The 57,671-nt window shown below is 38.2% G+C and carries 55 protein-coding genes, 1 riboswitch and 1 other annotated feature (1 of these 57 running past the window's edge); of the genes, 31 read left to right on the forward strand and 24 right to left on the reverse strand.

Features of this window, described 5'->3' with window-relative positions:
- Positions 1-155 precede the first annotated feature (155 nt).
- From VK91_RS04060 to VK91_RS04070, 3 genes are read right to left on the reverse strand one after another with little or no spacing between them, the layout of a single operon-like run.
- Positions 156-950: an ABC transporter ATP-binding protein gene (locus VK91_RS04060; RefSeq protein ID WP_048391029.1), complete on the reverse strand. Its 795-nt coding sequence runs from the start codon at positions 948-950 to the stop codon at positions 156-158.
- A 15-nt stretch (positions 951-965) separates the two neighbouring features.
- Positions 966-2,021, reverse strand: a complete 1,056-nt coding sequence (locus VK91_RS04065; protein ID WP_048391031.1) for an iron ABC transporter permease — start codon at positions 2,019-2,021, stop codon at positions 966-968.
- On the reverse strand, positions 2,021-3,022 hold the full coding sequence (locus VK91_RS04070; protein ID WP_048391034.1) for an iron ABC transporter permease: 1,002 nt from the start codon (positions 3,020-3,022) through the stop codon (positions 2,021-2,023). Before VK91_RS04070 ends, VK91_RS04065 begins: the two co-directional genes overlap by 1 nt.
- Before the next feature lie 144 nt (positions 3,023-3,166).
- On the opposite strand from VK91_RS04070, the gene VK91_RS04075 reads away from it, so the two are divergent.
- From VK91_RS04075 to VK91_RS04095, 5 genes are all read left to right on the forward strand, one after another.
- On the forward strand, positions 3,167-4,162 hold the full coding sequence (locus tag VK91_RS04075) for an ABC transporter substrate-binding protein (RefSeq protein ID WP_048391036.1): 996 nt from the start codon (positions 3,167-3,169) through the stop codon (positions 4,160-4,162).
- Between the two features lie 135 nt (positions 4,163-4,297).
- Positions 4,298-5,512: a diaminopropionate ammonia-lyase gene (locus tag VK91_RS04080; RefSeq protein ID WP_048391038.1), complete on the forward strand. Its 1,215-nt coding sequence runs from the start codon at positions 4,298-4,300 to the stop codon at positions 5,510-5,512.
- 142 nt (positions 5,513-5,654) lie between these two features.
- Positions 5,655-6,416: a MerR family transcriptional regulator gene (locus VK91_RS04085; protein ID WP_048391040.1), complete on the forward strand. Its 762-nt coding sequence runs from the start codon at positions 5,655-5,657 to the stop codon at positions 6,414-6,416.
- A 75-nt stretch (positions 6,417-6,491) separates the two neighbouring features.
- Positions 6,492-6,941, forward strand: coding sequence for a TraR/DksA C4-type zinc finger protein (locus VK91_RS04090; RefSeq protein WP_048391043.1), 450 nt, complete (start codon positions 6,492-6,494; stop codon positions 6,939-6,941).
- 47 nt (positions 6,942-6,988) lie between these two features.
- Positions 6,989-7,915: a dipeptidase gene (locus tag VK91_RS04095; RefSeq protein ID WP_048391045.1), complete on the forward strand. Its 927-nt coding sequence runs from the start codon at positions 6,989-6,991 to the stop codon at positions 7,913-7,915.
- A gap of 12 nt (positions 7,916-7,927) precedes the next feature.
- Here VK91_RS04095 and VK91_RS04100 read toward each other — a convergent pair whose 3' ends face one another.
- Positions 7,928-8,848 carry a 1,4-dihydroxy-2-naphthoate polyprenyltransferase gene (locus VK91_RS04100; protein WP_016992515.1) on the reverse strand — a complete coding sequence of 307 codons (921 nt, stop codon included), beginning with the start codon at positions 8,846-8,848 and terminating at the stop codon, positions 7,928-7,930.
- Positions 8,849-9,095: 247 nt separating this feature from the next.
- On the opposite strand from VK91_RS04100, the gene VK91_RS04105 reads away from it, so the two are divergent.
- From VK91_RS04105 to VK91_RS04130, 6 genes are all read left to right on the forward strand, one after another.
- A complete protein-coding gene (locus VK91_RS04105) occupies positions 9,096-10,481 on the forward strand; it encodes an isochorismate synthase MenF (RefSeq protein WP_048391047.1) in 1,386 nt (461 codons plus the stop codon).
- Positions 10,474-12,189 (forward strand): 2-succinyl-5-enolpyruvyl-6-hydroxy-3-cyclohexene-1-carboxylic-acid synthase, encoded by a 1,716-nt coding sequence (gene menD / locus VK91_RS04110; RefSeq protein WP_048391049.1) that lies wholly within the window; start codon positions 10,474-10,476, stop codon positions 12,187-12,189. The genes VK91_RS04105 and menD overlap by 8 nt, the downstream gene beginning before the upstream one ends.
- Positions 12,186-12,995 carry a 2-succinyl-6-hydroxy-2,4-cyclohexadiene-1-carboxylate synthase gene (gene menH / locus VK91_RS04115; protein ID WP_048391051.1) on the forward strand — a complete coding sequence of 270 codons (810 nt, stop codon included), beginning with the start codon at positions 12,186-12,188 and terminating at the stop codon, positions 12,993-12,995. The genes menD and menH overlap by 4 nt, the downstream gene beginning before the upstream one ends.
- 63 nt (positions 12,996-13,058) lie before the next feature.
- A complete protein-coding gene (gene menB / locus VK91_RS04120) occupies positions 13,059-13,877 on the forward strand; it encodes a 1,4-dihydroxy-2-naphthoyl-CoA synthase (protein ID WP_004225917.1) in 819 nt (272 codons plus the stop codon).
- A 238-nt stretch (positions 13,878-14,115) separates the two neighbouring features.
- Positions 14,116-15,540 (forward strand): o-succinylbenzoate--CoA ligase, encoded by a 1,425-nt coding sequence (locus VK91_RS04125; RefSeq protein WP_048391054.1) that lies wholly within the window; start codon positions 14,116-14,118, stop codon positions 15,538-15,540.
- Between the two features lie 131 nt (positions 15,541-15,671).
- Positions 15,672-16,823: a transglutaminase domain-containing protein gene (locus tag VK91_RS04130; RefSeq protein WP_048391056.1), complete on the forward strand. Its 1,152-nt coding sequence runs from the start codon at positions 15,672-15,674 to the stop codon at positions 16,821-16,823.
- A gap of 21 nt (positions 16,824-16,844) precedes the next feature.
- Here VK91_RS04130 and VK91_RS04135 read toward each other — a convergent pair whose 3' ends face one another.
- From VK91_RS04135 to ytzI, 4 genes are all read right to left on the reverse strand, one after another.
- Positions 16,845-17,885, reverse strand: coding sequence for a metal ABC transporter solute-binding protein, Zn/Mn family (locus VK91_RS04135; RefSeq protein WP_048391058.1), 1,041 nt, complete (start codon positions 17,883-17,885; stop codon positions 16,845-16,847).
- Between the two features lie 109 nt (positions 17,886-17,994).
- Complete coding sequence (gene yidD / locus VK91_RS04140) at positions 17,995-18,228, reverse strand: membrane protein insertion efficiency factor YidD (RefSeq protein WP_016992521.1); 234 nt, start codon at positions 18,226-18,228, stop codon at positions 17,995-17,997.
- Positions 18,225-18,386: a hypothetical protein gene (locus VK91_RS22820; protein WP_004225927.1), complete on the reverse strand. Its 162-nt coding sequence runs from the start codon at positions 18,384-18,386 to the stop codon at positions 18,225-18,227. Before VK91_RS22820 ends, yidD begins: the two co-directional genes overlap by 4 nt.
- A gap of 29 nt (positions 18,387-18,415) precedes the next feature.
- Positions 18,416-18,562 carry a YtzI protein gene (gene ytzI / locus VK91_RS22655; protein WP_004225932.1) on the reverse strand — a complete coding sequence of 49 codons (147 nt, stop codon included), beginning with the start codon at positions 18,560-18,562 and terminating at the stop codon, positions 18,416-18,418.
- A 137-nt stretch (positions 18,563-18,699) separates the two neighbouring features.
- On the opposite strand from ytzI, the gene VK91_RS04145 reads away from it, so the two are divergent.
- Entirely contained in the window at positions 18,700-19,017 is a 318-nt protein-coding gene (locus tag VK91_RS04145) for a hypothetical protein (protein ID WP_009371464.1), read from the forward strand.
- A 46-nt stretch (positions 19,018-19,063) separates the two neighbouring features.
- Here VK91_RS04145 and VK91_RS04150 read toward each other — a convergent pair whose 3' ends face one another.
- The 4 genes from VK91_RS04150 to VK91_RS04165 form a co-directional block, all read right to left on the reverse strand.
- Positions 19,064-19,735: an AroM family protein gene (locus VK91_RS04150; RefSeq protein WP_048391062.1), complete on the reverse strand. Its 672-nt coding sequence runs from the start codon at positions 19,733-19,735 to the stop codon at positions 19,064-19,066.
- 5 nt (positions 19,736-19,740) lie between these two features.
- Positions 19,741-20,883, reverse strand: a complete 1,143-nt coding sequence (locus tag VK91_RS04155; RefSeq protein ID WP_048391064.1) for an amidohydrolase — start codon at positions 20,881-20,883, stop codon at positions 19,741-19,743.
- Positions 20,880-21,950, reverse strand: coding sequence for an amidohydrolase family protein (locus VK91_RS04160; protein ID WP_048391066.1), 1,071 nt, complete (start codon positions 21,948-21,950; stop codon positions 20,880-20,882). The genes VK91_RS04155 and VK91_RS04160 overlap by 4 nt, the downstream gene beginning before the upstream one ends.
- Positions 21,951-22,013: 63 nt before the next feature.
- Positions 22,014-23,615 carry an ABC transporter substrate-binding protein gene (locus tag VK91_RS04165; protein WP_048391069.1) on the reverse strand — a complete coding sequence of 534 codons (1,602 nt, stop codon included), beginning with the start codon at positions 23,613-23,615 and terminating at the stop codon, positions 22,014-22,016.
- 219 nt (positions 23,616-23,834) lie between these two features.
- Here VK91_RS04165 and VK91_RS04170 point away from each other — a divergent pair, with 219 nt between their 5' ends.
- From VK91_RS04170 to VK91_RS04215, 10 genes are all read left to right on the forward strand, one after another.
- Positions 23,835-24,797 (forward strand): ABC transporter permease, encoded by a 963-nt coding sequence (locus VK91_RS04170; protein WP_004225947.1) that lies wholly within the window; start codon positions 23,835-23,837, stop codon positions 24,795-24,797.
- Positions 24,798-24,799: 2 nt separating this feature from the next.
- A complete protein-coding gene (locus VK91_RS04175; RefSeq protein WP_004225950.1) occupies positions 24,800-25,666 on the forward strand; it encodes an ABC transporter permease in 867 nt (288 codons plus the stop codon).
- Positions 25,667-25,683: 17 nt separating this feature from the next.
- Entirely contained in the window at positions 25,684-26,706 is a 1,023-nt protein-coding gene (locus VK91_RS04180; RefSeq protein WP_016995144.1) for an ABC transporter ATP-binding protein, read from the forward strand.
- On the forward strand, positions 26,690-27,697 hold the full coding sequence (locus VK91_RS04185; RefSeq protein ID WP_048391072.1) for an ABC transporter ATP-binding protein: 1,008 nt from the start codon (positions 26,690-26,692) through the stop codon (positions 27,695-27,697). The genes VK91_RS04180 and VK91_RS04185 overlap by 17 nt, the downstream gene beginning before the upstream one ends.
- Before the next feature lie 44 nt (positions 27,698-27,741).
- Positions 27,742-28,695, forward strand: a complete 954-nt coding sequence (locus VK91_RS04190) for a DUF1177 domain-containing protein (protein ID WP_048391073.1) — start codon at positions 27,742-27,744, stop codon at positions 28,693-28,695.
- A complete protein-coding gene (locus VK91_RS04195; RefSeq protein ID WP_048391075.1) occupies positions 28,688-29,956 on the forward strand; it encodes a M20 family metallopeptidase in 1,269 nt (422 codons plus the stop codon). Before VK91_RS04190 ends, VK91_RS04195 begins: the two co-directional genes overlap by 8 nt.
- A 134-nt stretch (positions 29,957-30,090) precedes the next feature.
- Positions 30,091-30,852: an IclR family transcriptional regulator gene (locus VK91_RS04200; protein ID WP_004225962.1), complete on the forward strand. Its 762-nt coding sequence runs from the start codon at positions 30,091-30,093 to the stop codon at positions 30,850-30,852.
- 11 nt (positions 30,853-30,863) lie between these two features.
- The gene (locus VK91_RS04205) at positions 30,864-31,787 is read left to right on the forward strand and encodes an aminopeptidase (RefSeq protein ID WP_048391078.1); all 924 of its coding nucleotides are present in this window, start codon (positions 30,864-30,866) and stop codon (positions 31,785-31,787) included.
- A 202-nt stretch (positions 31,788-31,989) separates the two neighbouring features.
- Positions 31,990-32,457, forward strand: coding sequence for an NUDIX domain-containing protein (locus VK91_RS04210; protein WP_048391080.1), 468 nt, complete (start codon positions 31,990-31,992; stop codon positions 32,455-32,457).
- Positions 32,441-33,217: a S9 family peptidase gene (locus tag VK91_RS04215; protein WP_048391082.1), complete on the forward strand. Its 777-nt coding sequence runs from the start codon at positions 32,441-32,443 to the stop codon at positions 33,215-33,217. The genes VK91_RS04210 and VK91_RS04215 overlap by 17 nt, the downstream gene beginning before the upstream one ends.
- A 65-nt stretch (positions 33,218-33,282) precedes the next feature.
- Here VK91_RS04215 and pckA read toward each other — a convergent pair whose 3' ends face one another.
- Entirely contained in the window at positions 33,283-34,869 is a 1,587-nt protein-coding gene (gene pckA / locus VK91_RS04220; protein ID WP_048391084.1) for a phosphoenolpyruvate carboxykinase (ATP), read from the reverse strand.
- Between the two features lie 389 nt (positions 34,870-35,258).
- A riboswitch (SAM riboswitch) is annotated at positions 35,259-35,377 on the forward strand.
- A gap of 258 nt (positions 35,378-35,635) precedes the next feature.
- Here pckA and metK point away from each other — a divergent pair.
- Complete coding sequence (metK, locus tag VK91_RS04225; RefSeq protein ID WP_048391086.1) at positions 35,636-36,832, forward strand: methionine adenosyltransferase; 1,197 nt, start codon at positions 35,636-35,638, stop codon at positions 36,830-36,832.
- Positions 36,833-37,011: 179 nt separating this feature from the next.
- Here the strand turns inward: metK and VK91_RS04230 are convergent, their stop codons facing one another.
- On the reverse strand, positions 37,012-37,524 hold the full coding sequence (locus tag VK91_RS04230; RefSeq protein WP_016994472.1) for a gamma carbonic anhydrase family protein: 513 nt from the start codon (positions 37,522-37,524) through the stop codon (positions 37,012-37,014).
- A gap of 133 nt (positions 37,525-37,657) precedes the next feature.
- Here VK91_RS04230 and VK91_RS04235 point away from each other — a divergent pair, with 133 nt between their 5' ends.
- Positions 37,658-38,464: an alpha/beta hydrolase gene (locus VK91_RS04235; protein WP_048391088.1), complete on the forward strand. Its 807-nt coding sequence runs from the start codon at positions 37,658-37,660 to the stop codon at positions 38,462-38,464.
- A 126-nt stretch (positions 38,465-38,590) separates the two neighbouring features.
- On the forward strand, positions 38,591-40,099 hold the full coding sequence (locus VK91_RS04240) for a sodium:alanine symporter family protein (RefSeq protein WP_048391090.1): 1,509 nt from the start codon (positions 38,591-38,593) through the stop codon (positions 40,097-40,099).
- A gap of 61 nt (positions 40,100-40,160) precedes the next feature.
- Here the strand turns inward: VK91_RS04240 and VK91_RS04245 are convergent, their stop codons facing one another.
- Together VK91_RS04245 and VK91_RS04250 are read right to left on the reverse strand one after the other, a co-directional pair.
- Positions 40,161-40,739 (reverse strand): class I SAM-dependent methyltransferase, encoded by a 579-nt coding sequence (locus tag VK91_RS04245; RefSeq protein WP_048391092.1) that lies wholly within the window; start codon positions 40,737-40,739, stop codon positions 40,161-40,163.
- Positions 40,736-41,692 (reverse strand): TIGR01212 family radical SAM protein, encoded by a 957-nt coding sequence (locus VK91_RS04250; protein WP_048391094.1) that lies wholly within the window; start codon positions 41,690-41,692, stop codon positions 40,736-40,738. Before VK91_RS04250 ends, VK91_RS04245 begins: the two co-directional genes overlap by 4 nt.
- 225 nt (positions 41,693-41,917) lie before the next feature.
- Here VK91_RS04250 and VK91_RS04255 point away from each other — a divergent pair, with 225 nt between their 5' ends.
- From VK91_RS04255 to leuS, 4 genes are all read left to right on the forward strand, one after another.
- Positions 41,918-43,096: an MFS transporter gene (locus VK91_RS04255; protein ID WP_048391096.1), complete on the forward strand. Its 1,179-nt coding sequence runs from the start codon at positions 41,918-41,920 to the stop codon at positions 43,094-43,096.
- A gap of 147 nt (positions 43,097-43,243) precedes the next feature.
- Entirely contained in the window at positions 43,244-43,591 is a 348-nt protein-coding gene (locus VK91_RS04260) for a helix-turn-helix transcriptional regulator (protein WP_048391099.1), read from the forward strand.
- Positions 43,592-43,647: 56 nt separating this feature from the next.
- Positions 43,648-45,390, forward strand: coding sequence for a SulP family inorganic anion transporter (locus VK91_RS04265; RefSeq protein ID WP_048391100.1), 1,743 nt, complete (start codon positions 43,648-43,650; stop codon positions 45,388-45,390).
- A gap of 65 nt (positions 45,391-45,455) precedes the next feature.
- Positions 45,456-45,666: a binding site (T-box leader), on the forward strand.
- Positions 45,667-45,753: 87 nt separating this feature from the next.
- Entirely contained in the window at positions 45,754-48,171 is a 2,418-nt protein-coding gene (gene leuS, locus VK91_RS04270) for a leucine--tRNA ligase (RefSeq protein ID WP_048391102.1), read from the forward strand.
- Positions 48,172-48,306: 135 nt separating this feature from the next.
- Here leuS and VK91_RS04275 read toward each other — a convergent pair whose 3' ends face one another.
- Positions 48,307-49,488, reverse strand: a complete 1,182-nt coding sequence (locus tag VK91_RS04275; RefSeq protein WP_048391105.1) for a NupC/NupG family nucleoside CNT transporter — start codon at positions 49,486-49,488, stop codon at positions 48,307-48,309.
- 350 nt (positions 49,489-49,838) lie between these two features.
- Here VK91_RS04275 and VK91_RS04280 point away from each other — a divergent pair, with 350 nt between their 5' ends.
- Complete coding sequence (locus tag VK91_RS04280) at positions 49,839-50,360, forward strand: sigma-70 family RNA polymerase sigma factor (RefSeq protein WP_048391107.1); 522 nt, start codon at positions 49,839-49,841, stop codon at positions 50,358-50,360.
- Positions 50,347-51,282, forward strand: a complete 936-nt coding sequence (locus VK91_RS04285) for a DUF4181 domain-containing protein (RefSeq protein ID WP_048391109.1) — start codon at positions 50,347-50,349, stop codon at positions 51,280-51,282. Before VK91_RS04280 ends, VK91_RS04285 begins: the two co-directional genes overlap by 14 nt.
- A 35-nt stretch (positions 51,283-51,317) precedes the next feature.
- On the opposite strand, the gene VK91_RS04290 is transcribed toward VK91_RS04285, so the two are convergent.
- The 7 genes in view from VK91_RS04290 to VK91_RS04320 are tightly spaced (at most 38 nt apart) and all read right to left on the reverse strand, a layout consistent with a single transcriptional unit that may run on beyond the window.
- The gene (locus tag VK91_RS04290) at positions 51,318-52,556 is read right to left on the reverse strand and encodes a permease (protein ID WP_231595578.1); all 1,239 of its coding nucleotides are present in this window, start codon (positions 52,554-52,556) and stop codon (positions 51,318-51,320) included.
- Between the two features lie 22 nt (positions 52,557-52,578).
- Entirely contained in the window at positions 52,579-53,277 is a 699-nt protein-coding gene (locus VK91_RS04295) for a response regulator (RefSeq protein ID WP_004226027.1), read from the reverse strand.
- 38 nt (positions 53,278-53,315) lie between these two features.
- Entirely contained in the window at positions 53,316-54,068 is a 753-nt protein-coding gene (locus VK91_RS04300; RefSeq protein ID WP_048391114.1) for a sensor histidine kinase, read from the reverse strand.
- Between the two features lie 37 nt (positions 54,069-54,105).
- A complete protein-coding gene (locus VK91_RS04305; protein ID WP_048391115.1) occupies positions 54,106-55,098 on the reverse strand; it encodes an ABC transporter ATP-binding protein in 993 nt (330 codons plus the stop codon).
- Positions 55,095-56,108, reverse strand: a complete 1,014-nt coding sequence (locus VK91_RS04310; RefSeq protein ID WP_048391117.1) for an ABC transporter ATP-binding protein — start codon at positions 56,106-56,108, stop codon at positions 55,095-55,097. Before VK91_RS04310 ends, VK91_RS04305 begins: the two co-directional genes overlap by 4 nt.
- A 15-nt stretch (positions 56,109-56,123) precedes the next feature.
- Complete coding sequence (gene nikB, locus VK91_RS04315; RefSeq protein ID WP_048391119.1) at positions 56,124-57,044, reverse strand: nickel ABC transporter permease; 921 nt, start codon at positions 57,042-57,044, stop codon at positions 56,124-56,126.
- Positions 57,045-57,058: 14 nt separating this feature from the next.
- Positions 57,059-57,671, reverse strand: partial view of an ABC transporter permease gene (locus VK91_RS04320; protein ID WP_048391122.1) — the 3' portion only. The gene runs 290 nt beyond the window's last position; only the last 613 of its 903 coding nucleotides appear in the window; the start codon falls outside the window, past its right edge; its stop codon occupies positions 57,059-57,061.

Below are 57,671 nucleotides of genomic sequence, written 5' to 3' on the forward strand. Positions count from 1 at the left end.
AATCCCGTACGGGTCATACTAAGTGCAGTAGATGAATTTACATCTACTGCACTTTTTAATTTACTTGATATTTAGATTTATAACATAGCTATAATAAATGAAAGCCTACACAGAATGATTAAACTGTGTAGGCTTGTTGTTTTTTAAATTAGTGATTAAATTTTTCGTCCTTTTCCATATGGGATGCAAAGAGGTGTACCAAAGATTGGATCTGTCGTCATTTGGCAATCAAGTTCAAACACATGATTAACTAAATCAGTGGTCATAATTTCTTCTGGTTTCCCTTGACGATAGACACCACGGTCACGCACTGTAATAATATGATCGGCATAGCGACAAGCAAGATTAATATCATGTAGTACCATAACAATAGTTCTCTTTTGCTGTTGGTTCAATTCGAATAGTAAATCTAAAACGTCTATTTGATGAGTTAAATCTAAGTATGTCGTAGGCTCGTCTAAAAGAATGATATCTGTATCTTGAGCAAGCGTCATAGCTATCCAAGCACGTTGACGTTGTCCCCCTGATAGCTCATCTACTGGTCTATCTTGTAAATGCTCGGTACCTGTAGCTTTTAAAGCGTTTAAAACGATTTCTTCATCTTTTTCAGTCCACTGTTGTCGCCAACTTTGGTAAGGATAACGACCTTGTTTCACAAGTTGTAGGACAGTTAAGCCTTCTGGTGCAACAGGAGATTGAGGAAGAATAGAGAGGTTTTTAGCCACTTGTTTTGTTGATAATTTAAAAATATCCTCACCGTCTAATAAAACGGAGCCTTTTTTAGGTTTTAATAATCGAGCAATGGAGCGTAAGAGTGTGGATTTACCACAGCCATTCGCTCCGATTAATACAGTAATTTCATTCAAAGGAATAGATAAATTGAGATCTTCGATAATATTGAAATCACCATAACTTAATGTTAGAGATTTGGTTAATAAAGATTCAGTCATGTAGTATAGACTCCTTTATTTTTTAGGGTTTCTAAATAATAAATAAATAAAGTAAGGAGCACCGATAGCAGCAGTAAAGACGCCTGCGGGTACTTCTAATGGGCTAAATGCTGTACGACCTATAATATCTGCAACCATTACAAGCAATGCACCAATTGCAGCGGATGCTGGAATAAGTACACCGAACGATGAACCAACAATGCGTCGTGCAATATGAGGAGCCATTAATCCTACAAACCCAATAGCACCAGCAAATGCTATGGCACTCGCTACTAAACTGGAACATAATAGAATTAAGTAAAGGCGTGTTTTTTGAACAGGTTGCCCTAGGCTTGATGCTGTATCATCACCTAATTCTTGAACATTTAACTGCCGAGTAATAAAAAAGGTGATAAGTAGAAGTACAATAATCAATGGAACAACGATTTGTACTTGATCCCAATCCGAACTTTTGACACTACCCGTAATCCATTTATTCGCTTCACTTGCTTGATAAATTGGGCCGATAATCATTAACATTGTAGTAATTGCTTGCATGAATGCCGACACGCTAATACCGATTAAGACAAGACGATTTGGTGTGACACCATCTTTCCAAGCAAATAGGTAGACTATACATCCGACGATAGTAGCCCCTATGAATCCTGCTAATGGCAACCACTCTATACTAACTGTTAAAGAGTGATTAGAATCACTGAAAATGGCTAAGAAACCAACAACCGCTGCCCCACCACCAGCAGATATGCCGATTATATCAGGTGAGGCAAGTGGATTTTTAATGATTCCTTGTAAAACTGCACCTGCGACGGCTAATGCCATTCCAGCAAACAAGGCCATGAAAATTCGAGGCATTCGAAAATCAATAATAATCAGTTGATCAAAATCTGAGCCGTAACCAAAAAAAGCTTGTAAAACTTTAAATGGATTGATGAATGAATCACCAAATGATGCACTAAGAAAGAAAACGGCAAGAGTTAGTATGCAAATCACTGTTAATTTTTTTATAGCTTGTACATCTATTAAAAATGAAATTTTTTGTTGAAGTAAACGAATTGTTTTTACATGTTTCATTATTTTTTTCCACCTTTTCGCGCAAGGTAAATAAAGAATGGTGTGCCAATCATAGCAGTCATGACGCCTACTGGAACTTCTTGTGGCATGATAATATAACGAGCCGCAACATCAGCCAGCAATAAAAGTATCCCCCCAAGTAAAGCAGCCATAGGAATAAGCCATCGATGATCAGTGCCGACAAACTTGCGCGCAAAATGGGGAACGACAATCCCTATAAAACCAATGGGGCCAGCAATTGCAACTGCTCCCCCTGCTAAAAAAATAACAATAAGACCGACCAATATCTTCATAAGTCCTAAACGTAAACCAAGACCTCTTGCTACATCATCGCCAAGAGCAAGAATATTCATTTTGGGGGAAATGATGAGGGCAGCAATCCACCCAATTACTAGATACGGTAGAACAGATAGTAGAATTTCAAGTTTTCTACCTTGTACAGAACCTGCTAACCAAAACAAAACTTGATCAAGCTCTGCTTCATTTGTAGCGAGTAAACCTTGCGTAAATGATGCAAATAGGGCACTGATGGCAGCACCAGCTAAAGTTATTTTCACTGGAGTAACAGCATCTCTACCTGAGAAACTAATTCCATAAACGGATAAAGCAGCGATTGCTGCACCAAGAAATGCAATCCACGCAAAAGATTGCAAGCTTGAAATGTGGAAAAAAATCATGGCAAAGACAACAGCAAAGCCTGCTCCTGCATTAATGCCCAAAATTCCAGGAGAGGCTAATGGATTTTTCGTTAAGGTCTGCATAAGCACGCCTGTAATAGCTAATGAAGCACCAACGCAACTGGCAATAAGAGCTCTTGGAATTCGAACATTTTGAATAATAAGATGCTCATTTGAATTGTTAAATTGTCTAAAAGATTCATACGTAGTTTGAATAGAAGTATTTGCATAACCATACACAATACTGATCCCCATAGAAAGAAGTAATAGTATGACTCCTACTAGTAAAGCAATCATTTTAGAATAATTATTTTTTAATATCATATTTAACGTGTACTCTTTTCTTGGAAAATTATTAAATTAGTTATTGACATTGATAGTTACATACAATACGATTAATATCGTTCTTAGACAGATGAAAGTGATTTTCATTCTCGTCAAATATGCTTAAATATTTTATCATATACAATGGAGGAAGAAAAGGTGCAAAAAGCTTTTCAAAAACTATTAGTTTTACTAGCTGTGGTTGCTATTTTTGTTCTGGCAGCATGCGGTACTTCTAAAGATAATGCCAAAGAAGAAAGTACAAAAGAAAGCAATGCTTACAGTGTTGACCATGCAATGGGGACAACTGAAGTAAAAGACACACCAAAACGTATCGTTGTTTTAACTAATGAAGGAACAGAAGCATTATTAGCTCTAGGTATTAAACCAGTAGGTGCTGTTCAATCTTGGACAGGCGATCCATGGTATGATCACATCAAGGATCAAATGGAAGGTGTAGAGGTTGTCGGTATTGAACATGAAATAAATATCGAAAAAATTGCTTCTTTAAAGCCAGATTTAATCATTGGCAATAAATTACGACAAGAAAAAGATTATGCTAAACTTAGCAAAATTGCTCCAACTGTGTTTTCTGATACATTACGTGGTGACTGGAAAGAGAATTTTAAATTATACGCTAAAGCAGTAAATCAAGAAACAAAAGGTGAAGAAGTTCTAAAAGCTTACGAAGATAAGTTACAAGCTCTGAAAGAAGAACTTGGAGAACAAACCAACCAAGAAGTTTCGTTTGTACGCTTTATGGCCGATAAATCTCGTATCTATTACACAGATTCATTCTCAGGTGTGATTTTTGATGCTTTAGGATTTAAACGTGTTGCAGCGCAAGCAGATTTATTTAAAGATAATGCTAAACTAGGAAACTTAGCGATTGAAGTAGGGAAAGAAGCGATCCCTCAAATGGATGGGGATGTTATTTTCTACTTCACGTACATGCCAACAGGCGATGATTCAGCACTAGCAACTGAACAAGAGTGGACACAAGACCCGCTTTGGAAAAACTTAACAGCAGTCCAAAAAGGCAATGCACATAAGGTGGATGATGTCATTTGGAATACGGCTGGAGGCATTTTAGCTGCGAATATTATGCTAGATCAAGTGAAAGAAATCTTTGTTAAATAATTTTTTTATAAACTATACATTTATCGATGTTCGATAAATGTATAGTTTTTTTACTTCCTAATATATACTCTCCTGGTACTTGTAAGTTAGATAGACTATGATGTAGATATTGACCGTAAATTGAGGGGGATGGCGATGAAGGAAAAATTAAGGTGGGTTTATAATCAGCATTATTTAGAGCAAGATCATATAAAACAAGCAACAGCAATACTTCCATATTTTTCACTAGATCAAGTGAGGAAAGTTGGTCAATTTCAGCGTACATATGAGCAATTTGAGAAGACACCACTCCATCATCTTGAGGCACTATCTTCATATATAGATGTAGAAAAAATTATGATTAAAGATGAATCTTATCGATTTGGTTTAAATGCCTTTAAAGTTTTAGGAGGTATTTATGCAATTGCGCAATATGTTGCCAATAAGCTTGGAAGGAATATAGAGGAGCTATCGTTTGAACAGTTAAAAACTCCAGAAGTAAGAGCGCAAGTAGGCAATTTAACATTTATTTCAACGACTGATGGAAATCATGGTCGTGGTGTGGCATGGGCTGCAAGAGAACTGGGTTTTCAAGCAAGAATATATATGCCAGCTGGTAGCGCCGCTGAGCGGTTACTGCATATTAAAAGTGAAGGGGCTTTTGCTGAAATTACGACAATGAATTATGACGATACTGTTCGTTATACCTCACAGCTTGCACTAGAAAATGGTTGGGTTTTGATTCAGGATACAATGTGGCAAGGCTATGATGAAATTCCATTATGGATTATGCAGGGGTACACAACCCTTGTACAGGAGATTGTTGAACAGATACGGCAAGCCCCAACACATGTATTTTTGCAAGCTGGTGTGGGGTCCTTTGCCGGAGCGGTAGTAGCATTTTTACAGCAATACTATGAGCAGGATATTACATTTGTCTTGGTTGAGCCACATGTCGCTAATTGCTATTATGAAAGCTTTAAGAAAAATACAGATCAATTTGTCACTGTTGGTGGGGAGATGCAAACTATAATGGCAGGTCTTGCTTGTGGTGAACCGAATCCACAGGCTTGGCAAATCTTAAAAGCCTACACAAAAATAAGTATCTCCTGTGAGGAAGAAATAGCAGCAACAGGTATGCGCGTTCTAGGAAATCCTTTAGCTACAGACACTCGCATTATAGCTGGTGAATCAGGAGCGGCGCCATTTGGTTGCTTTTATGAAATAATGACTAATGAACAATATAAGGAATTAAAACATGCCTTGCACCTAAATGAACAGGCAAGGGTGCTGTTTATTAATACAGAGGGTGATACAGATAAAGAGAGTTATCGAGAAATAGTATGGCATGGGAAATATGCGAATCAATAGCAAACTAGTGATTTACTAGTTTGCTATTTTCCTTTTGTAAAAGGATTTGAAAGTATAATTAAGTTTAATTAAATTTTTTTATTTTAACTCTTGACCTTAACGTTGCGTCAAAGCTTACAGTAGCATTAGTGGAGGTGATGAGATGGAATATACCATTCAGGAGCTTGCTCAACTATCGGGCGTTAGTACAAGAACATTGCGTTATTATGATGAAATTGGATTGCTGAAACCAGCAAGAACCAATGAGGCAGGTTATCGATTTTATGGCCAATGGGAGGTCGATATGTTGCAGCAGATTTTATTTTACCGTGCTTTGGATATGAAATTAGCGACAATTCAGGCTATTATTCAAGCACCAAATTTTCAGCATGCTGAGGCGCTCAAAACACATAGAGCTGCTTTGCTTCAACGCAAAGAGCAGTTGGAAACGATCTTACAGACAGTAGAAAAAACAATACAATCCATTGAGGAGGAACAACCAATGTCTAATGAAGAAAAATTTAAAGGCTTTAAAGAAAAGTTAATTGAGAATAACGAAAAGCAGTACGGCAAAGAAATCCGTGAGAAATATGGGAATGAAACAGTGGATGCATCCAATGCTAAGCTTATGAACATGACGGAGCAACAATATCAAGCGATGCAACAGCTAGAACAGCAAATGTTTGAACGTTTAGCAGAGGCAATGAAACTTGGAGATACTACAAGTGACATTGCGATGGAAGTTGCAGAGTTGCATAAACGCTGGCTCAACTTTACGTGGAAAGAGTATTCCAAAGAGGCACATGCAGGGCTGGCACAAATGTATATTGCTGATGAACGCTTTACAGCTTATTATGATGAACGTGGTGAAACAGGAGCAGCGCAATTTTTGCATGACGCCATTATAGCTTATACAAGTAAGTAAATAGGTCTTCCTTATGCTGACATGTTTTAGAAATCGTAAAATAGGAAAAAATGAAAGCATGAGGAGGAGATTATTGTGGATCAACAAGTAATGCAACAATTAAAAAGACAACTAGAGCAAGAATTACAAGAAATAGAACAACGAATAGAAGAATCAGAGCGACCTCAAGCGACAGAATTATCGAATTATGATAATCATCCAGCTGATAATGCTAGTGATTTAACGGATCAGCTTACAGAAATGGCTATTGATGAGCATCGTGGTGAAAATGCTGAGGAAATAAAAGAAGCTCTTCAAGCAATGGCAGACGGTACATATGGCAATTGTACCGTCTGTGGTAAGGAAATTCCGATTGGTCGCTTAGAGGCAATGCCGCAAGCTCTGACTTGTGTGGAACATGCAGAAAAGAAAGAAGACAATTTACGACCAGTGGAAGAAGATGTTCTTTCTTCAACACCAAAATCAGATGATTTTATTGAGCTGGAGGAATACGGCTCTTCTGATACACCACAGGATAAAATTTAGTAAGTTTTTCCTCGCAGAAGCAGTATAATAACTGTAGAGGTGAGGATATGAAGATTATTGATTTACATTGTGATGCGCTTTTAAAGTTAACTACTCTTGAAAAGGCAAATTTTGCTGAGGATGTGCGAATACATGCTAATCAAAAAAGATTGCAATTAGGGCAAGTAGAGGCTCAAGTATTCGCTATCTTTATTGACCCAACAATCCCACAAAGTCTACAATTTCTTGAGGTCATGCGCCAAATCGAAGCATTCCATACTCACGTATTACAAACAGAGGGCATGGTGCATATTACAGGTTGGGCACAGTTAGATCAATTAGCTCCACACGAAATAGGAGCCATTTTAAGCCTAGAGGGCTGTAGTGCCATTGGCGAAGATTTAACAAAACTGACAGCTGTACTGGATGCAGGGGTGAAGTTGGTAGGTTTAACATGGAATGAAGAAAATGCTGTTGCCCATGGTGCTGAACAGGATGCAACTCTTGGTTTAAAGCCATTTGGTAAAGCAGTTATACAATTATTAAATGAACGCGATATTATTATTGATGTGTCCCATCTAAATGAGCAAAGCTTTTGGGATGTCTTGCCGCTTGCAAAGCATATTATTGCAAGCCATAGTAATGCACGTGCACTATGTGATCACCCGCGTAACTTAACTGATGCCCAGGCAAAGGCACTTGTTGAGGCGGGAGGACATATCCATGTAGTTTATTTCCCACTCTTTATAGGCAAAGGTGCAACACTAGACCATTTAGTGGGGCATGTGGAGCATTTAGCTAAACTGGTAGGTGTGGAGCATATTGGATTAGGCTCCGATTTTGATGGGATTGATAGGACTGTCAGTGGCTTAGCCCATGCAGGAGAGGCACAAAATTTACTAGAGGCATTACGTACACGCTTTTCAGATGAAGAAGTGTATGGTATTGCAAGCCAAAATTTCCGACGCTATGTAAAAAAAGCAGCAACCCGTTAAGGCTGCCGCATCTTAATAAAAGAAATAATGAATTAATAAACCGATTCCTAATAGGAAGCCGAAGAATGTATTTGTTTGCGCTGTATATTTCATCGCAGGCATTACCTCTTTGGCTTCTTTTTTGTCTCGGAAAATTTGAATGGCACGTAATGGTTTTGGAATACTTAGGAAGATGATTAATGCCCAAAAAGTAATACCATCAACTGCTACAAGAGCAATCACCCATAAATAAGAGACGATAAAAAAGCCTGATAACACGGAAATTGCATTATCACGTCCTACCAAAATAGCTAAGGTTTTTCGTCCGCCTTCTGTATCGCCAACAATATCACGTATATTGTTCGATAGCATAATGGCACCGACTAAAATCATGCTTGGTACAGAGAGCAAGACAGCATCTAATGTTACTGTAAGCGCTTGAATATAGAAGGCAATTAATACAATGCCCATCCCCATTACTGCGCCAGAAACAATTTCACCAAATGGCGAATAGGCGATTGGGTATGGTCCACCTGTATATAAAAAGCCAATAAGCATACAAACAAGTCCGACAACAGCTAACCACCAAGATGTTGAGGCACATATGTAAATGCCAAGAAGCATGGCAATAGCATAAAAGCTTAATGCAATCATCATAATTGTTTTTGGCTGTACACCATGACGGACAATCGTTCCGCCAATCCCGACGGAATGCTCGTTATCTAATCCTAATTTGTAATCATAATATTCATTGAACATATTCGTTGCTGCTTGTATAAGCATACTTGCAATGAGCATAGCAAAAAATAGTCCAAAATCAATTGTTTCTTTTTCAATTGCTAAGGCAATTGCTGTTCCTAGGAATACAGGAACAAATGAAGCGGTTAAAGTATGTGGACGTGTTAAATGCCACCACACTTTAAAACCCCTATCAGCTTCAATGACTTTGGTCATAAGGTCTTTCTCTCCTTCAAATGTTGTCGACTCTTCTTATTTTAAACGAAGATTGAGAAAATGGGTAGGTTCACAGCTTATTACATACTGTTTAATGAAAAAAAGTGATACAATAGAACATGCATTTATGAACTGAAAATAAAAAAGAACAATTAGCAACAGTACGAATAACGTGTTGCCAACTAAAATATGATGTGTTATTTAACCATCATTCATTATGTACATTGCAACAACGGAGGTAATTTTCATGCAACAGAAGTGGTACCAAGCCACAGAAGTAGAAGTGGACTCTTTGGGCCAAAGCCTTCATTTTTATATGGAAACAATTGAAGTAAGTCGCCTATCTGCACTGGCGTTCTATGCAGCTGGCGAGGAATGTTATAAAGGTGAACGATTTTATTGGCAAAATAGAGAAAAAACAATGACATTAGTTGGGCTAGGACATGCTCATACTATTCAAAACAACGCTAAAGAAAACCGCTTTGATGCAGTTGAAGCGGAATGGAAAAACATAACGAAAAACTGTCCAAAAGGTCAACAAGCGTTACAACCAATTTTGTTTGGCGGTTTTACATTTGATCCTCAAAATAATGTAGACGGGGAATGGACGGATTTCCCAGAGGCATATTTTGCATTAGCAACGTTTCAACTGGTGATACGCGATGATAAAGCATACGTAAGTATTCACCTTTTGACACAAGACCAACAGGCTGAGGATCAGTTCGAAGCGCTAAGAAAAGAGCGCGATCATTTAATCCATGCAGCTCAGGTTAAAGAAGTGAAAACGTATACAAAACCTGAAATCATAAGTTATTTTGAACCATATAAAGAGCCTTATTTAGTCTCAATCGATCAAGTGACAGCATTAATTAAACAGAAAAAGGCAGATAAAGTGGTCATTGCACGATCACTTGCTTTGCAATTTAAAGAGTATGTATCCGCACCACAAGTACTTTCTCAAATTATTCATGAACAACCAGAAAGCTATTTATTTGGTTTAGAGCATAGAAATTTATTATTTTTCGGAGCATCACCTGAACGACTTGTGAAAGTAGAAGATGGTCGAGCATTTTCTTCTTGTGTTGCTGGCTCAATTAAACGAGGTAAGACTGCAGAGGAAGATGAGGCTTTTGGACAAAGTTTATTAAATGACCCTAAAAATGGCGGAGAACATCAGTATGTTGTGGATATGATTGCGGAAACATTCCGTAAAAATTGTGTGGACATGACGGTGCCAGATAGACCACGCTTGTTAAAAATACGAGATATTCAACATCTGTATACGCCTGTTGAAGGTCAGTTAAATCAGGATGCAACAATCTTACAATTGACTAAATCATTACATCCAACACCCGCTTTAGGTGGTGTACCACGCAAAGAAGCATTGGCAGCCATCCGTAAATATGAGCCGATGAATCGGGGACTGTATGCTGCGCCAATAGGCTGGCTAGATGCAGAGGGTAACGGTGAGTTTGCAGTTGCCATACGTTCAGCAGCCTTACTAAATGATAAAGCTTATTTATATGCAGGCGGTGGAATCGTCGCAGATTCAGAGCCGCAATCTGAATATGAAGAAACATTAGTAAAATTCCGTCCAATGCTTCGTGCGCTAGGGGGACAATTACATGAGTGAACGAAAAATACTAACAGATTATGTTTATAAAATGGTCGCATCGCTAGTGCAAGCTGGTGTAGAGAATGTTGTCGTTAGTCCAGGCTCACGTTCAACACCGCTTGCTTATGCGGTTGCTTCTACTAAACAAGTAAAAATGTATCGGCAGGTAGACGAGCGCTCAGCAGCATTCTTTGCGCTAGGGCTTGCTAAGGCAACTACTAAGCCTGTGGTTCTTTTATGTACATCTGGTACAGCAGCAGCTAACTATTTTCCTGCGATTGTGGAGGCAAGCTATGCACGTGTACCATTAATCATTATAACAGCTGATCGCCCACATGAATTACGTGAGGTAGGCGCTCCACAGGCTATCAACCAACCCAATTTATATGGTTCACATGTGAAGTGGAGTGTTGATTTTCCGTTAGCAGATGGTGCTGAACCAACATTGCCTTTTATTGAGCGTCATCTTGCTCGTGCGGTAGCCATTGCCACGAGCGCACCTTTTGGACCAGTCCATATTAATGTACCTTTCCGTGAACCACTATTAATTGATTTACAGCAGGAGCTACCAGCAGTGACGTTTAAGCACAGCAGTATGGGACAATTAACCCCAACACGCGGGGATCAACAGGAACTATCCTCTATTATACAATCAACTAAAAGAGGTTTTATGATCATTGGTGAGTTAGCTCTTGGTACAGAATTATCCATAGTTTGGGAATTTGTACGTCAGCTGAAGTGGCCTGTCATTGTTGAAAGTTTATCGAATATGCGTACATCCGTACCAGAGGATTGTTTACCATATATCGTGACAACCTATGATGCCCTTATGAAGAGTGATGACTTCAAAGCACTGGTACAACCAGATACAGTAATCCGAATAGGGGCACAACCAGTTTCGAAGTTTATAATGCAATTTATTACAAAGTCACGTCCAAATGCGTATGTGATTATCGATGAAGACCCTATGTTTAGAGATGCTACAGGCGTATCTACGCATTTTATTCATGCGAATGTCGATCAGTGGCTAACAGAATTAGCTATCACTGAAACGGCTATCGAGAAAACATACTTAGCCGAATGGCAAAAAGCAAATCAGCTTGCTTCTATGTTTATTGAACAATACGCAGAGGTAGAAAAAGATGAAGGGGCTATAGTCAGTCGTTTACTCAAAATGATTCCTGACGGTAGTGATATTTTCGTTAGCAGTAGTATGCCAGTACGAGATATTGATACATTTTTATTGGCTACACCGAAAGATTTACGTGTTTTTGCCAATCGAGGAACGAACGGGATTGATGGTGTCGTATCAACAGCAATCGGTTTCAGTCAGGGAAATAATCGAGAAAGTTATTTACTGATTGGTGATTTAGCCTTTTTGCATGATGTGAATGGACTCATTGCTTCCAGATATCAGGAATGTAACTTAACGATTATTGTGATGAATAATGATGGTGGTGGTATTTTTTCTTATTTACCACAGTCAACTGTTGAAGATCACTATGAGGATTTATTTGGCACACCAACAGCCCTTGAATTCCGTGACATTGCACATATGTATGATATGGACTATGTACGTGTCGAAACAATATCGGAGCTTTCTGAGAAATTTTCAACATGTAAAAACCATTCTTTACGATTAGTTGAAATATTTACAGATAGAACCGAGAATGTGAATGCACATCGAGGTCTATGGAATCGAATTAATGCGGAGTTAAAAGTATGACAAAGTGGATGATTCGTGGGCTTGAAACCCATGTCGACATATGGAATGAAAAAGGTGAATATACAGTCGTTGCCTTACATGGATTTACCGGTAGCTCAGCAACATGGCATAATCTAGCACAAGCTCTACCTCATGTGCGTGTTATTGCTGTTGATTTAATCGGACATGGTCAAACAGCTATTCCACAGCACGTACAGCGTTTTTCTATGGAGGAGCAATTACAGGATTTAGAAGAACTATTTTGCCAGCTTCATTTAGAGAAATTTACGCTGTTAGGCTATTCAATGGGTGGAAGAATCGCTTTATCCTATGCCATTTCGTATCCAGCTCGTATACATCAGCTAATTTTAGAAAGTGCATCTCCTGGCTTGCGAACAATGGAAGAGCAAAATGAACGTTGTAAGCGAGATGAAGCACTAGCGCAAAAAATAATGACGAATGGTGTACTGTCCTTTGTCAATGCTTGGGAAAGCATACCGCTTTTTGCTTCACAGCAACGTCTACCTAAAACTGTAAGAGAAACTATTCGAGAAGAGCGACTATCACAGAAGGAAGAGGGACTTGCTGGTAGCTTGAGAGGTATCGGGACAGGCGTTCAACCTTCAAATTGGGATAGATTGTCGCAACTAGAAATACCTGTCCTGTTAATTACAGGTTCATTGGATGAGAAATTTTGTAAAATTGCACTAGAAATGAAACCGCTATTAAATACTGTTAAGCATTTAACAGTAAATGACGCTGGACATGCAATTCATGTGGAAAATCCCGCTGAGTTTGCTACAATAGTAGAGGAGTATTTAACGTAATATACGATTACGTTAGCGCCTCGCTAGAAACGAGACGAATTTAATGATATAGGAGGCAATTCAATGACACGTCAATGGACAACATTACATACTTATGAAGACATTAAGTATGAGTTCTATAACGGTATCGCAAAAATTACGATTAACCGTCCAGAAGTGCGTAATGCATTCCGCCCAAAAACGGTAATGGAAATGATTGACGCATTCTCACGTGCACGCGATGATAAAAATATCGGTGTTATTATTCTAACTGGTGAAGGTGAACATGCTTTCTGCTCAGGCGGAGACCAAAAAGTTCGCGGTCACGGTGGCTACGTAGGAGAAGATGAAATTCCACGTCTAAACGTTCTTGATTTACAACGTTTAATCCGTGTAATTCCAAAACCTGTAGTAGCAATGGTAGCTGGCTACGCAATTGGTGGAGGTCACGTTTTACATGTTGTCTGTGACTTAACAATTGCAGCTGACAATGCTCGCTTTGGACAAACTGGACCAAAAGTAGGTTCATTCGATGCTGGTTATGGCTCAGGCTATCTTGCTCGTATTATTGGTCATAAAAAGGCACGCGAAATTTGGTACCTATGCCGTCAGTACGATGCACAACAAGCACTTGATATGGGCTTAGTCAATACAGTTGTGCCTTATGCGCAATTGGAAGATGAGACAGTTCAATGGTGTGAAGAAATGCTTCAAATGTCACCAACTGCACTACGCTTCTTAAAAGCAGCGATGAATGCAGATACAGATGGTTTAGCAGGTCTTCAACAAATGGCTGGAGACGCTACACTTCTTTACTACACAACTGATGAAGCAAAAGAAGGCCGCGATGCATTCAAAGAAAAACGTCAACCAGATTTCGGTCAATTCCCAAGATTCCCTTGATTAGTATGGGGTTTAAAGCTCGTATCTTTTGGAGATACGAGCTTTTTATATGTCTTGAACAGAGTGAAGATAAAAATAGGGGATAGAAGTGGCTAAGAGGTGGATAAAACTCTCAAAGTAGCGGATAGAACTCAAGAGGTGAAGGATAGAGGTATTCACTAAAAAGCTAGATACTACATGGATAATAGACAAACTAGATGGGAAAGCGTTAAGATGTAGGGTGATTGGAGTGACAAAGATGTATCCTAACTGGATTTTACAAAGAGCTTATTTAACACCTTTCCGTAAGGCACTTACTTTTAAAAAGCAAAGCTGGACTTTTCAAGAATTGAATGATGAATCGATAAAACGTGCTCGACAATTAGTGACACTCGGTATTCAACAGGGTGATCGAATTGCTATTATGGGGCCAAGTAAGCCTGAGCTTGTAATCATGATGTATGCCTGCATGCATCTGCAATGTGAAATGGTGATGCTTAATCGTAGACTATCACAGGATGAGCTGGCTTATCAGCTAGAGGATTCAGAGGCTGTAGCGGTATTAGTTGCCGATGAGGATGTAGAAAAGCTACCATTTGAAACAACCTATCATTTATTTTCAGCAATTGAAAAGGGTGCAGAGGGTGCAGTAGATATTGTCAAGGAATGGCCTCTTCATCAAACAACAACTATTATGTATACGTCTGGTACAACCGGCTTCCCAAAAGGGGTTCGCCAAACAGTTGGAAATCATCAGGCTAGTGCCACTGCCTCCGTTTTAAATATTGGGCTACAGGCTCAGGACGTTTGGCTATGCGCGGTCCCTTTATTCCATATTAGTGGGTTCTCCATTTTAGTGCGTTCACTGCTATATGGAAATCAGATCTTTTTATATGAGAAATTTGATGTGGAATCTATCGCACAAAATATTATGGATGGGGATGTCACCCATATGTCTGTTGTAGCGGTGACCTTGGAACGAATTCTACATACGCTAGAGCAACGCAATGCGAAAGCGTCATCTTATTTTAAGTTAATGTTAGCTGGAGGTGGACCTGTTCCCGTTGATTATTTAGCGAGAGCACATGCGTTAAATTTAGCTGTCGCACAAACGTATGGGATGACAGAAACCTCCTCACAAACAGCCACATTGGCAAGTGAAGATGCTATGAGGAAAATTGGTTCTGCTGGAAAGCCTTTATTTTTTAATCAAATAATGATTGCTGAGCCAAATGCTAAAGGTGAAGGGGAAATTTGCATACGAGGTCCTCATGTCACACCTGGCTATATTGGACGTTTTGCACAAAAAAATGCAACGAAGGCTGGCTGGCTTCATACAGGTGATATTGGTTATGTGGATGAAGAGGGTTATTTATTCGTCATTGATCGAAGGGCAGATTTAATCATTTCAGGGGGAGAAAATATTTATCCTGCAGAAATAGAAAATGTACTACTCACACACCCAGCTGTCAAAGAGGCGGGTGTATGCGGTATGCCTGATGAACAATGGGGTCAGGTACCCATTGCATTTATCGTGTTAAATGAGCAGGTATCTGTTGAGCAACTAAAGGCCTTTTGTTTACAGAAACTTGCTAAATATAAAGTGCCTAAAGAAATGATTATTACAGACAGTCTTCCGCGCAATGGTGCGGATAAATTGTTGAGACGGAAATTATTACAATAAAAACTTCGTGAAAGAAGTCTTCTAAAAAGGAAGGCTTCTTTTTTATTTGAACTTTTAGCATGAAATTAATCATTTATTAACATAATAAAAAAAGAGAGGCATAAACTATTTAGTAAAGGAGAATGACTCATATGAGGAAATATATATATAATGTTGTCATTATATTATTTGTTCTACAAATGAGTCATGTGCAAGTATTTGCAAACTATGAAAAAGAAGATGTAGCAACAGCTCATTCAATTGAAACACTACAATCTCTCATTAATAAAGAAGTTATGCATCTATCATCCGAATTCTCGATTCGTTATACTGGTGACTTAGCCGAGATAAAAGATGAACTAACAGAAATTACTAAAAATGCAATTGAAAACTCTTATATTTATACTAATATTTCAAGTTTCCAATGGAAGTACGAAGGTTATAGCAATAATATTGTCATTGCCTTTGCATTTACGTACCATCTATCACAAACAGAGGCGTTATTTGTCGAGCAAACTTTGGAAAATATTATTGCACCTATGCATGGATTAAGTGACATAGAAAAACTACAGGCTGCACATGATTTTATTGTATTGTCCGCGGAATACTCTAAGGAAACAGAAGGAAGTCAATATTCTCCATATACATTATTAACGGAGAATAAGGGCGTCTGTCAGGCATATGCTTTAGTGCTATATCGAATGTTAGAAATGCTGGGTTTTGAGGTACAATATGTACCAGGAAAAGTAGGAGAACAGCTACATGCCTGGGTATTAGTGAAACTTGATCATGCTTGGTATCATATTGATGTGACATGGGATGACCCTTTGCCTGATCGTAAAGGAGAAGTTCGCTATCAATATTTTTTAGTGTCGGATCGCCAATTAGCACAAGATCATACATGGGATTATGCAAGTTTCCCTGCTGCAACAAGCGAAAAATATATAGATTTACAGGAAGAAACAAAAAGACAAAGTTTAGCGTCACCTATACAACATCAATTGAATGAAATTATGGGGTTATCAATCATCGGAGAAAATCGGTTAGCCGTACAACCATTAGTGGAGCAGCCGATGAAGCTTGTTACTCAAAAAACAAATAAACAAGACAATTTAGTTCAGTTTAACTTTACTGAGTGGCCACCTATGCTAGTAGAAAGTAGTATAATGGCTTTTGTTGTCCTTCAGCCAAAAGCTAAGCATGTGACTAAGCAAAAAACAATGAAGTGGCTAGGGTCTTTTTATCGAACGGAAAAACGGATGCCACAAGAAAAATACGTCATAATAAAGGAGGTGTCCCAATAGAGGGGCACCTCCTTACTCATATTATTGAACGCTTAAAGCTTTTTCTAATGTTTGAATATTTTTTTGCATCAATGTGAAATAGGTTTCCTTATTTTTTTCATCATCAGCTGTTAATACGCTTAAATTATGCAAGACAAGAGATTCTGCACCAACTTCTTTTTGAATAATCTCTGCTAAATTGGAAGAGACATTTTGCTCAAATAAAATATAGTGAATGTGCAATTCATTTGCTTTGTCTACAATCTTTGTTAATTCCTTTTGAGATGGCTCATTTTGTGAATTCAAGCCAGCAATCGGCACTTGAGTTAAGCCGTATTGACCAGCAATATAGCCAAATGCAGCATGGGATACAAAGAATGTTTTATTTTGTGCTTTGTCAGTCATTGCTTCGAAATCTTGATCTAAATCCTGTAATTCTTTTACTAATGCATCATAATTTGTGTTAAAAGTTGCCTCCTGAGCTGGCATTTTTTCAACTAGTGTGTTTTTGATAGCCAATGCTAAGTCTTGACTAATTGTAGGAGATAACCAAACATGCGGATCGATATCGCCATGCTCATGCTCATCATGTCCATGTTCTTCACCTTCATGTTCATGCTCTTCCTCGGTTGTACCGTGCTCATGCTCATCATGAGCGTCTGCTTCATGTTCTTCCTCTTCTGCATGAACATGTCCTGTGCTTACAGCTAATTTATCATCTGAAACGTCATCAGCAGTTGCCATCATTGTGACATCTTCGTTCGCTAAAGTTTTTTTAGCGTTTTCTACAAAGCCTTCAAGTCCTAAGCCAATATAGAAAAAGATATCAGCATCTGCTAATTTCATCATATCTTTTTGAGTTGGCTCGAAGGTGTGTTCATTCGCACCAGCTGGGTAAATAGAAGCTACTTCAACATAATCTCCACCAATGCGCTGTGCAAAATAGCTTAATGGATAAACCGTTGTATAAATACTTAATTTATCTTTTTCCTCAGTCTTTTGGGATGTGGACGATTTGTCTCCACAAGCGGCAGTAAATAAAGCAAGAACTGCAACTAACAATAATACAGATAGTTTTTTCATATAAGTAAGATACCTCTCTTAAATAGTAATCATTACGATTTATTTTTTAGAACAGTTATTATAATAACGCACAACTTAAAAAAGTACAAGAAAAAAATGCCCTCCGAAATTAATTCTTTTTCGAAGGCCATTTTTCAGGCACAGGATCAAAGCCACCAGGATGAAATGGATGGCATTTGGATATACGTGTAATGGTTAAGAGGAAGCCTTTGAATGCACCGTGCTTTTGAAAAGCTTCGAGCCCATAAGAAGAACAGGTAGGATGAAAACGACAAGTAGGTGGCGTCATAGGTGAAATAAACTTTCTATAAAACTGGATGAGCCAAATAAAGGGGTATTTCATCGTTGCTCTTCCTTTTGCTGAGACGTATGTTGTTCAGGCTTTGGATCAATTGTTTGTGTAAAAATATTATTTTTTTTCTTCATAATGATAATGACAGAAACACCAAACATTAGCATCATCATCGCAATCATAATGATAATTGGTAAAGGTACGCCCATTTCTTTCACTCCAAATTCAGTAATGGTATTTAATTTTCCTCTTGATGATAGTTTTGCTTCGGTTTTTCATCAACAGTATGTTTAAAGGCATAGGCACGGTTGACACTGATAATTGTCGCAATGGTGATTAAAATAACGATGATAACTGCGACTATTAAGAGCGTAGTTAAACTCATAGTATTCACTCCGTTCTTTATTCATCATACCTATTATAAATTATCTGGTCCTATTAATTGTGAAGGAAGTTTGACATAAAAGCGAATAAAACACCACCTATCACTCCATACTATGGAAAAAGGAGTGAATCGTAAAGATGGATCGTCAGCGCGTATATTTTTCACTTGCCAATAGAACGTATTATACCAACCCATATGCAGGGCCTTGGAATTTCGAACTCAATGTAGATCGACAAGCATTAGATGTATTTGAGAGAATCTTTCAGCAAATGCAACTGTTAGAAATTTCGAATGCATGGCGTGCACAGTTACCGTATATACAGTATCACCAAGACAGAGAAAATGATGAAATAGATAAAAGATTAATGAAAATATATGCACTTGTTCATGAATATGGAGATGATGATACGAAGGCATTCGTTGAGCAGCTTCCTTATTTCAACAAGCGTGTCTAGCGAATAGGGGAAAAGGTCACTGAATCAGAAGTGACCTTTTCTTCTATTAACAAATGGCTTTTAAAATTGTAAAAACCGCTTCTCGAGGGACGATGATGGGGATAGTGAGTTGATCTTTAATCATGTTTTTCATTGTTGTGGAATAGCCCATACAATCAAGAATAAGCAAATCGGCTCCTTGCTCTTCTAATTGTTGTGCTTTTGACAATAAATGTTGGTTATCAAAGTGGTATGGGGAGCTTGCTGAAAAAGTTACATCGAACTGTGCTTTTTGCCATTTCTCTGCAACCGTTCGATGTTGTTCGGGTTCGGGGCCTATTAAACCAATGGCTAATTCTGTATGTAAACCCTTCACTAAATTAGTCATCATACGATCAGGTAGTAAAAGATTTTTATAGGATAATTTATTCGTAAAATCTCCTGTACACATAAGTAGTATCCAAGTGAATTCATGTAGATCATCAATGCAGCTTTGAATATAAGGCATGAGCTTTTGTTTACTGAGCTTTACTTGTCGACCATTGGTAAGAAGTGTCACTAAAACATCTGAGTCCTCAAGAGAAGGCGAAAGTGTAGCAATTTCCTCTGAGGATAGTAAATCAAGTACACCGAATTCATGAACATGTAAACCTGCTTCTCTTAATTGCTGTATATCCTCTGCCATATCTTTACGAGGTGCCTGACCAATTGTTACAACGGCAATTTTCGAATGTTGCATTGCGCTCACTCCGCTTCGTAATATTTTTGTCCATTTACATAAGTTTGTAAAACCTTTGCTTCTGTTTCAAAAATAGGGTGCGACCAAACAACAAAATCAGCATCTTTGCCTTCCTCAAGGCTGCCAATGCGGTGATCAAGCTGTACAAGCTTAGCTGCATTGATCGTAATACTTTTGAGGGCTGTGTCTTCATCTAAACCATAACGAATCGCTTCTGTGGCACAATACTTTAAGTATTGAATTGGTACAAATGGATGATCTGTCATGATAGCAAATGGAATATTATGTTCTTTAAAAACGGCAGCAATTGCTGGTGTAGAATGACGCGTTTCGTATTTAGATGGCGTTAACATATAGGGCCCAAGCGTTGCATGGAATCCACTTTCTTTAACGGCATCCACAATGAGATAGCCTTCTGTGCAGTGCTCTAAATGAAGCTTCACATTAAATTCTTTGGCAATTCTAATTGCTGTCATAATGTCATCTGCTCTATGGCAGTGAAGGCGAAGTGGCATGTCGCCTCGAAGTACCTCAATAAACGGGCGTAACTCAGCATTTTCTTTAATTTGCTCAGTTTGTTGTTGTTCATTGAGTTGACTTGCACGTTGGAAACCATCTCGTAAAAGCTGTGCAATGGCCATACGAGTCATCGGCTTGCGCTTATACTGATTGCCAAAGACGTTTTTCGGATTTTCCCCTAGGGCCCCCTTTAAACCGCTCCGCTCTACTAGAACACGAGAGGAAAGGGTAGGTCCTGCTGTTTTAAGAATGCTCCAAATACCACCAATGACATTGGCACTACCTGGCCCAGTTTGCACAGTGGTTACGCCCCCTTCTAACGCATGTTGAAAGGAAAAGTGTCGGATATCTACACTGTCTAAAGCGTGCATAAGAGGTGTAAAGGGTTCGCTATATTCATTGGCATCATTAATGTCTTCAGTGACTTCAGCCCATGTTCCAACATGGGCATGAATATCAATTAACCCTGGTGTAACATAAGCTCCCTGTAGATCAACTAGCTCTGCTTGTGGGGGAAATTCTTTGGCTGGTCCAATATAGACAATACGCCCATCTTCGACCCATAACTGTTCACAAGTATCGTTTTGCTCATTGACTGTATGAAACTTTGCATGATGATAAATAATCATTGTGTAAACCCTTCTTCCCGTGCATAAACTTTTGTTCCTTTAATATAGGTTGCGACAACCTGTGCATCTAAATTTAATGGATGCTTATCCCAAATAACAAAATCAGCAAGAAGACCATCACGAATAGCACCTGTTTTATGGGAGATCCCTAGAAAATTTGCAGCCCCCGTTGTGAGAGCATATAGCACGTCCTGGCGTGCCATACCTTCTCTTACAGCTAAGCATCCTTCTAATGTTAGATGCGAGGTGCTGCTAACAGGATGATCCGTACAAAAAACGAATGGAATATTGTGCTTATACAGTTGATGATACATTTTGGGTGATAGTGCCATCATCTCATTGTGCTCAATATATCGAAATGTAGGACCAGCTATAACCGTATTAAAGGATGTTTCATGAAGGAATGTAATTTCAGTGCCATGGATAATATGAAAATCAAAAATTGACCCAAATTCTTGCTGAAGGCGGCTAATGAATTCAAGATCAACGGCTTTGTGCGCTCGAATAACGATTTTCGTAATGGAGGGCTCCTGTTGCTGAATTTGTTGTAATGTTTCTCTTAAAATTTTGGCGATGCCCATACGAGTGAGTGGTTTTTTCTTTTCAGCGAAAAATGTACTTTTTGCCTGATGTCCAATAGAGAAGGAATAAGCCACATCTTTTGAAATAACCATTTCATCAACCGTTGTATGTGTATGGTGAATAATAGCCGTTTTTGCACCTATCAAGCTTTTAGGAGAGGGAACAATATGAGATGCAGTCACCCCATGAGAAACAGCTTTTTGAAAAGCAGTATCAAATGGGTATATGCCATCAACTACAGAGTATTGCAAATGTGAGTCAAATTCATAGCTATCATCACCTTCCCAACGAATCCCTATTTCAGCTAGACCGATTTGTGAGCAGCTATCGATAAAACCTGGTGTAATATAGTAGCCATCTAAATCCAACTCTGTTTCAGGTGAATGAGTAGCGGGTTCAAAGTATTGCCCTTGCACTTGAAAAGATTGCTTATTGAAGCTACGAGTCTCAGAATTAAAAACAAGTCCATTTATATAGCGTGTCATCGGATCAAATCTCTCCTTATGAAGAGAAAAGCGGAGACTGGTATCTCCACTTTTCAAGTTTAATTATTTAGTAATGGATACGTTTGTACCATTTGGATGCACAATTTGTACGGAGTTATCAGCAGAAACCTCAAAGCCCTGTACTTTTTTGTTTACACCTGCAACCGTTTGTGTTGCCTCTAATTCAATACGAGGAACATCCGCTAAAATCAGCTTTAATGCTTCTTGGTATAATTTTGCACGTTCTTCTTGCACTACTGTTTCTGATACGGCGCGTTCTAATAATTTATCCACTTCTGGATTGCTGTAGCCTTTACCATTTCCTAACGCACCAATTTGATTTGTGTGGAATAATTGATAAAGGAAGAAATAAGGATCTGGGTACCAAGTCCAGCCACCAATATTCATTGGCGCATTACCCTTTGCCACAGTATCACTGTAAGTACCCCATTCAAGCACTTTTATTTCCACATCAATATTTAAGTTCTTCTTTAACTGACTTTGGAAAATCGTTGCGTAAGGAACACGTGCTTCTGATACGAAAATCTCTGTCTTGAAGCCATCAGCGTAACCAGCCTCTGCTAGTAATTTTTTTGCTTCTTCTGGATTATATTTTGGTACCATATCAACTAACGATTTATCATATCCCCATGAACCAGGTGGTAATGGTAAATAAGAAACATCGCCGCCACCCCATTGGTTAACGCCAGAAATAATTTCCTCTACATTTGTTGCCATATAAATCGCTTCACGAACGCGTTTGTCAGCAGTTGGACCTACTTTGTTATTAAGATCAAGATAAACAATCGATAGACCTGGATTTGTTAAAAGCTCAAGGTTACTATCTTGGTTGATGATTTCTCGATTTTGACCTTTAACGTCCATGGCAATATCAATATCACCAGAACGTAATGCGTTTGTCATCATATTTTGATCGGAGATAAACTTCATTGTTAAGTTATCGACATTTGGCTTATCACCCCAGTAATTATCGTGACGAACTAATTTTACTTCTTGGTCTTTTTTCCATTCTGTTAGTTGGAATGGACCTGTACCAACAAAGTGTTCAGAAAAATTATCGCCCCATCCTTCAACTTCTTCTTTTGGAATAATAATATTCCCTGCATCCGTTAGCATAGCAAGTAGGGCAGCATTTGGTGTAGCTAAGTGAATCTCTACTTCATATTCCGATAACACTTTCACTTCTGTTACACCACTTAAACGATTCATAGCAGATTCTTTAGCAGAGCGTTCTAAAGAGTATTTCACATCTTCAGCTGTCATTTCACGGCCATCCTGATACTGACCTTTTTGGAATTTAACACCTTCGCGTAATTTGAATGTGTAGACTAACATATCCTCTGATACATTCCATTCAGTTGCTAACGAAGGGATGATATCAGATAGATCTTTGTTATAAACAACTAACGTATCACCCATTTGGCGCATCACCTGTGATTCATAAACCCCTGTATATTTGATAGGATCAAATGTTTTTGCATTGGCTGACAAACCAATATTTAATGTGCCTCCAGAAGTAGCTTCTCCCTCTTTTTCATCCGTTGTAGTACTTTTCTCAGTGTTTCCACCACAAGCAGCTAAAACACCAATTAGTAAAGTTAAAAAGAGTAGTAGTAAAGACTTTCTTACGTTTAATTTCTTCATATGCACTAGCCTCCTTAGTTTTTGTTTCACAATATGAACCGTTGATTCAAAAATGGTAGGTTCGAGATTAAAATTAGCACACTTGTAAATAGAAAGTAAATATAAAATTACAAAGATTCAGAAAAAAATATATTTACAAACAATTATTAAGTGGTGTACTATGTGGTTATTCACAATATGAACCACTGATTCTAATAATGAAAAGGAGGTCTTGTTAAGATGGGCTCATTTATTTTAAAAAGATTAGTTAACCTCATCCCGACACTGCTAGTAGTAGGAATTATCGTCTTTATTATTACGCGAATGATTCCTGGTGACCCGGCTTCAGTCATGCTTGGACCACAAGCGAGTGTAGAAGATGTAGAGAATTTAAGAGAAGAGCTAGGATTAAATAAATCCATGCCTTCGCAATTTATTTCATATGTAGGAGATCTAGCACAGTTAAATTTAGGATATTCCTATTCTTATAGTGAGTCTGTCATCGGACTTATTCTCGAAAGGTTCCCTAATACAGTGATATTGGCATTGGCAGCGCTGTTAATAGCAGTCGTGATTGGCATCCCAGCAGGAATATTTGCAGCGAGAAAGCAAAATACCATCATTGATTATGTTGTAATGCTTGTGTCATTAGTTGGTGTATCTATGCCAATTTTCTGGTTGGGCATCATGCTTGTCTTATTCTTTAGTGTTAACCTTGGTTGGTTCCCAGCAACTGGGATGGGGAATATCAGCGATGGCCTGTGGACCTATTTGAAGCATTTAATTTTGCCAGCATTTGCTTTAGCAACGATTCCAATGGCGACATTTGCACGGATTACCCGTTCAAGTATGTTAGAGGTTATTTCGCAAGATTATATTAAAACAGCTCGTTCTAAAGGTATTAAAGAATATTTAGTAATTGGTAAACATGCATTTAAGAATGCGCTAACACCGATTTTAACCGTGTTAGGAATGCAAATTTCTAATTTACTGGGCGGAGCGGTTTTAACAGAAACAATTTTTAGTTGGCCTGGGATGGGTCGATTAATTGTAGATGCCATTGATAAACGTGACTTTGTAGTCGTCCAAGGTACTGTTATTTTCATTGCGTTTATCTTTGTGCTTGTTAACTTAGTAGTCGATGTACTTTATAAAGTGGTTAATCCTAAGGTCAATTTAGAATCGGATGGGGGGAAAAAATAACAATGACTCAAGCAATCGTCCAAGAAACGAAAAAAAGAAATACGTTATTGCGCAAGTTGCTAAAAAATAAATTAGCGACAATTGGGTTAATCATTGTCACTTTAATGGGTATTGTTGCTATTTTTGCCCCATTAATTGCTACCCATCCACCGAATGAAATGATTGTCGGTAAATCGTTTTTACCGATGAATACAGAAGGACATTTATTAGGAACAGATAACTATGGCCGTGATCTGTTTAGTCGCTTAGTTTACGGTACACGAATCTCAATGATTGTTGGAATTGCGGCGGTGCTATTTGGTGCTGTGTTTGGCACACTGCTAGGCTTAGTGGCAGGGTATTTTGGTGGACGCATTGATTCCATTATTATGCGCACAATGGATGGTCTTTTCGCATTCCCATTTATATTACTAGCTATTACATTAATGACGGTATTAGGGCAAGGACTTGTCAATGTTATTGTTGCGATTGGTATTGCTAATATTCCAGGTTTCGCACGACTTGTTCGAGGACAGGTGTTAAGTGTAAAAGAGGAAGAATTCGTTGAAGTAACGCATTCTTTAGGTGCTACACATACGAGGATCATTTTTAGCCATATATTACCGAACTGTTTAGCCCCTTTAATTGTCTATGGAACGATGAGTACAGCTGGCGCTATTATTTCAGAAGCTGCCCTTAGCTTTTTAGGATTAGGCGTTCAACCACCGACAGCTTCATGGGGCAGTATTTTAAAAGATGGCAAAGACTTTTTAGTATTAAATCCCCAAATGGCAACATTTTCAGGCATTTGTATTTTATTAACAGTTCTTGGAATTAACCTATTAGGGGATGGATTACGCGATGCATTAGATCCGAAAATGAAAGTTTAATGGAAGGGGGTGGAGTCATGACTGAACGTTTACTAGATGTAGAAAACTTAACAGTAGAATTTAAAAGTGGCGGCTCTACAATGAAAGCTGTTAATGGAGTAAATTTACAATTAAATAAGAAGGAAACACTAGGTATTGTGGGAGAGTCAGGATCAGGAAAAAGTGTTACAGCCACTGCTCTCATGCGTTTAATTCCATCTCCGCCAGGAAAAATAACGAATGGAAAAATTCTATTTAATGGCCGCGATTTAATCGAAATTTCTGAAAAGGAAATGCGCAATGTGCGAGGCAATGACATCTCAATGATTTTCCAAGATCCAATTACAAGTTTGAATCCTGTCTTAACAGTGGGCAATCAAATTATTGAAGTCATCCAAGCACATGAAACAATATCGAAGAAAGATGCCGCTATCAAAGCCGTCGATATGTTAAAAATGGTTGGGATTCCTGAGCCAGAGAAACGATTAAAAATGTATCCTCACGAATTTTCAGGTGGAATGCGTCAGCGTGTCATGATTGCTATTGCCCTAGCTTGTAACCCGAAACTACTCATTGCTGATGAGCCAACAACTGCACTAGATGTAACTGTACAAGCTCAAATTCTTGATTTAATGAAAAAATTACAACAAGAACATGATACAGCCATCATTATGATTACGCACGATTTAGGTGTAGTTTGGGAGCTATGTGACAAAGTAAATGTTATGTATGCAGGTCGTACAGTAGAGTCTACTACAACAAGACAGCTCTATGAAAAACCTTTACATCCCTATACGTGGGGATTATTAGAGTCTCAAATTACAATGGGGACTCAAGAGCAACAAAGGCTGCCGGCTATTCCTGGTAGTCCACCAGATTTAACAATGCCACATAGTGGCTGTCACTTCTCAGCACGATGTCCTTTAGCGACAGATATTTGTCGTAGTACTGTGCCTGATTTAGTGGAAGTACAGGATAACCATTTTGTAGCCTGCCATTTACAAGCAAAAGATCAAATTGTCCCTAGGAAGGAGGGAATTTTTAATGCAACAGTACAATGAACTTGTCTTAAAGGTAAGTAATTTAAAAAAGCATTTTCCCATTAAAAGTTCAATTCCTTTTAAAAAACCAACACAATTTGTGAAGGCGGTAGATGGTGTAAGTTTTGAGTTATATAAAGGTGAGACACTGGGGATTGTGGGAGAGTCGGGGTGTGGTAAATCAACGGTTGCCCGTTTAATCAACCAGCTAATTTCACCAACAGAGGGAGTAGTTGAATTTAAGGGAACGGATTTAGCAAGCTTAAATTCAAAAGATATCCGCTCTGCTCGAAAATCCATCCAAATGGTTTTCCAAAATCCTTATGCATCACTCGATCCTCGTAAAACGATTGAATATCTTATTGCTGAGCCATTAGTGATCCATGGGATTGGTGATGAGGCATCCCGTAAAAAGCGAGTGGTTGAATTACTTGAAACAGTCGGATTAAGTGCATACCATGCAAAACGACATCCACATGAATTTTCTGGTGGACAAAGACAACGTATAAATATTGCTCGGGCTCTTGCACTGAATCCAGATATTGTGGTGTGTGATGAACCTGTTTCAGCATTAGATGTCTCTGTACAGGCTCAGGTTATCAATCTATTAAAAGATTTACAGAAAGAATTCGGTTTAACCTATATTTTTATTTCACATGATTTGAATGTGGTGAACTACATGTGTGATCGTATTGCTGTCATGTATTTAGGGAAAATAGTAGAAATTGGCACATACAAGGAAATTTATAAGAACCCTCAGCATCCTTACACACAAGCCTTGTTATCGGCCATACCTAAGGAAAATCCTTTTGATAAAAAGGACCGTATTATTTTATCTGGCGATGTTCCAAGCCCGGTTAATCCCCCGAGTGGCTGTGCATTCCATAAGCGTTGTCGTTTTGCTACAGAAAAATGTGCAGAGGTCCAACCGACACTTGATACAGTATCAGCTACACATCAAGTATCGTGTCATTTATATAAGTCGATACAGCAAGAAGTATCATCAATTTAACGAAAGATAAAATTTATTGAAGCAGAAAAAGGAGCGGACTGATTATGTCATTGAAGCATGTTATTGAATTATACGAGGTAATGGATAGTATTTATGTAAACGGAGACACGATTAAGAAGTATTTACACAATATTGATTCCACAGCAGATGTCAAGGTAAAAACTATTCAAGGCGAAAGCGGCTCAACAGATTTTGTTCGCGTACTCGTGAAAGGAAAGAATGGCAAATCCTCTGGCGGAAATGCACCTACATTAGGAATTATTGGACGATTAGGTGGTATCGGAGCACGCCCTGAAATGACAGGCTTTGTATCAGATGGAGACGGCGCACTGGCATGTCTGGCAGGAGCAGCAAAAGCTATTGATATGGCCTTAAAGGGTGATCAATTAGAGGGTGACGTTATATTCTCCACACATATTTGTCCAACAGCTCCAACCTTACCACATGAGCCAGTGCCATTTATGAACTCGCCAGTGGATATTAGTGTCATGAACGAAAATGAAGTAGAAGATACAATGGATGCTATTCTATCAATTGATACAACAAAAGGCAATCAAGTATGTAACCATAAAGGATTTGCGATAACGCCAACTGTCAAAGAAGGTTACATATTAAAAATTAGTGATGATTTATTGCACGTATATACACAATCTGCTGGCATTTCTCCAGTTGTCCTGCCAATCACGATGCAAGACATTACACCCTATGGTAATGGTTTATTCCATATCAATAGTATTTTACAACCAGCAGTTGCAACATCTAGCCCTGTTGTAGGTGTAGCGATTACAACTGAATCTGTTGTGGCAGGCTGTGCAACAGGTGCAACCCATGTCACAGATGTAGAAAATGTTGTGCGATTTGTGTTAGAGGTAGCAAAAACTTACGGTGCTAATAAATGCTCTTTCTTTGATGAAACACAATTTACACATATGAAAGGCTTATATGGTAGCATGAGTCATCTACAAACGAAAGGAAACGAGGTACACACACATGAATGATTTACAAGCACTTAAAGCTCAATTAGTAGAGGCAGTTGAAAATCATCAAGATGAATTGATAGCGTTTTGTTCAAAGCTCATTCAAATTCCAAGTGTCAATCCTCCAGGGGATACGACTGAAATAACAGCTTTTATCGAAAACTATTTAAATGATGTAGGCATTACTTATCAAAAATATGAAGCTGCTGATAAAATGTTTAATTTAGTAGCTTCTATTGGAAATGGGGAAGGAAAAGAACTCGTTTATTGTGGCCATACCGATGTTGTTCCTGTCGGTGATCTATCAAAATGGGATTTTGATCCGTTTTCAGGAGAAGTGAAGGATGGCTGGATGCTTGGACGCGGGGCGAGTGATATGAAAGCCGGTTTAGCAGGTATTATTTTTGCAACAAAGTTATTAAAGAAACTGAACATTGAACTACCAGGGAAATTAACTTTGGCGATCGTACCAGATGAAGAAACTGGCGGTGAATTTGGTGTTCCTTGGCTGTTAGAGCGAGGCTATGTGCAGGGAGATGGTTGTTTAATCGCTGAGCCCTCTTCACCTCTAAACCCAACTATTGGACAAAAGGGCTCTTACTGGTTTGAATTAGAGGTGCGTGGGGAACCTGGTCATGGAAGCCTATCACCATTGGCTGGACGAAATGCCATTGTTGATGCAATCCGAGCTATACAAGAGATTCGTACACTATGGGATGTAGAAATCACAATTCCTGAAGAGGTACAGCCACTTATCGAGGTATCAAAAAAATACATGCGTGAAGTGGAGAAAGATCGCTTGAAATATCAAGAAGTTTTAGAGAAAATTACTGTAAATATTGGTACAATTGAGGGAGGTACGAAGTCAAACGTAATCCCAGATTACTGTAAGGTCCAGGTCGATTGTCGTTTACCATTTGGTATTACACAAGAAGAAGTAACAGAAATCTTGACAACTAAACTAGATGGCTTGGCTATCGATTATTCAATCCAACGTTTTGGCTTTAAAAGCGTAGCCAATTATACGCCTGCTGAAAATCCTGTATGCCAATCGATAGTGGAAAATATATCATATGTTACAGGGCAAGAGGCATATGGTGTCATGCAATGGGCAAGTAGTGACGCTCGTCATTTCAGACAATATGATATTCCTGTATTGCAATACGGCCCAGCTTATTTACCAAGTATTCATGGTTATAATGAAAAAGTGCGTGTTGAGGATATCGTACGCTGTGCAAAAGTTTATATAACTGCTGCTGTTGATTTCCTATATCAAAAGTAAGAGATTAGCTACTCTCTTACTTTTGATAAAGTGATATCAGGTGCTGACGGCTGCTAAATCTGTCGATTATTTCCCCCTTAAGAGAGAGATTTGCAGCCGTTTGTACAGATAAATAGTTCAGAAGGATGAGAGATATGCTAAAGACATTAAATTTATCAATTGCGGTTTTAAAAATGTTTACAAAGGAAAAGCCCACATGGGGTGGTCGAGAGTTAGCACTGGCGATGAACATGAATCATACAAATTTATATCGCATTCTTGAAACCTTCGAAAATAATGGGTTTATAACAAAAGATCCTATAACAAAAAAATATTCTCTTGGTATTGCATTATGGGAAATAGGTATGAATATGTATGATTCATTAAACATAGATCAGCTATGTATGCCAGTTCTTGAGAAATTAAAGGATGTCACTGGTGAAACAGCTATTTTTACCGTACTGAATGGACTGGAAGCGTTAACATTACTGAAAGCAGAGCCTGTAAATAAGGTGAAGTTTACAGTTTCAAGAGGAAGTAGATCGCCACTGTATGTAGGAGCATCTTACCGTTCAATGCTTGCTTTTTTAAATGAAGAGCAAATTGCAAAGGTCATAGATGAACCATTAACAGCTTATACAAATAATACGATGACAGATGCCACAGAAATAAGGGCAGAGCTAGAAAAAATTAGAACATGTGGCTATGCACTTAGTAACAGTGAGTATTCGGTCGATGTATTGGCGCTAGCTATGCCTATATTTAATAGTGAGGAACAGGTCGTAGCGTCTATTACCGTTTCTGGACCAATTTATCGTTTTACAGAGCAACGTGTTCCTGATTTTTTGGGACCTTTAACGGAAGCTAGAAATGAAATAGAAGGAATTATTCGTAGATATCATTTGAATTTTAATTAAGGAGCCCTATTATGCATCATTTACATGATATTGCACTAAATGTTTTAAAAGGCAATTTAAATGTTCAATCTTCTGAGTCACTATTAATTTTGACAGATAGCCACAAACAAGACATCGCAAAAATTTTTTATGAAGCTGGACTGTCAATTACTGCAAATACAATGTTCATGGTGATGCCCCTGTTAGAGAAATCTGGGCAGGAGCCAATCCATGCAGTTTCTGAGCTTATGGCAAATGCCGATGTTACACTGTGTATTACCTCCCACTCACTAACACATACACTGGCTCGTAAACATGCCTGTGAAAAGGGTGGACGTGTAGCAACAATGCCAGGGGTAACATTGGAGATGCTGGAGCAAGGTGCCCTTCATGCAGATGCACAGGAGATCGAAGCTACGGTAGAAAAATATGTCCTTTTACTTAATACGACAAAAGATATTCGTATTGTCAAGGATGGTCATGAGCTGACGTTTAGTGTAGACGGCCGTTTCGGAATTCGTTCTACAGGGGTTATTCGTCAACCTGGTGAGTACGGGAATATTCCTTCAGGAGAATCGTATATTGCACCAATAGAAACATCTGCGAATGGAGAGATTTTAGTAGATGGCTCTATTGCTAATATTGGTGTTTTAAAGGAGCCATTATTATTAAAAATAAAGAATGGTCGCTTAGAAGAAGCAATCGGTCCTGATGGTCCACGACTACTGGCATTACTTGGTGAAGGCAATGGTAGAGTCATTGCAGAGTTTGGCATCGGAGCCAATAAAAGTGCTATCCTATGTGGCAATGTATTAGAGGATGAGAAGGTGTATGGGACCATCCATATCGCTTTTGGCAGTAATGCGCCATTTGGTGGAGCCAATGCGTCAGATGTTCATATTGATTGTGTTGTGAAAAGTCCTATCGTCTATTTTGACGGTCAGCAAGTAATCTAAAGAAAAGCGTGTCTTCCTATGAAGCACGCTTTTTTTCATGCTTTACAAGACTGTAGCTTAGGGTTGCTTGTCATTGTAGGTTTACAATATAGTTAATATAGATAGGAATAGGAATGATGATTAAATTCCGTCCATAAAATAGAAGTAATGATAAAGAAAGTAACTTTTGTTTTGCAACAAGAAAGAACGTGAGGTTGAAGAGATGTTAACATTTACAGATTTACATGGCCTACAAGTAGATTTGAGTTTTACAAGAGGCGAATTTAAAGTAGAACCTAAACACGTCCTTGTCCTTTTAAAGCATGAAAATAAATGGTTATGTACTGTCCATAAACGACGTGGTGTAGAAGTGCCAGGAGGGAAATTAGAAGAAGGGGAAACCTTAGAGGAGGCGGCGATTCGAGAAGTTTTTGAAGAGACGGGTGTTCATGTGAAAAATCTTCAATGGTTTGCAGAGTATGCAGTGTATGATGAAAACGTTTTTTGTAAATCCGTTTTCACTGCACAATTTTTGGCGCAAGAGGATATAGAATTTGATTTAGAAACGTCAGGCATGCTTTGGTTAACTGATGAAGAATTTGCTCAGCATCCTAACTTGAGTTTTCACATGAAGGATGAGGGGATGAAGAAAATGCTGGAGGAGCTGAAACATCGTGACACACAATGGTGATATTATCGAAAAACGCCCCTATCCTTCACCAAATCCAGCTATCCGTTTAACGGAAATAACCTATCTTTCACAGGGCTTACGTATAAAAGGATTATTAGCAGAGCCAAAGACTGAAGGTACATATGATGGCTTTTTATATTTAAGAGGCGGCATGCAAAGCATTGGGATGGTAAGACCCTCTCGTATTGCACAATTTGCGGCGCAGGGCTTTATCGTATTTGCCCCATATTATCGTGGGAATCGTGGGGGAGAGGGGCGTGACGAGTTTGCAGGGGCAGACCGTTACGATGCGGTCTATGCCGTAGATGTACTCAAACAATTCTGCAATGACAATATCCATGTTTTTGGTTTTTCACGAGGTGGTATTATGGCTCTGTGGACAGCTATTTTAAGAAGGGATATTACTTCTGTTGTAACATGGGCAGGTGTTTCTGATGCAACGGCCACTTATTGGGAACGTACAGATATGCGCAGAATGATGAAGCGTGTTATTGGAGGAACACCTAATCGTGTACCAGAAGCGTATGATGCAAGAACACCACTTTTTGAGATAGAGCGTATAACAGCTCCCGTTCTTATCATTCATGGCTATCGTGATGAAAATGTGGATATTGAACATGCCAGACAATTGGCATTTTTTTTAGAGGAAGCAAATAAATCATTCGAAACTTGGTATGATCTTAACTATGCACATCAATATCCACCAGCAAAAAATCGTGAAACTGTCCGTGCTCTTTGCAAGTGGATGAAACAACAATAAAGCATAGAGAAAACAAAAAGACAAAGGGAACGAATAAATTGTTCCCTTTGTCTTTTATATAGACGTTATTTTAATGGACCACCAAGTGTAGTGATGGCTTCAGAAACGTTTGAGAATTTCTTGAAGTTTTCGTTGAATAAGCCTGCAAGCTCAGCAGCTTTTGCATCGTATGCAGCTTTATCTGCCCAAGCTTCACGAGGATTTAACACTTCTGAAGGTACGCCTTCAACTGCTTTTGGAATGTGTAAACCAAACACAGCATCTTGTGTTGTTTCAACATCTGCTAATTTACCATCGATTGCTGCACGGACCATTGTACGTGTGTAAGATAGTTTCATACGGCTACCTGTGCCATATTCGCCACCAGTCCAACCAGTGTTTACTAAGTATACCTGTGCACCGTGCTCGTCAATTTTTTGTCCTAACATTTCTGCGTATACTGTTGCAGGAAGTGGAAGGAATGGAGACCCGAAGCAAGTAGAGAATACTGGTTCTGGCTCAGTCACACCACGTTCAGTTCCAGCAAGTTTAGAAGTGAACCCGCTTAGGAAGTGATACATCGCTTGTTCTTTTGTTAATTTACTGATTGGAGGTAATACGCCAAATGCATCAGCTGTTAGGAAGATGATTGTTTTTGGATGACCTGCAACAGAAGGATCAACGATATTTTCGATGTATTGGATTGGATAAGCTACACGTGTATTTTCTGTTAGTGAACCATCATCATAGTCACAAATACGAGTTTCTGGATCAACAGCTACGTTTTCTAATACAGAGCCGAAGCGGATTGCATTGTAGATTTCTGGTTCTTTTTCAGCAGAAAGGTTGATTGTTTTTGCATAGCAGCCACCCTCAATGTTGAATACACCATTATCAGACCAACCGTGTTCATCGTCACCGATTAGCTTACGATCAGGATCAGCTGATAACGTCGTTTTACCAGTACCAGATAGACCGAAGAATAACGCTACATCGCCAGCTTCACCAACGTTTGCTGAGCAGTGCATTGAAAGAATACCTTGTTGTGGTAATAAGTAGTTCATGATACCAAAGATAGATTTTTTCATTTCACCAGCATATTCTGTACCACCAATTAAAATAATTTTCTTTTCAAGTGATACGATGATGAATGTTTCAGAAGCAGTACCATCAACCGCAGGATCTGCTTTAAAGTTAGGAGCTGAGATGACAGTGAAGTCGGCAACATGAGAAGCTAATTCATCTGCTGTTGGACGGATAAATAATTGATGAGCAAAAAGATTGTGCCATGCGTATTCATTGATAACTTGAATGCTTAATTGTGAGTCTTTGTCAGCACCTGCAAAGCCTTTGAATACGAATAACTCGTCACGTTCTTTTAAATATTTTATTACTTTTACATATAGGTTATCGAACACTTCAGAAGAAATCGGTTGGTTGACTTTACCCCAGTCAATTTGATCTTTTGTGCTTTCTTCTTCTACCGTATATTTATCTTTAGGTGAACGACCAGTGTATTTGCCAGTTTCTGCACGAACTGCGCCATCTACTGTTAACATTGCTTCACCACGAGATGTAGCTTTTTCTGCTAATTGTGGTACTGAAAGTTGAACATTAATGTTACCGCCGTTTAATAATTCCTTCAGTTCGTTTGCAATTTCTACTGAATTCATCGATTAAATACCATCCTTTTTTATAGTATTCCCTTGATTTAGAGGGATTTTTTCTTAATTTCAAAAATAGTATAACACAATTGCTTAAATAATCTATACTAATTAAGAAATTATTTTAGAGTTTTTACCACTTTTCAATAAACTGACAAAAAATAATGTTTTTCGAGTAGAATACCATCAATCCTACTGTAATTAGGCACGAAAATTGAGCCACACATATGTTACCACAAGTAGCTAGGTATGTTGTAGGGATTAATTTGCTTCTATTTACATCATCATCCAAGTATGAAAAGTTTTTGTGTAATAAGTTCTTTCCTTTCTATACAGTAATACATAAGAAAATATTTGACAACGTTCGACCTTTTCAGTAACATGAGATTGAACGGATACTCTTATCCCGAGCTGGTGGAGGGTCAGGCCCTGTGAAACCCGGCAACCTGCATGAACTATTTCACGACATGCGTTGGTGCCAACCTGATGCAAGGGAACATCCCTTGAACGATAAGAGTGAAAGGTTACGCAGTCATTATTCCTTTCCTCATGTAAAGTAACGTGAGAAAAGGATTTTTTTATTGTTAAAAATCAATGTAAAGGTAAGTATATGTAGTTCTTTCCTTATTATAATGACGGATCTTTCGAAATCCTCGTGTTAAAAGCAGCAGTAACGGCTTGAGAGTTCAATCCTTAGGAGCGGACTTGACATGGGTAATGAGTACCGTATTCATACACAACTACTTATTGTAAGAGTATTTAGGAGGAAAACCAAATGACAAACCGTCGACTGTTTACATCAGAGAGTGTAACAGAAGGACATCCAGATAAGATTTGTGACCAAATCTCGGATGCCATTTTAGATGCTATTTTAGCAGAAGATCCAAATGCACGTGTAGCGTGTGAAACAACTGTAACAACAGGATTAGTATTAGTAGCAGGAGAAATTACTACTTCTACTTATGTGGATATTAAAGGTATTGTTCGTGACACTGTAGCTGAAATTGGCTATACACGAGGTAAATATGGCTTTGATGCTGAGAACTTAGCGGTGCTTGTGGCAATTGGCGAACAATCACCTGATATTGCTCAAGGTGTTGATCAGGCATTAGAGGCACGTGAAGGCTCTATGACAGATGCTGATATAGAAGCAATTGGTGCTGGTGACCAAGGCTTAATGTTTGGCTATGCATGTAATGAAACACCAGAGCTAATGCCATTACCAATTAGCTTGGCACACAAATTAGCACGCCGTTTAACAGAAGTACGTAAATCAAGTGAACTTGCCTATTTACGTCCTGATGGTAAAACGCAAGTAACGATTGAATATGATGACAATAATGTACCGGTTCGCGTGGATACAATTGTTATTTCAACACAGCATGATGAAGAAGCAACACTTGAACAAATTCAAGCAGATTTAAAAGAATTTGTTATTGCACCAGTTGTACCGAGTGAATTATTAGATGCTAATACGAAATACTTCATCAATCCAACTGGCCGTTTTGTAATTGGTGGGCCAAAAGGTGATGCTGGATTAACAGGACGTAAAATCATTGTTGATACATACGGTGGTTATGCACGTCACGGTGGTGGTGCCTTCTCAGGTAAGGATGCAACCAAGGTAGACCGTTCGGCGGCATATGCAGCACGTTATGTAGCGAAAAACATCGTAGCAGCTGGCTTAGCAGAGCGTGCTGAAGTGCAACTTGCCTATGCGATTGGCGTTGCTCAGCCTGTTTCCATTGCTGTCGATACATTTGGCACAGGTAGAGTGAAAGAAAGCGAGATCGTTGAATGGGTACGCGAGCTATTCGATTTACGCCCAGCAGGTATCATTAAAATGCTTGATCTTCGTCGTCCAATTTATAAACAAACTGCTGCGTATGGACATTTTGGTCGTACAGATTTAAATGTACCATGGGAGCAAATTGATAAAGCAGACGCGCTACGAGAAAAAGCACGTTTATAAACTATTGAACTAAAGTAATGAAGTCATTAGAAAATTATTCTGATGTATTAATAAGCAAAGGGGCAACATTGCTCCTTTTGTTTTTTTTACAAAAATACCTCGCTAGGATTCGTGAACATATTCGGTACACGAAAACGCGAGGGATTTTTTCGTTAGTATTGATTTTTTGTGTAGGTTATTTATTTCTGAAGTGATTTATAATATTGACCTTTTTCTGCGTATTCTCGTACGATGCGTTCCATATCCTCTTTATCTTCAGCATTTAATTCTCGGACAACTTTTGCTGGACGACCTAATGCTAAACTATTTGGAGGAATGACTTTACCAGGAGGTACTAGGCTTCCAGCTCCAATAAATGCACCTTCTCCAATCTCAGCTCCGTCTAAAATAATGGATCCCATACCGATTAAGGCATTTTTGCGAATTGTACAACTATGTAAAGTGACTTGGTGTCCAACTGTTACCTCATCTTCAATAATGAGCGGATATTTTGGGCTTTGGTGTAAACAGCAAAGATCTTGGATACTGACACGTTTACCAATAATCGTTGGGGAAACATCACCACGAATAACCGTATTAAACCAAATGGTTGTTTCGGCGCCAATTGTTACGTCGCCCGTAACAGTTGCGTAGTCAGCAATGAAAACAGACGGATCGATCTTTGGCGTTTTATCTTTAAATGGATAAATCATGAAAATCGCCTCTTTTCTTTCTATAATGTAGTATTATCGTATCAAATACGCAACTTTATGGAAATATAAAATTAAAATGTGCTATTTATTTCGATATAATCAAAGTGTAATTATTTTTTAGGAGGACTATGTAATGTGGAAATGGGAAGCTGATGGACAAGCAAAAGCTGTGATTGCTATTCTTCATGGTGCTTATGAAAATCACCGTTGGTATGCATGGCTGATAGAGAAATTAAGATTAGAAGGCTTCCACATAGTCATGGGAGATTTACCGAATCATGGGGGTAATGCAAGGTTTGCTCGAGTCCATGATGAAGACTTCAAATTGTACAATAAGTATACAAGAAACCTGATTGAAAATGCTTTTTCATATAATTTACCAACCTTTGTAATAGGGCATGGACTAGGTGCAACATTAATCCTCCATACACTGCAAAAGAGACAATATGAATGTGCAGGCATTATTTTAACATCACCTTGGTTGCAACTAAAGCTATTACCAGGTAAATTAACAAATGCTTTAACAAGTCTAAGTGCGTTAACGGCCAATGTTAAATTGACACATGATATTACATTAGAGAAATTAACGCGTAGTGTTGAAGGCAGAGAAGAAATGAAAGATGATGTACCGCTCATGACTGTAGTTTCTGTGAAATGGTATCGAGAACTTCAGCAGATGATGAAAAATTTAGTGATGCTGCCTAAAGGTGAAATGCCTAATATGCCTATGCTAATTATGACAGCTGAGAAGGATAAAATTACGGACACTCGCCAAACTCGAAATTGGCTTCATCAACAGGAATTCACGGAATTTCAGTTTAAAGAATGGGCAAATTGTTATCATAATTTATTTCATGAGGGAGAGCGCGAAGAGATTTTTATGTATATACGAGATTTTATTAATAATGCTCTTCGAAGAATTGGTTATATAATTAAATAGGTTTATACCCTTCCATTTACTAGGTTACTTACTTAAATATTGTTACTTAAAAATAATATTGTAATTTTCAGAAAAGTGTAATACTATAATGACTTAAAGTAAGGTAATTCAAATTGGAGGGGTAAAATGGATGTAATTGTAGAGAAGTTGAATGGTATTTTATGGGGACCATGGTTTATTTATGGCATCTTATTAATTGGGTTATTTTTCTCAATTATTACAAGGTTCCTACAAGTAAGGCACATTAAAGATATGTTTGTTTTAATGTTTAAAGGGGAGAAGTCAGAAAAGGGAATATCTTCATTCCAAGCAATGTCTATCGCATTATCAGGACGTGTAGGTACAGGTAATATTGCTGGTACTGCGACAGCGATTGGAATGGGAGGACCTGGTGCTGTCTTTTGGATGTGGGCAATCGCTTTCATAGGTGCGGCTACCGCGTATGTAGAGTCAACATTAGCTCAAATCTATAAAGAAGAGAAAGATACAGAATATCGTGGTGGACCGGCCTTTTACATAGAAAAAGGAATGGGCCAAAAATGGTTTGCAGTTATTTTTGCTGTGGCGGCTTTAATAGCAATGTTAATTTTGATGCCTGGTGTGCAGTCGAATGCCATCGCAGGTGCTGTTGAAAACGCTTTCGGTTTGGAAACATGGATCACAGGACTTATTATTGTTGTTTTATTAGGTGCTATTATCATCGGGGGTGTTAAATCAATCGCAAATGCTGCCCAGATTATTGTACCGTTTATGGCATTAGCCTATATCATTATGGCCATTATCATTATTTTTATGAATATTTCACAAGTACCAACGGTTATCGGATTAATTTTTTCTAGTGCATTTGGGGCTCAAGAAATTTTTGGAGGCATTATTGGTTCAGCGATTGCTTGGGGTGTTAAACGTGGAATTTACTCTAATGAGGCTGGTCAAGGAACTGGTGCTCACCCTGCGGCAGCTGCGGAAGTATCACATCCTGCTAAGCAAGGGATTGTACAAGCGGCGTCTGTTTATATTGATACATTATTAATTTGTTCTGCTACGGCATTTATGATTTTATTTACAGGCATGTACAATGTACAAGATGAAAAGGCAGCTGAGGGAGCAGATCCATTTATCCATATTGGAGAATTTAATAGTGGTGGATTAGCAGGCGATGAGCAAATGACTTTTGCGAAAAGTATTGAAGCAGGTGCAGCCTATACACAATATGCAGTTGACTCATCATTACCTGGCTTTGGTGCTCCATTTGTAGCCATTGCGTTATTCTTCTTTGCCTTTACAACAATCATGGCTTACTACTATATTGCAGAGACAAATGTCGCTTACTTATTTAGAGGTAGCACAGAAAAGGTATTCATTTGGATTGCGAAAATTGCCATTTTAGTTGCAGCCTTTTATGGTACAATCCGTACGTCTGGTCTGGCATGGGCAATGGGAGATGTAGGTCTTGGTTTGATGGTTTGGATTAACGTTATAGCTATTTTAATTATCATGAAACCAGCTATTGTCGCATTAAAAGATTACGAGAAACAGAAAAAAGAAGGAAAAGACCCAGTCTTTGATCCTCGTAAACTAGGAATTAAAGGTGCAGATTTCTGGGTTGACTATAATGAAAAACGCAATAACAAGTAGATAAAGAGCAAGGCGATCAGCTAGTTTGATAGAAACTGGCTGATCGCCTTTTAGCATGTAATTATTGAATAGGATGTTCTTTCATTTTCTCTAATGCAATGACGAAGGGTGGATCATTTTGTTGATTCAGAAATGCATATTTTAAGACATGAACATATTTTTGTGGCAGTTGGCTTACATAATCAATGACCTTATCACGCTCTTCTTTTCCACCTGGATGACCATGATAAATAACAAGAACAATCAAACCGCCCACTTTTAAGAGCTTTAATATATTCTCAATGGCTTGGATTGTTGTATTAGGTCTTGTAATAATATCATGGTTGCTACCAGGTAAATAGCCGAGATTGAAGATTGCCGCAGTTACTGGCTTGTGTACAAACTGTGTAACTTCTTCATGCCCTTTATTTAAAACGAGTGCTCGATGTTCTAAACCATGATCTAAAAGTCGGAGGAGTGTCGCGTCAACCGCCTCTTTTTGGACATCAAAGGCATAAACTTGCCCTTCATCCCCAACAAGCTGTGCCAGAAACAATGTGTCATGGCCGTTTCCAGCAGTTGCATCAACAACTGTATCTCCCTCTTTTATATTATCTTTTAATAACTGCTGGGCATATTGTAAAACGCGTTGTAGTATCATTTCATAACCTCTGCCTTATACAACTTCCCTTGCCAACTACCACGACGTTCAAGCTCAGCATCAATGCCATTCAGTACTTCCCATTTATTTACACTCCACATGGGTCCAATCATTAAATCAATCGGTCCATCACCTGTAATACGATGAATGACCATCTCTGGTGGTAAAATTTCTAATTGGTCTGCTACTAGTTTTGTATATACATCTTGATCTAAAAATTCTAGCATACCTTTTTCATATTGCTTCACCATAGGCGTTCCTTTTAATAGATGAAGTAAGTGGATTTTAATGCCTTGGACATCTAATTGTGCAACTGCTCGTGCCGTTTCCATCATCATGTCATAGTCTTCGAGAGGCAATCCGTTAATGATATGTGAGCAAACACGAATGCCATGCTTACGCAATTTTTCAACGCCTTCCACATACGTTGCATAATCATGGGCACGATTAATAAGATTAGCCGTTTTCTCATGCACCGTTTGTAGACCGAGCTCAATCCATAAATACGTCCGCTCATTTAGCTCTGCTAAATATTCGACAACATCATCGGGTAAACAGTCAGGACGAGTAGCAATAGAAAGACCTACTACACCTTCTTGCGCTAAAGCTGCTTCAAATTTTTCTTTTAAAACTGGCAAAGGGGCATGTGTATTTGTGTAGGCTTGGAAATAGGCCATGTATTTGCCATCCTTCCATTTCTGGTGCATTTTGTCTCGGATTTCAGCAAATTGAACATCAATTGGATCTACCTTATTACCAGCAAAATCACCAGAACCTGCAGCACTGCAAAATGTACAGCCACCGAAAGCAACTGTGCCGTCGCGGTTAGGGCAATCAAATCCTGCATCTAATGCCACTTTAAATACTTTATGACCAAATTGGTCACGTAAATAGCGATTCCATGTATAGTATCTTTTCCCCTCTGAAGGAAAAGGAAAATTCGTCTCTGTCATTTATTTCACTCCTCTAACGCTCTATTCTATCATGTGCATTTCGTTCCGTCATGGGGTAAGGGTAATATCATGATTTGGATAAAGAAAAATGGAAAGGGACAAAACTAAATACGATTGAAAATAGGATAGAAGTCTTGTAAAAAAGGTAAAATTATTTTCCTTGTACTTTTAAGTATTTCAGCATACACTAACTATTTAGAGAAGCGAAATAATGGAGGTCATCCTATGCCAAAACGTGTTTGGTTTTTAATTATCGGAATGCTTGTGAACACAACAGGCAACTCTTTTTTATGGCCTTTGAATGCCATTTATATGCATGATTATTTAGGCAAATCTTTAGCTATGGCTGGTTTTGTCTTAATGCTGAATTCTGCTGCTGGAGTATTAGGTAATCTATTAGGTGGTTACTTATTTGATAGAATTGGTGGCTATAAAGCTATTATGCTTGGTATCCTGTTAACGATTGCTTCATTAATTGGCTTAACAATTTGGCACGGTTGGCCACATTATGTGTGGTTTTTAACGATACTAGGCTTTAGTGGGGGCATTGTTTTCCCAGGTATGTTTGCCTTAGCTGGGGCTGCCTGGCCAGAAGGTGGACGTAAGGCTTTTAATACTATCTATTTAGCACAAAATGTCGGTGTTGCCGTAGGTCCCGCTCTTGCCGGTATAGTGGCAGATTATCAATTTGACTATGTGTTTAAAGTGAATTTAGGTATGTATATTTTATTCTTTTTCATTGCCTTATTTACATTTAAGCGTTTGGAGGCGGGCAGTATTGCACCTAAAAATGTCTTGAGCGAAAGTAAGCGAATCGTAAACAAGGCACCTTTCTATGCTTTGTTAATAATTAGTGCATCCTCCGTTTTATGCTGGCTAGCATATTCTCAATGGAGTGCAACCATTTCATCTTATACACAAGATTTAGGATTGGGATTAAAGCAATATAGCTTACTTTGGACAATCAACGGTCTTCTAATTGTCATTGGGCAACCACTCATTGCACCGCTCGTAAAGCGGTGGGAACACAATTTAAAGCGTCAGTTAGTATTTGGTGTAACGCTGATTGCACTTTCCTTTGGTATTATTGCCTTTGCAAACGATTTTAAAATGTTTGGAGCAGCGATGCTTGTCTTAACATTTGGTGAAATGTTTTATACGCCTGCATTACCAACGATTGCTAATCAACTGGCACCAAAAGGTCGTCAAGGATTCTATCAAGGGATTATCAATAGTGCTGCTACTGGAGGACGGATGATTGGTCCACTATTTGGTGGTATTATGGTAGATCAATTTGGCATGATTCCTCTCGTTTTAACATTGGTGGTCATCGTACTATTGGCGATTATTCCATGTTTAACATACGATTATCCTTTAAAGAAGAACAAAATAGTAGCAGATTAATAATGTCGCACTGAAAAGAGCAAAAACGAGTGTTAAGCACTTGTTTTTGTTCTTTTTTTAATAGTAGATATTGAAAAAATGTTGTGACAGGATTACAATCATACATATTCAAATATTTGAATATGTAGTTATATGGAGGGGTTTTTTATGGACGAGGGCTTACAACAGTTTAAAGCGGATTTTTTCAAAGCATTAGCACATCCGTTACGCATCAGAATACTTGAACTCCTTGTAGATGGACAGAAAAGTGTCAATGAGATTCAAGATTGCTTAGAGAAAGAGGGTTCTGCTGTTTCTCAGCAATTAAGTGTATTGCGTGCTAAAAATATTGTTTATGGCGTGAAGGAAGGAAAAAAAGTTTATTATTCTTTAAGTGACCCAATGATTGGTGCATTACTTGGGGTGGCAAAGGATATTTTTAATAACCATTTGGTTAATACCATTTCGAGATTAGAGGAAATGACAAGTAACGAAGGTGACGAAGAGAATAAGTAAATCAATGATGATGAAAAATTGGGCTTTGCTTATTATTTCGAAGGGAAGATTTATCTATGAAGTCACTGTTTACAGGACGCTTTGAAGGATATTCAGTTCAACATGTAAAGAAGGATTTATTGTCAGGGATTATTGTGGGAATCGTTGCTATTCCACTTGCCATGTCCTTTGCCATAGCATCGGGTGTGAAACCTGAATATGGGATTTATACGGCTTGCATTGCAGGTATTCTTATTTCTCTCTTTGGAGGTTCTAAATATCAAATAGGTGGGCCTACGGGGGCGTTTGTGCCAATTCTATTGGGAATTGTTCTTACCTATGGCTATGAAGATTTATTACTTGCGGGTTTAATGGCAGGGGTATTGCTTTGTGTCATGGGCTTTTTTAAGTTAGGGACTTTAATTAAGTTTATTCCACGTCCTGTAACAGTTGGTTTTACAGCAGGGATAGCAGTGATTATTTTTACAGGTCAAATCGCTAACTTTCTAGGGCTCACAAATGTTAAAAGGCATGAATATTTTATCGCCAACATACAGGAAATCATTAAGCAGCTTGGTACGACAAATATGTATAGTATTCTTACTGCTGTCGTATGCTTGGCGACAATAATGATAACTCCAAAGTTTTTTCCAAAGGTTCCAGGAGCATTAGCGGGTATCGTTGTCTCTACACTTATGGCAACTTTCTTCTTTTCAGGACAAGTTGCTACCATTGCAACGGCTTATGGGCAAATTCCTAATACATTACCTCATTTCGCCTTACCAAACATCACGCTCGAACGATTACAACAACTTATTGGCCCAGCGTTTGTCATTGCAATGCTAGGTGGTATTGAGTCTCTATTATCGGCAGTTGTGGCGGATGGGATGACAAATAGTAAGCATAACAGTAATCGTGAGTTAATTGGTCAGGGGATTGCTAATATTGTGACGCCTTTATTCGGTGGTATTCCAGCAACAGGCGCCATTGCACGCACAGCGACCAATATCAAAACAGGCGCAGTATCTCCTATGTCGGGTATCATTCATGGTGTGTTTGTTTTAATCACATTATTGTTATTAGCTCCATATGCATCTCATATTCCGTTAGCAAGCATGGCTCCGGTATTGATGGTCGTAGCTTGGAATATGAGTGAACGACATCATTTTTCACATATCGCAAAACTAAAATCAGGCGACTCACTGGTATTATTGATTACCTTTTTATTAACGGTATTCACTAGTCTTACATTAGCAGTTGAGGTAGGGCTTGTGCTGGCTGTGCTATTATTTGCGAAACGCATGAGTGAAAAGCTTGTTGTTACAAAAGTACTTCCAGATCATTCAAATAAAAGTGAAAAGGTACAGCCACATGTAGTGCATCAGCAGCATGATTGCCCGCAAATTAGTATGTACACAATTGAAGGGCCGTTGTTTTTTGGTGCTGCACAAATGTTTGAACAAACAATTGAAAGTACTTTGCATCAGCAACCAAGAGTTTTGATATTACGGATGGGGAAAGTGCCCTTTATGGATTCTACTGGAGAAGCATATTTTAGCAATATCATTGAAAATTATACAGCACAGGGCGGTACTATTTTGGTAACGGGTGTGCAAGGAGATTTAAAGGATGCTCTTCAGCACAATGGACTTTACGATAAAATAGGCGCGCAGCATTTTTTTCAGCATACTGGAGAAGCGATTACAAAAGCTTTCCATTATTTAAACGTCAATCAATGTATTGGTTGTCAGCACTTTGCTTTTCATGAATGTCAGGATTTATCAAAGTCTAAGGAAGAAAAGGATTTAATTGTTCAGTAATGGGTAAGCTGTAAACAAAGGCTTGTGCTTTTCAATACTTTCCATTAGAATAAATGCAATATCATGTAAAGACTGTGATGAGGAATAGTAGATTTGTGGTTCTTTTTAGAGAGCTAGCGGTTGGTGGGAGCTAGTAAGAATGCAAGTTGAACTCGCCTTCTGAGTCTACCCGCGTGAAACAGCGTGTGTCGTTTCTTCCGCGTTAAGGAAGCTTGAGCCGAGTGTAATCACTAATTTGGGTGGTACCGCGGGAGTACAAATTCTCTCGTCCCTTCTATAAAGAAAGGGGCGAGTTTTTTTATTTTTTAAATATTTTGTCAATTATGATGGAGAGCAGCACGATCAATCGAAGGAGGAAAAAAAATGAGTTTTAATCATGAACAAATTGAAAAAAAGTGGCAGCAATATTGGGCTGATAACAAAACATTTAAAACTGAAAATGAAACAGCGAAGCCTAAATTCTTTGCTTTAGATATGTTCCCTTATCCATCTGGCGCAGGACTACATGTAGGCCATCCAGAGGGGTATACGGCAACTGATATTCTATCACGCTTTAAACGTATGCAAGGCTATAATGTACTTCATCCAATGGGCTGGGATGCTTTTGGTTTACCAGCTGAGCAATATGCACTTGATACAGGGAATGATCCAGCTGAATTTACAGCTAAAAATATTGCGACATTTAAACGTCAAATTCAAGAGCTAGGCTTCAGCTATGATTGGGATCGCGAAATTAACACAACTGATCCAGAGTATTATAAATGGACACAATGGATTTTTATCCAGCTTTATAAGAAAGGTTTAGCTTATGTAGATGAAGTAGCTGTTAACTGGTGTCCAGCACTTGGCACGGTATTAGCTAACGAAGAAGTAATTGATGGGAAATCAGAGCGTGGTGGTCATCCAGTAGAACGCAGACCAATGAAGCAGTGGATGCTTAAAATTACAGCCTATGCTGATCGTTTAATCGATGACTTAGAAGAAGTTGATTGGCCTGAATCTATTAAAGATATGCAACGCAATTGGATTGGCCGTTCAGAAGGGGCAGAAGTGACATTTGCCATTGACGGTTCTGATCAAAACTTCACAGTTTTCACAACACGTCCTGATACATTGTTTGGTGCTACATACTGTGTGCTTGCACCAGAGCATAAATTAGTGGAACAAATTACAACAGCTGACCAACGCCAAGCTGTTGAGGCTTATTTAGAGAAAGTTAAAATGAAATCTGACCTAGAGCGTACAGATTTAGCGAAAGAAAAAACAGGTGTATTTACAGGTACTTATGCAGTGAATCCGATAAACGGTAAAAAAGTGCCGATTTGGATTGCTGACTATGTGTTAGTGTCTTATGGTACAGGTGCTATTATGGCGGTGCCAGCACATGATGAACGTGACTATGAATTCGCAACTGAATTTGGCTTAGACATTGTTCCTGTACTTGAAGGTGGAGACATTAGCAAAGAAGCATTTACAGGTGATGGTCAACATATTAACTCTGAATTCCTGAATGGCTTAAATAAAGCAGATGGCATTGCGAAAGCCATTGAATGGTTAGCGGAAAAAGGTGTAGGGGAGAAGAAAATTTCTTATCGTCTACGTGACTGGTTATTCTCCCGTCAGCGTTATTGGGGTGAACCAATTCCAATGATTCATTGGGAAGATGGCACGATTACGCCAGTTCCAGAATCAGAATTACCTTTAATGCTACCAAAAACAGATAATATCCGTCCATCAGGTACTGGTGAATCACCATTAGCAAATATTGAAGAATGGGTAAATGTTGTCGATCCAGAGACAGGTAAAAAAGGACGTCGTGAAACAAATACAATGCCACAGTGGGCAGGTTCGAGCTGGTACTTCCTACGCTATATCGACCCTACAAATACAGAGGCGATTGCAGACCCAGAGTTACTAAAACGTTGGTTACCTGTTGATATTTATATTGGTGGTGCGGAGCATGCTGTATTACATTTACTATACGCTCGCTTCTGGCATAAAGTTCTCTATGACTTAGGCGTTGTCCATACAAAAGAGCCATTCCAAAAATTATTTAACCAGGGAATGATTCTAGGTGAAGGTAACGAGAAAATGTCTAAATCTAAGGGCAATGTTGTCAACCCAGATGAAATCATTACGTCACATGGTGCCGATACATTACGTTTATATGAAATGTTCATGGGCCCACTAGAGGCTTCTGTTGCATGGTCTACAAATGGTTTAGATGGAGCACGTCGCTTCTTAGACCGTATCTGGCGTCTATTTGTCAGTGAAGAAGATGGCGCAATTTCAGCAAAAATTCAAGTGTCTAACGATCAATCACTTGAAAAATCATACCACCAAACAGTGAAAAAAGTGACAGAGGATTATGAAGGCATCCGCTTTAACACAGCTATTTCACAAATGATGGTCTTTATTAATGATTGCTATAAAGCTGATGTGATTCCAACGACTTATGCTGAAGGCTTTGTGAAAATGCTAGCTCCAATCGCTCCGCATATTGCAGAAGAACTATGGCAACTATTAGGACACGATTCAACTCTTTCATATGAGCAATGGCCAACATATGATGAAGCAAAGCTTGTGGATGATGAAGTAGAAATTGCTGTACAAGTTGCTGGTAAAGTTCGTGCTAAGATCGTCGTAGCAAAAGATGCTTCAAAAGAGGATATTGAAAAAGTAGCACTTGCTGATGAAAAGGTTCAAGAATACATGGCAGGAAAGAGCTTAGTGAAAATCATCGTTATTCCAGGCAAACTTGTCAATATTGTCGTAAAATAAAGAGATATAAAGTAAAAATGTACATTACTAAATTCAATTTTAGTAATGTACATTTTTTAATTTAGAGCTTAAGCAATAAAATAAGGACTGCACCCATCTAACTGAGTGCAGTTCAATAAATAGCTCCTGATACAATTAAATAATCAATCCCACAATAATAGCTGTTAGGATACTTACGAGTGTAGCACCGTACAACAACTTTAGTCCAAATCGAGCAACGACATTCCCTTGCCTTTCATTCAAACCTTTTACAGCTCCCGAAATGATCCCGATTGATGAAAAGTTGGCAAAAGATACGAGGAATACAGAAATAATACCTAATGTACGTTCGCTCATGGACTCGGCAACATCGCCAAGGTTAATCATAGCAACAAATTCGTTTGTTACTAATTTGGTTGCCATAATACCGCCAGCAGCCACAGCATCTGCCCATGGGATACCCATTAGGAAAGCGATTGGCGCAAAGATATAGCCTAATATTTCTTGGAAAGATATACCGATAATCATATCGAATAATGAATTGATTAAATCCATTAATGCTACGAAACCAATAAGCATTGCCCCAACAATGATGGCTACTTTAAAGCCATCCATAATATATTCGCCAATCATTTGAAAGAACGCTTGCTTCTGTTCATCTTCAATTGTTAAGATATCTTCTTTTTCATCCACAGTATATGGATTAATGATGGAAACAATAATAAATCCACCAAACAGGTTTAATACAATGGCCGTAACAACATACTTTGGCTCAATCATCGTCATATAAGCTCCAACTACTGACATCGAAACAGTCGACATAGCAGAAGCGCATAATGTATACATACGTTGTGGTGCAATCTTATCTAATTGCTTTTTAACAGTTATGAACACTTCGGATTGACCTACCATAGCGGAAGCAACAGCATTATAGGATTCCAATTTCCCCATGCCACTTACTTTACTTAAAAATAAACCTACCCATTTCATCAGAAAAGGAAGAATTTTAAAATGCTGCAAGATCCCAATCAGAACAGATATAAAGACGATCGGTAATAAAACTGTTAAAAAGAAGGGTGATTCGCCTTCATTTGCTAAGCCACCAAAAACAAAGGATATACCTGCATTTGCATAGGACAATAAGTGATCAAACACTTTGGTGATTCCTTTGATTAGCACATAGCCGACCGTTGTATTAAGTAGTAAAGCTGCCAATAAAAATTGGATGATCAACATAATCACTATATATTTATATTTTATTTCTTTTTTGTTTTTACTCATTAATAATGCTAAGGCAAAAACTAGTAACAATCCACAAAAGGATATTAAGTATCTCATAAGTTCCTCCATAAGTATCTGTGATATTTTGTCCTGATGTTCCAATTTCAGAAGAACAGCTAAAGATCTTAATTAGTCAGACGTCAGACAAACAATCTCACTATAACAGTTTTTTTGCTAGTTATTCAATAGATAAAAGAAAAAAAGTATGCAACATGGCATACAAATAAATTCACTCTTAAAAATGTAGGTTATTTCTTTAGGAGTTACTATTCATAAAAAATACCCTCTTATTGTGTGAGGATTTTTTCTTTTTATGACCTTCATGTTAACGAAACTTTTCGATTTTTTTTGAAACCAACTAAGTTCGGATTACGACTATAGGGTGAATATTTATAGGAGGTGTTTGGATGAGTGAGCATTTAGTGGCCATTATGGAAGAACACGGAGAATATTGCTTACGAGTGGCTTATCTTTATGTAAAGGATTGGGCGATGGCAGAAGAAATAGTCCAGGATGTCTTTTTTTCTTATTATCTGCAGCAGGATCGCTTTGAACAAAGAGCATCTCTAAAGACCTATTTAGTTAAAATAACTGTACATAAAAGTCATGATTATTTGCGAAGCTGGAAAAATAAACGCCATCAACTGTTGGAAAAATTGCATATTGGTACAAGTAAACGAACACCAGAAACGATGCTATTAGCACAGGATGAACGGACAACATTAACAAATGCTTTATTTGAGTTACCTATTACTTATAGAGAAGTCGTCATCCTTTATTATTATCAGGAATTAAAGGTTAGAGAAATTGCAGATATTCTTACATGTGCAGAAAATACAGTTAAAACCAGATTGCATCGAGCAAGAAAAATGTTACAGGAAAAATTAGCGAATAATAAGTGGGAGGTGTTAATGAATGACAACTTTTAAAGAGAAATTGGATCAAGAACTTGGCGAAGCACCACGATTTACGAAATCCTTACAGGAGGATATTTTACGGCAAGTGCGGCAAACAAAAAAGACAAGACGCTGGTCATATCCTTTGATTATCATAGGCGCGATAGTTATGTTTCTATTGATAATAGAAATCGGTCCATTAGGGCAGATAGAGCAAACGCAACATGCTTCAATTGTTCAATTAGCACAGCAGCAATCAATAAAAAAATATACAATGATTTACAATTCGGATGAGGAGATCTTTAAGGCTGGAAGACCTGGGTGGGTCATTGGACAACGAGTAATGGAGCAAAGTTCAGAAAAAGTGTTATTACAACAACTATTACAGCAAGCTACAGTGACTCAAATGAATGAGCAAACTTTTTTTAGATTACAACGTGATGTCTGGGTAGAATTTAAAAAAGGTCAGGTTATGAAGCTGAAAATGTTCATAAACGAGGAGGATATCGGAATTGTTGATTATGATAACAATTCATTTTATAAAGTAGAAAATAAAGATTTGGCCAAGGCTTATTTAGAGCTTATTCTCAATGATGATGCTAAATTTGGAATGTCAGGTTTAATCGTTATGCTAGTTATTTTTCTAGCTATCCAAATGCTTGGCGATAAACTAATGAGGAAAATGTTTAATATACCAAAGGAGTATGTCAATAGTCATCATAGACGTGCTGTTTGGGCTATTAAAATTTTGAATACCATGATGCTCATGGTGATCATAATTAAAGGGTGGATTTTATTTACTGTTATCATTGGAGGATATTTAGTTGTCAGCCTTTTCAGCTCTATTTTCATTGACTATTACTATGGTCGAGAGGAAAAAAGACATTATCTTTCCATTAGTTCGGCCATTGTTGGCTTGCTATCACTAATCCTATTTTTATTTTATATCAGTTAAATAACTTATAAACCTGAACCCGAATAATCTCGAGTTCAGGTATTTTTTTCTATCGTTTCAGTCTGAAGCATTAATTGATAAATACTTGAGATCATAAAGCTGGTAGCTAATCCGTAAAGCGTATTAAAGCTTAAACCAACACCAATGCCAATGATGATGGATAGCAGGATGACAAGCCAGCTATGCTTATGAATATGTCGATTCGTAAATAAAAGGATTAACACAAACGGTAGCATTGTAATGTGCAGAAAGGCAAAAGAATAAATAACACCTAAAATCGTTAAATCGATAGATAAGAAACAGGTGAATAAAATAATCATCAGGCCAATCAAATAGAAATAATAGGGTCTTTTCGTCACAAAAAAACGTTTCGTTGCCCGCATGTCTACAAGCAAGGTTGTGACAATGGCTAATAGGACAATGACGAGAAAAGCAAATGTCAGAAAGCCTGGTTGTACTTCATATAAAAACGTAAAAATCAGTATTTGGAATTGGCCAAATGATCCGCTATATAGGGCAATCATTAAAATTGCCGTAAATGATAGCGTTAATAACGCTAAAATTACACCTGAGGAAAACAGACTGCTACGTACTTTTTTAGGTTTTATAAAGGCAATTAAATACCATGTTGATTTATCAAAAAATACTTGTCCTAAAACGGCTAGTTGAATAATGACATAGAACAGCAAAATTTCGCTATTTTTAAAATAAAATAAATAAGGGTGATATAAGCGAATACCCTCATATACTGTGCTTGCCCCATTTAGTACAAAGTAATAAATAGGGATAAAAATAAGTAATGAAAAAAGAGCAATAATAAATAAAATTTCCAACCATAGTATACTTTTCACTGACATGATGCGGTCAAGAAGTAAGATGCCGATTAAAAAGAAAAAAAGTGTAATAGGGACTGGAATATTTAACATAATTTCAGACAATACACTAATGCTTATTAATTGAATAAGCCAAAGTTCAATACCTGTTAACAAGTAAAATAGACGTATAACCTTTAAATTCATTCCAGACAATTTACGCTGTATGGTAAAGAGCAAAAAGCTTTGTGTATGCTGATTTTGTGTGTAATCGCTCTTATTCAGCAATGAGCCAAGTATGATAAACGAAATAGCTGTTGCTAATGTATAACAAATGCCCGCCATAAAACCAAAAGAAATAAGGGCTGAAGGAGAGGACAATAATAAATTACCATTAATCCATCTCGCTAAAAGAATAATGACTCCTGCTGCTGTGCTTAAACTTGCAAATGGAACAAGCAATGAAAACTTCCTTAGCATACTATTAAAGACCTTTACTCATTTTAGAGGATTTATATTGACGTGGTGATTGATTATATTTTTTCTTAAACGCAACACTAAAATAGTGCTGACTATTAAAACCACAGCTCTCAGCAATTGCAGACATACTTGTGTCTAGATTTTCATTGATTTTCTTTACAGCCATTTCTAGGCGATAATTATTAATATATTCATTAATGCCAATAGACTGCTCCTCCAAAAATTTACGACTTAAATAGCTCGGATTCAAATGAATTTTTTCAGCAATAATATTGAGACTCAGTTTTTCATAATAGTTTTCATGAATATAGGAAAGTGCGCTTTGAATCGCATCATGGTTAGAACTCCACACCTTATATTTCTCCACAATAGCATCTAATTCACTTGCAATGACTGGTTTTGTAAGATAATCCTTTACCCCGATACGCAATGCTTGTTGGGCATATTCAAAGGTTTGATAAGCTGTTACCATGATGATGTCTACCTCATAAAGCGCTTTTAATTCCTTGCTCAACGTGATTCCATCTTTCCCAGGCATTTGAATATCCAAAAAGGCGATAGTCATACGGTGCTTCTTAGCTAATTGCAGAGCTTGTGAGGCATCTTGGGCAGTATGGAAGGTCCAATTCGGAAAATGTGGCTTTAATAAATAAATCATTTGCTCAAGCTCTAATGGCTCATCATCTGCGATTAAAATATTCATGGCGAGATACTCCTTTCTCCTTCCAGTTGATAGAATGCCTAAGCGGGAACATGGATGGTAACAGTGTAATGCTGTTCATTGTTTTGAATCGAGAATAAAATATTTTCGAGCCCATAAATGAGCTCAAGCCGTTTTCTAATATTTTCGAGCCCATAACCTTGCTGTAGTTCGTCTACTACCTGTTCAGTAGTCATTTCTATTTTTTCTAAAGGCTGTGTATTTTTAATTTCAATTAATAAGCTATTATCCATTTTTTTGATTGTAATGGATAGCTCTGCAGGTCCTATATGTTTTTCAAAGCTATGTTTATAGGCATTTTCAATAATAGTCTGCAGAATAAAAGGTGGTATTTGGACGGATAGTGCTTCATCATCAACATATTTATTTACAGTCAAACGATGGCCAAATCGCAATTGTTGAATATTTAAATAACTATCGACAAATTGTATCTCGTTCTTTAACGCAATTAACACCTCATGATTATTGTATTTAAATTTAAAAAATGTTGCCAAAGCCTCAATGCCCGCAACCAAATCTTCCTTACGATTGATGCGAGCTAGGCTTAATAATGAATTTAATGCATTAAAAAAGAAATGTGGCTGTATTTGCTGATTCAACTGGAGAATATTTGCTCTTTGTAAATCCTGCTCAAGCTCTAAATTTCTTTTTTCCTCCTCAAGGCTATCGATTTGCTTTTCGAAAATAAATATAAAAGTAAGCAGAAAAGCTCCAATAATTGGAGCAATTACACATAGGAGAATATATATGTTGAAGGTTTCTGGTTGTAACATAATGACCTCTCCGTTTATTTTGTAAGTGTAAGATACATTAAACTAAATTTTCTGCGAAATGGCAAGCTACCTTATGTGTTGCAGTGATCGCTCGTAGTGCTGGCACTTCTGCTTTACATTTATCCGTTGCGAATGGGCAACGTGTGTGAAAGCTACAGCCAGTAGGGGGACTAAGAGGTGATGGTAGGTCACCTTTTAAAATAATACGCTCCTTACGATACTGCTTATCAATAACAGGTATAGAAGAAAACAGTGCTTTTGTATAAGGATGATGTGGCTGAGTAAAAAGGGAATGCTTATCAGCAATTTCTACGACCTTTCCAAGATACATCACCATAATTCGGTCTGAAATATGTCGAACAACACTTAAATCGTGTGAGATAAATAAAAAGGTTAAATCTAAATCTCTTTGTAGTTGTTTTAGTAAATTTAGTATTTGAGCTTGAATGGAAACATCTAGGGCAGAAACAGACTCATCACAAATAATAATTTTAGGATTAACAGCAAGGGCTCTGGCAATACCAATCCGCTGACGCTGACCACCCGAAAATTCATGTGGATAACGCTCTAAGTATTCAGGACGTAACCCAACAAGAGACATTAATTCAATCATGCGTGCTTCTTGATGCTCAGGTGGTACAATTTTTTGAATAGACATGGCCTCTGTTAACATTTTACGAATGGTTCTTCGTGGGTTAAGGGACGCATAGGGATCTTGGAAAATAATTTGAATGTCCTTGCGTGCAGCACGAAGCTCTTTTTTGTTCATATTCACTAAATTTTTACCGAATAATAATACCTCTCCAGCAGTAGGCTCATCTAATCTTAAAATAGAACGACCAGTAGTTGATTTTCCGCAGCCAGATTCTCCAACAATACTGAGCGTCTCACCAGGCATGATGTCGAAAGACACCCCATCCACAGCTTTTACAACCTGCTGTGGACCGAAGAGCTTTTCTTTTTTTAAGAAAAAATGCTGCTTTAAATCATTTACTTGTAATAGTGGTTGTGTATGTTGCGCTGTTGTCATACTGTCAGCTCCTTCATAAGTGTTTCTCCTTGCCATTCATTACTGTACATCCAGCATCTTACCTTTTTTCCTTGCTCAACAGTCAAAAGCTCAGGCTGTTGTTCACGACATAAATCTGTAGCAAATGGGCAACGTTCTGCATAACGGCAGCCAATTGGATAATTATAGGGACTTGGGACAGTTCCGTGAATAGTAGATAATTCTTCTTGGTCTTCATATAGCTTTGGTAATGATTGAATTAATCCATTTGTATAAGGGTGTAGCGGTTTTTCAAAAAGACTTTCTGTTGTGCCTTCTTCTACAACCTGTCCCGCATACATAACAGCAATCTTATCGCAGATTTCTGCTACAACACCAAGGTCATGGGTAATGAAGATAATGCTCATGCCTAGTTGTTTTTGCAGGTTTTGAATAATATCAATAATTTGAGCTTGAATAGTTACATCAAGGGCAGTTGTCGGTTCGTCAGCAATTAACACATCTGGTGTACACGCTAGTGCCATGGCAATCATAATGCGCTGTCGCATCCCACCACTTAACTGATAAGGCTCCTGCTTCGCTCTTTTTTCGGGTGCAGGAATCCCAACTAGGCGAATCATATCGACAGCCTTTTGCCATGCTTCTTTACGTGATAAGCCTTGGTGCAATCGAATGGATTCAGCAATTTGCTCTCCAACGGATAATACAGGGTTTAAGCTTGTCATAGGCTCTTGGAAAATCATCGAGATTTTATTGCCCCGAATTTTGCGTAGCTCTTCATCTGAGAGCTTCAAAATGTCTGTATTATTTAATAAAATTTCGCCATTGATGATTTTACCAGGAGGCGATGGTACTAAACAAAGTAATGACAGGGAAGTCATGGATTTTCCACAACCAGATTCACCAACAATGCCCAGTGTTTCTCCTTTTTGAAGAGTAAAGGATACCCCATCGACAGCTTTGGCAACCCCTTCACTCGAATAAAAATAGGTTTGTAAATTTTTTACTTCCAACACGGTTTCTTGTTTCATCCGTTTTTCCCCTCCTTAGTTTAAATCCATTCGTTTATTAAAGAATCGGTACAATATGTCTACAAAAAGATTAATGAAAACAAATATTAATGAGGCAACAAGAACGCCACCTTGTACGACTGGTATATCACGTGTTCGAATGGCATCTACAATCATTCGTCCTAATCCGTTTACAGCGAAAACCGATTCAACTAAAACTGTTCCGCCAAGTAAACTACCAAACTGTAAGCCTACTACTGTAATAACTGGAATCAAGGCATTGCGTAATGCGTGCTTTAAAATGATGATGTATCCTTTTAAGCCTTTTGCTTTCGCTGTTCGTATATAGTCTTGGTTTACAACCTCTAACATACTAGAGCGAGTCATACGAGCGACGATGGCAGCTCCACCAGCACCAAGTGTGACAGCTGGTAGAATAATATGTTTGGCACTATCCCAGCCTGCTACAGGAAGCCAGTGTAACTGTACAGAGAATACATACATTAATAAAATTCCTAACCAAAAGCTTGGAAGGGAAATCCCTAATAAAGCGACAACCATTAATCCTACATCCATCAAAGAATAAGGACGGATAGCGGAGATAATACCCGCAATAAGCCCCAGAACAATGGTGATTAAAATACTATAAAAGGCTAGCTCTATGGTAATCGGTAATCGGGAGGTAATTTCCTCGAATACTGGTTGATTATTTTTTAAAGAGTTACCCATATCTCCTTGTAGAAGATTTTTAATATAGTCTGTATATTGAACTGCTAATGGTTTATTGAGCCCTAAATTTTCACGTAATTCTGCAACCGTTTCTTGAGAAGCTCCTTCTCCTGCTAAAATAATCGCTGGGTCTCCGGGAATCATCTGCATAATTAGAAAAACAACAAGCGTTACACCAAGTGTTACAGGAATAATTTGAGCTAGTCGTTTTAAGATAAATAATGTCATGTGTCTTCTCTCCTTTAATTTTTCATTCTTGGGTCTAGCGCATCGCGTAAACCGTCACCAAATAAGTTAAAGCCTAATACAAGTATAGAAATCATAATACCTGGGAATAGCGCCATATAAGGAGCGGTAAATAGGAAATCTCGTCCGTTAGAAAGCATGGCACCCCATTCAGGAGATGGTGGCTGAGCACCTAAACCTAAGAATGATAGTCCTGCTGCAGATAGAATAGCGGTTGCTAAGCGCATAGATGCTTGTACAATAATGGGTGATAAAATATTTGGAAAAATATGCTTAATTAAAATCGTCATATCATTTGCTCCAAGTGTTTTGACAGCATCGATATATTCTAATTTTTTAACCTCCATTGTTGAGCCACGTACAATACGAGCAAACATAGGAATAGAGAAAAACCCAACAGCAATTGTGACATTGATAAGGCTTGGCCCCAGTGCACTGACAATCGCTAAAGCTAGCAAAATACCTGGGAAGGCAAGCATGATATCTAAAATTCGACTAATAATAGAATCAACCCATCTGCCATAATAGCCTGCAATAAGACCTAAGAAAGTGCCGATTGTACCACCGAATAAAACAGCTGAAATACCAACACCAATTGATAAACGTGAT

It is taken from the genome of Lysinibacillus sp. LK3 (assembly GCF_001043675.1).
Classification (GTDB): Bacteria; Bacillota; Bacilli; order Bacillales_A; family Planococcaceae; genus Lysinibacillus; species Lysinibacillus capsici.

What these genes read in the sequence shown, in the direction of transcription:
- VK91_RS04130 (WP_048391056.1), top strand. Translation starts at nt 15,672, where the DNA reads ATGAGGAAATATATATATAATGTTGTCATTATATTATTTGTTCTACAA.
- VK91_RS04230 (WP_016994472.1), bottom strand. Translation starts at nt 37,524, where the DNA reads ATGATTTATCCATTTAAAGATAAAACGCCAAAGATCGATCCGTCTGTT.
- VK91_RS04080 (WP_048391038.1), top strand. Translation starts at nt 4,298, where the DNA reads ATGAAGGAAAAATTAAGGTGGGTTTATAATCAGCATTATTTAGAGCAA.
- VK91_RS04240 (WP_048391090.1), top strand. Translation starts at nt 38,591, where the DNA reads ATGGATGTAATTGTAGAGAAGTTGAATGGTATTTTATGGGGACCATGG.
- VK91_RS04250 (WP_048391094.1), bottom strand. Translation starts at nt 41,692, where the DNA reads ATGACAGAGACGAATTTTCCTTTTCCTTCAGAGGGGAAAAGATACTAT.
- VK91_RS04100 (WP_016992515.1), bottom strand. Translation starts at nt 8,848, where the DNA reads ATGACCAAAGTCATTGAAGCTGATAGGGGTTTTAAAGTGTGGTGGCAT.
- VK91_RS04075 (WP_048391036.1), top strand. Translation starts at nt 3,167, where the DNA reads ATGGAGGAAGAAAAGGTGCAAAAAGCTTTTCAAAAACTATTAGTTTTA.
- VK91_RS04260 (WP_048391099.1), top strand. Translation starts at nt 43,244, where the DNA reads ATGGACGAGGGCTTACAACAGTTTAAAGCGGATTTTTTCAAAGCATTA.
- menH (WP_048391051.1), top strand. Translation starts at nt 12,186, where the DNA reads ATGACAAAGTGGATGATTCGTGGGCTTGAAACCCATGTCGACATATGG.
- VK91_RS04245 (WP_048391092.1), bottom strand. Translation starts at nt 40,739, where the DNA reads ATGATACTACAACGCGTTTTACAATATGCCCAGCAGTTATTAAAAGAT.
- VK91_RS04065 (WP_048391031.1), bottom strand. Translation starts at nt 2,021, where the DNA reads ATGAAACATGTAAAAACAATTCGTTTACTTCAACAAAAAATTTCATTT.
- VK91_RS04195 (WP_048391075.1), top strand. Translation starts at nt 28,688, where the DNA reads ATGAATGATTTACAAGCACTTAAAGCTCAATTAGTAGAGGCAGTTGAA.
- metK (WP_048391086.1), top strand. Translation starts at nt 35,636, where the DNA reads ATGACAAACCGTCGACTGTTTACATCAGAGAGTGTAACAGAAGGACAT.
- VK91_RS04095 (WP_048391045.1), top strand. Translation starts at nt 6,989, where the DNA reads ATGAAGATTATTGATTTACATTGTGATGCGCTTTTAAAGTTAACTACT.
- VK91_RS04275 (WP_048391105.1), bottom strand. Translation starts at nt 49,488, where the DNA reads ATGAGATACTTAATATCCTTTTGTGGATTGTTACTAGTTTTTGCCTTA.
- VK91_RS04200 (WP_004225962.1), top strand. Translation starts at nt 30,091, where the DNA reads ATGCTAAAGACATTAAATTTATCAATTGCGGTTTTAAAAATGTTTACA.
- VK91_RS04185 (WP_048391072.1), top strand. Translation starts at nt 26,690, where the DNA reads ATGCAACAGTACAATGAACTTGTCTTAAAGGTAAGTAATTTAAAAAAG.
- VK91_RS04175 (WP_004225950.1), top strand. Translation starts at nt 24,800, where the DNA reads ATGACTCAAGCAATCGTCCAAGAAACGAAAAAAAGAAATACGTTATTG.
- nikB (WP_048391119.1), bottom strand. Translation starts at nt 57,044, where the DNA reads ATGACATTATTTATCTTAAAACGACTAGCTCAAATTATTCCTGTAACA.
- VK91_RS22820 (WP_004225927.1), bottom strand. Translation starts at nt 18,386, where the DNA reads ATGGGCGTACCTTTACCAATTATCATTATGATTGCGATGATGATGCTA.
- VK91_RS04160 (WP_048391066.1), bottom strand. Translation starts at nt 21,950, where the DNA reads ATGACACGCTATATAAATGGACTTGTTTTTAATTCTGAGACTCGTAGC.
- VK91_RS04170 (WP_004225947.1), top strand. Translation starts at nt 23,835, where the DNA reads ATGGGCTCATTTATTTTAAAAAGATTAGTTAACCTCATCCCGACACTG.
- VK91_RS04205 (WP_048391078.1), top strand. Translation starts at nt 30,864, where the DNA reads ATGCATCATTTACATGATATTGCACTAAATGTTTTAAAAGGCAATTTA.
- VK91_RS04085 (WP_048391040.1), top strand. Translation starts at nt 5,655, where the DNA reads ATGGAATATACCATTCAGGAGCTTGCTCAACTATCGGGCGTTAGTACA.
- VK91_RS04210 (WP_048391080.1), top strand. Translation starts at nt 31,990, where the DNA reads ATGTTAACATTTACAGATTTACATGGCCTACAAGTAGATTTGAGTTTT.
- leuS (WP_048391102.1), top strand. Translation starts at nt 45,754, where the DNA reads ATGAGTTTTAATCATGAACAAATTGAAAAAAAGTGGCAGCAATATTGG.
- VK91_RS04155 (WP_048391064.1), bottom strand. Translation starts at nt 20,883, where the DNA reads ATGATTATTTATCATCATGCAAAGTTTCATACAGTCAATGAGCAAAAC.
- VK91_RS04305 (WP_048391115.1), bottom strand. Translation starts at nt 55,098, where the DNA reads ATGACAACAGCGCAACATACACAACCACTATTACAAGTAAATGATTTA.
- VK91_RS04285 (WP_048391109.1), top strand. Translation starts at nt 50,347, where the DNA reads ATGACAACTTTTAAAGAGAAATTGGATCAAGAACTTGGCGAAGCACCA.
- VK91_RS04300 (WP_048391114.1), bottom strand. Translation starts at nt 54,068, where the DNA reads ATGTTACAACCAGAAACCTTCAACATATATATTCTCCTATGTGTAATT.
- menB (WP_004225917.1), top strand. Translation starts at nt 13,059, where the DNA reads ATGACACGTCAATGGACAACATTACATACTTATGAAGACATTAAGTAT.
- VK91_RS04125 (WP_048391054.1), top strand. Translation starts at nt 14,116, where the DNA reads ATGTATCCTAACTGGATTTTACAAAGAGCTTATTTAACACCTTTCCGT.
- ytzI (WP_004225932.1), bottom strand. Translation starts at nt 18,562, where the DNA reads ATGAGTTTAACTACGCTCTTAATAGTCGCAGTTATCATCGTTATTTTA.
- menD (WP_048391049.1), top strand. Translation starts at nt 10,474, where the DNA reads ATGAGTGAACGAAAAATACTAACAGATTATGTTTATAAAATGGTCGCA.
- VK91_RS04295 (WP_004226027.1), bottom strand. Translation starts at nt 53,277, where the DNA reads ATGAATATTTTAATCGCAGATGATGAGCCATTAGAGCTTGAGCAAATG.
- VK91_RS04310 (WP_048391117.1), bottom strand. Translation starts at nt 56,108, where the DNA reads ATGAAACAAGAAACCGTGTTGGAAGTAAAAAATTTACAAACCTATTTT.
- VK91_RS04180 (WP_016995144.1), top strand. Translation starts at nt 25,684, where the DNA reads ATGACTGAACGTTTACTAGATGTAGAAAACTTAACAGTAGAATTTAAA.
- pckA (WP_048391084.1), bottom strand. Translation starts at nt 34,869, where the DNA reads ATGAATTCAGTAGAAATTGCAAACGAACTGAAGGAATTATTAAACGGC.
- VK91_RS04060 (WP_048391029.1), bottom strand. Translation starts at nt 950, where the DNA reads ATGACTGAATCTTTATTAACCAAATCTCTAACATTAAGTTATGGTGAT.
- VK91_RS04070 (WP_048391034.1), bottom strand. Translation starts at nt 3,022, where the DNA reads ATGATATTAAAAAATAATTATTCTAAAATGATTGCTTTACTAGTAGGA.
- VK91_RS04255 (WP_048391096.1), top strand. Translation starts at nt 41,918, where the DNA reads ATGCCAAAACGTGTTTGGTTTTTAATTATCGGAATGCTTGTGAACACA.
- VK91_RS04165 (WP_048391069.1), bottom strand. Translation starts at nt 23,615, where the DNA reads ATGAAGAAATTAAACGTAAGAAAGTCTTTACTACTACTCTTTTTAACT.
- VK91_RS04105 (WP_048391047.1), top strand. Translation starts at nt 9,096, where the DNA reads ATGCAACAGAAGTGGTACCAAGCCACAGAAGTAGAAGTGGACTCTTTG.
- VK91_RS04145 (WP_009371464.1), top strand. Translation starts at nt 18,700, where the DNA reads ATGGATCGTCAGCGCGTATATTTTTCACTTGCCAATAGAACGTATTAT.
- VK91_RS04280 (WP_048391107.1), top strand. Translation starts at nt 49,839, where the DNA reads ATGAGTGAGCATTTAGTGGCCATTATGGAAGAACACGGAGAATATTGC.
- VK91_RS04150 (WP_048391062.1), bottom strand. Translation starts at nt 19,735, where the DNA reads ATGCAACATTCGAAAATTGCCGTTGTAACAATTGGTCAGGCACCTCGT.
- VK91_RS04135 (WP_048391058.1), bottom strand. Translation starts at nt 17,885, where the DNA reads ATGAAAAAACTATCTGTATTATTGTTAGTTGCAGTTCTTGCTTTATTT.
- VK91_RS04190 (WP_048391073.1), top strand. Translation starts at nt 27,742, where the DNA reads ATGTCATTGAAGCATGTTATTGAATTATACGAGGTAATGGATAGTATT.
- VK91_RS04235 (WP_048391088.1), top strand. Translation starts at nt 37,658, where the DNA reads ATGTGGAAATGGGAAGCTGATGGACAAGCAAAAGCTGTGATTGCTATT.
- yidD (WP_016992521.1), bottom strand. Translation starts at nt 18,228, where the DNA reads ATGAAATACCCCTTTATTTGGCTCATCCAGTTTTATAGAAAGTTTATT.
- VK91_RS04265 (WP_048391100.1), top strand. Translation starts at nt 43,648, where the DNA reads ATGAAGTCACTGTTTACAGGACGCTTTGAAGGATATTCAGTTCAACAT.